The following is a 57,671-nucleotide window of genomic DNA, read 5'->3' as shown; positions in this document are numbered from 1 at the left end:
TGAAAGGCTGGAATTCGAGCGTGCCCGACGCCCCCTTCTTCAGCTTGGGCTCGGCGGAAGGCGGGACGTGAACTCTTGCGCCGCCGACGGAAACGTCTCTCAGGACCGCATCGATGATCTCATCGCCCATGATGAAGCGGCAGGGTCGTTCGACCCGCACCCGGTGGCTCTGGCGCCGCGTGGCCCGCTCCGACACCACGCCGAGGGCACAGCCTGCGATGATGAGGTTGAGAACGTTCCAGGCGCCCGTCACCAGGGTGAGGTCGGCCTTGTAGGGCTCCGCCCAGACGCGGATGCCGGTGGCGATGACGCCTAGGATCAGGATGCCGAAAATGATGAAGTAGGGCGTCCCCAGTTCCGAAACGCGGCTTTCCTCCATCGATTCATTCTTCGCCGTGACCTTGAAGGTGGGTTTGCTGGGATTTGCGATCACCGAAAGGACTGCGGGCAGCAGGTAGATCGTCTGGATGTATTCGTAGAGGTCCGAGATCCACGGCCAGCGATAGCGACCATAGAGATAGTTCTGCATCATGAAGTTCACCATCATGTAGGTGAAGGTGTAGGCGAGGAATTCGCCTCCGGATGCAGTGAAGATTTCCAGCGAGAAGAACAGATAACAGAGCGGCGAGACGAGGAAGCAGAACCGCGAGAAAGGAAACAGCCAGAACATGCTGCTCGACATGTAGCAAAGGCGCTGCGAGATCTTCAGTCCGCGTTTGAAGGGCGGGAACTTGTAGCGCAGGATCTGCATCATGCCCTGAGCCCAGCGTGACCGCTGACCGATGAAGCTGGCGAAACTGTCCGGTTGCAGACCCGCAATCAGCGGCTTGTCCACATAGACGCTCGTCCAGCCGCGGGAATGGAGTTCCAGGGCCGTCTCGCAATCCTCGGTGATGCTCACGCCGCTGAAGCCGTTGGTCTCCTGGAGGGCCTCGCGTCGAAGCACGGCGGCCGAACCGCAGAAGAAGGCCGCGTCCCACTTGTCGAGACCGCGCTGGATCACCCCGTAGAACATCTCGTTCTCCGACGGCATCGTTTGGAAGGTGCCCAGATTGCGCTCGAGCGGATCTGGATTGATGAAGAAGTGTGGGGTCTGAACCAGAAACAGGTTCTTGTCCGTGGTGAAATATCCGACCGTTTCCGTCAGGAAGCTGCGCGCCGGGGCATGGTCGGCATCGAACACGGCCACCAAGTCCCCGGTCGAGTGCTCCAGCCCATTGTTGAGATTGCCGGCCTTGGCATGCAGGTTGCGTGCCCGGGTCAGATACTTGACCTCCATGAGGTCACAAAGCGCCTGCAATTCGGCCCGCCGCTCGCGGGCCTGCTGGGCCGTGGCGACATTGCTCGAATTGCACTTTTCGTCCGTGCCGCCGTCGTCCAGAAGCCAGACCGTAACCTTGTCCGTCGGGTACGTCATGGCTTTTGCGGCCGCCAGGGTCGTGGCCAGGAGATCGGCGCCCTCATTGTAGCTCGGGACGAAGACATCGACGGTCGGCAGATTTTGCGGGTCGATCCGCGGTGCCTTGCGCGATTTCAGGGGGCTCGACACCACGAAAAGGCTCAGGAACAGCATCATGACGCTGTACATCTCGGCCAGATACAGCAGGAAGCCCGGGATGAAGCTCGCGATCTCCGTGATCGGCGGGATCGTGCTGGTGGTGCGCCAGAAAACGTAGCGCAGGACGATCGCCGTACCGAGAGCCAGTGCGATCAGGCGCCAGATGCCCTGGGCGCGGAAGAACTTGAGGATGATCATGCAGGCCACGACCGTGAGGCCTGCAACGAGATGTGCCTGGAGGCTGATGGGGAGAGCTACGATCGAGACGATCAATACCGCCGCCACAGCCCACAAGGCCACGATAAGACCTGCCCGCATCGCCTGGATTCTCAGCTAAGATGTTCGCGTGGGAGATTGCACGCTTAGTCCAAGACTAAAGTCGGGTCCATTAATATATCGCCAGTGTTGATTAGGCCTAATGTCACAGCAGTAAATAGAGCGTTATCTTATGAAATAACGTTATGCGAATGCTCGCGCTACTGGGCGGGCGGCGGCGGGACGACCGGGAACCCGGCCGGCGGCGCCGTTTCCGAGGGGGCAGGGACTGGCGCGGCCGGCGCGACCGCATCCCTGTCGACAGCACGCCTCGGCACTCCCGCAGGAACGGACCGGCGAGGCTCGCCAGACACGATCCGCCGGCGAACGACCGTCGTGCCTCCTCCGCGGTCACCGAGTCCCAGGGGGTACATGGGCGCATCCCGTTCCCCGAAACTGGCCGGCGGCGAGGGCGGATCTCCGTACGGATTCCACGATTCCTGACGATAATAGGCCGCGATCGAGTAACCGTAGAAGACACGCAACAGTTGATCGACACTGGCGTCTGCATCGCATAGACGCAACCGGACCGAGACGGCGCCACCAGGCACGAAGATCGCCGGCTCGCCGGGCTCGATCCGCTGCCAGGCATAAAGGCACAGGTCGCCGGTGGCGGACCGTCCCGTGGCGAAGCCGAAGGGGCCGAACCGGTTCTGAACGTAGACCAGCGAGGTTTCCATCTCGACGCCCGGAATACGCTCTTCCATCTCTCTCTGAATTCGGTCCGGCGTCAGAGTGGGGAGGGACAGGCTATCGGAGATATCCATGCTGCCGGAGGTATTGTTCAGCAGGCTGACATAGAAGGCGTTCTGCCCCGTCGTCCGTGAGGCCGTCGAGAGGGCGATCTCCTGCGAAAGGCCGTTCTGGTACTGCTGCTGCAAGACAGCAACGACGGATGGACCGCCGGGTGGCGGAACGACGATTGCGCGCGTGGCTGGAACTTCCGTCATGAGGCTCGCAAAGCCCAGATCCGAGCGGCCCGCGCAGGCAGCGACCGTCATCAGAGCCGCGCCGGCAGCAAGAAGACCCAATGACTTGCGAAACATGGCCGCTCCCCAAGCGACTCCCCAGGCGACCGTGCCCGTCTGCGATGCGGACCGCGAAACACCGGGATTCGTCTGATGCGGAGGGATCAAGGCGGTCATGTAGGACTTTGATGAATCTGGAGCCGGTCGCCCGTGAGGACAGGTCTTCTGCGGATCAGCCCGTCCGGTCGGATGGTTAATCAGCTATGACCAGTCATGGTTAACGAACCGTAAGCATTATGGCCAGAGCGGACTATAATCCGGCCGCGGGTGACGACCGTCTTGAACCCGCGCACGGGAAGGCATACAAGCTGCACGCCTCCGGTTCTCACGGCCCGAGGTGCTCTCGGATCCTTTCTGCCCGCATTGCCTGACCCGTTCCTGCCATGGGCGGGCCGTTTTCTCTATCCCGGCCTGCGGTCGGGGCCTAGGAAAGCCGTTCTCCATGAATTCCGCCTTTTTGCGCAATGCGCTCGTCCTCGGCATGCTCTCGGCGGTCGGGCCTTTCGCCATCGACATGTATCTGCCGTCCTTTCCGGCCATCGCCCGCGAATTCCAGGTCGACGTCAGCGCCGTGCAGATGAGCCTGATGAGCTTCTTTCTGGCTGTGGCGGTCTGCCAGATCGCCTATGGGCCGCTCTCCGACCGGTTCGGCCGCAAGCCGCCACTCTATTTCGGCCTGGGGCTCTTCATCCTGGCGGGGATCGGGTGCAGCTTTGCGCCGAATGTCGAGACGCTCATCGCTTTCCGGTTCCTCCAGGGCGTCGGCTCCTGCGCCGCCATGGTGATCCCCCGGGCGATCATTCGTGACCTGCATACCGGGCATGAGGCGGCCCGGCTCATGGCGACGACCATGCTCGTCTTCAGCGTCTCGCCCATTCTGGCGCCCCTTGCCGGCAGCACTCTGACGGCGTTCTTCAGCTGGCGGGCCATCTTCTGGGCCATTGCAGCCATCGGCCTGGCGGGCCTCGCTGTCGTCCTCTTCCTCCTGCCGGAAACCCACCGGTCGAATGCCGGGGGAAAAGGCGTCGCGCAGGCCTTCGCGACCTACAGAAGCCTCCTGAAGGACCGCCGTTTTCTGGGGCTTGCCTTCATCGGCGGCTTCAGTCAGGCGAGCTTCTTCGCGTATCTGGCTGGATCATCGGTGATCTTCATCGAGCATTTCGGCCTGACTCCCTCGGCCTACAGCATGGTCTTCGCGTCGAACGCCATCGCGTTCATCGGCAGTGCGCAATTCAACAGCTTCTTCATGCGACGCTTCGGGGCGGAGCGGGTGGTGAGAACCGCCATCTCGGCCTTCGCCGCCCTGGTGATCCTGCTGTTCGCGCTCACGATTCTCGGTGTCGACAACGCCTATGTTCTGTGGGGGCTGCTCTTCGTCTCCTTCGGCTGTCTCGGCTATGTCATTCCCTCGACCGCCGTGCTGGCGCTCGAGGAACACGGTCCGGTCGCCGGAACCGCTTCGGCGCTCATGGGCACCCTGCAGCTCAGCACCGGTGCCGTCATCATCGTGCTGGTCAGCGCCTTCTATAATGGCACGCCGCTTTCGATGGTCAGCGCCATCGTGGTCTGCGGGATCGTGGCATTCACCCTGAGCTTCCGCACCATGAAGCCGAAGCAAGCCTACCCCTGACGGATCTTTCCCAGGATCCAGTCGCGGAAGGAACGCAGGAGCGGCGTCTCCGCCTTGTGCTCGGGATAGACGAGATAATAGGCGCCGCCGCTGACGAGAGCATGGGGAAACAGGATCTCGAGACGTCCTGAGGCGAGTTCGTCGGCGATCAGGAAATGCGGGATGAGTGCGGCGCCCAAGCCCGCCGCCGCGGCCTGGGCCACCATGGCGAACTGCTCGAAGCGGGGGCCGCGCAGAGGATTGCCGGCCTCGACGTCGACGCTGGCGAACCACTCCGCCCATGCGGTCGGCCGGGTGCTTTGCTGAAGCAAGGTGGCACGGGTGAGATCCTGAGGCGAAAGCAGGCCTTCCCGCTGCCGGTAGACCGGACTGCAGACGGGCACGACTTCCTCGGTCCTGAGAAGCTCGCAGACCGCGCCAGGCCAGTGCGGCTCGCCGAAATGGATGGCCGCATCGAAGGGCTCGGCGGCGAAGTCGAACGGGACGAGGCGTACGCCGAAATTGACCGTTGCGCCGGGATGGCGGGCGAAGAAGTCGGGGATGCGCGGGATGAGCCAGCGCGTGCCGAAGGTCGGCAGAGTGGCGAGGTTCAGAACGCCGCTCGTTCCGGAAAGCGCAATCGCCTGATGGGTGGCGTTGGAGAGTTCGGACAGGGTGCCGCGCACCTGGGAGGCGTACATGCGTCCCACATCGGTGAGCACGACCCGCTGCCGCGTGCGGCTGAACAGGGAGACCCCGAGGGACTCCTCCAGCTGCTGGATCTGACGCGAAACGGCGCTCTGCGTCAGGTTCAGCTCCTCGGCGGCTCTCGACACGCTGCCGTGACGGGCCGTCGCCTCGAAGGCCAGGAGGTTGCCAACATTGGGCAGAAAGCCGCGACGAAACAAACCTTCATTCCATTTCAGAATAACCTGCTGCGAAGATGTCGATTTACATTTCTCCTGTCCAGCGCGATTTTGCCGCCCAAATTCACAGCCTTGGTGAGCCTTCACGGCTGACCGCGCACGCTCTGGGAAGGATGATTGTCATGGCCGGTGCTCAGGATTACGCGAAGCTCAAGTGGGACGACCCGCTCCTCCTCGACGATCTCCTGACGGATGACGAGCGCATGATCCGCGATACGGCTCGCGCCTATGCCCAGGAGAAGCTCCTGCCGCGGGTGATCGAGGCTTATCGCGAGGAGAAGACCGATCGCTCGATCTTCAACGAAATGGGTGAATTGGGACTTCTCGGCGTGACCCTGCCCGAGGATTACGGCTGCGCGGGCGCCTCCTACGTGGCCTACGGCCTCGTCGCGCGCGAGGTCGAGCGGGTCGATTCCGGCTATCGTTCGATGATGAGCGTGCAGTCCTCCCTCGTCATGTACCCGATCTATGCGTATGGGTCCGAGGAGCAGCGCCGGAAATACCTGCCGAAGCTCGCTTCCGGCGAGTTCGTGGGCTGCTTCGGCCTCACGGAGCCGGACGCGGGGTCCGATCCGGCCGGCATGAAGACCCGCGCGGTCAAGACCGACGGCGGCTACCGGCTGACCGGTTCGAAGACGTGGATTTCCAACTCTCCCATCGCGGACGTCTTCGTCGTCTGGGCCAAGTCGGAGGCCCACGACAACCAGATCCGCGGCTTCGTCCTGGAAAAAGGCATGAAGGGCCTCTCGGCGCCGAAGATCGGCGGCAAGCTCTCCCTGCGCGCCTCGATCACCGGTGAGATCGTCATGGACGGCGTCGAGGTGGGCGAGGATGCCCTCCTTCCCAACGTGTCCGGACTCAAGGGACCCTTCGGTTGCCTCAACCGGGCCCGATACGGCATTTCCTGGGGTTCCCTGGGCGCCGCGGAGGATTGCTGGCACCGGGCGCGCCAATACACCCTCGACCGCAAGCAGTTCGACCGGCCGCTCGCCGCGACGCAGCTCGTGCAGAAGAAGCTGGCCGACATGATGACCGAGATCACCCTCGGCCTGCATGCTTCGCTTCGGGTCGGCCGTCTCTTCGACGAGGGCCGCGTCGCGCCCGAGATGATCTCCCTGGTCAAGCGCAACAATTGCGGCAAGGCTCTGGAGATCGCCCGTCAGGCCCGCGACATGCACGGCGGCAATGGTATCCAAGAGGAATATCATGTCATGCGTCATGCGCAGAACCTGGAAACCGTGAACACCTACGAGGGCACGCACGACGTGCACGCCCTGATTCTGGGCCGCGCGCAGACGGGCCTGCAGGCGTTCTTCTGAGAGGAGACTGGTAGCGCATGTCAGTTCGGATCACCTTGGCGGGATCGACCGGCTGGGTCGGTAAAGCCCTCGTGGCGGCCATTGCCGCCTCCGACGATCTCCTGCTCGTGGGAGCGGTCAGCCGCAGCGCGGCGGGCCGGGATGCCGGCGAAGCGGCAGGGCTTGCCCGCCTCGGGGTACAGGTCAGCGCCACGCTGGAAGAGGCCCTGGAGGCCCCGTCCGACGTGGTGATCGACTATACCAAGCCGGGTGCGGTCAAGGCTCATGCCCTGACGGCGCTGGCCCAGGGGCGGCATGTGGTCGTCGGCACGTCCGGACTGTCCGCCGAGGATTATGCCGAGATCGATCGCCGGGCGCTTGAAGCCGAGCGTGGCGTGCTCGCGGCCGGCAATTTCTCGATCACCGCGACCTTGTTGCGCCGCTTCGCCCTGGAGGCGGCCCGCTACGTCCCGGACGTGGAGGTCATCGACTACGCCTCCGCCAAGAAGCCCGACACGCCGTCCGGGACCGCCCGCGAGCTGGCGGAGCTCCTGAGCGAGGTGCGCCTGCCCGCCACGTCGAAGCCGATCCAGGATCTGACCGGGGTCCGCGAAACCCGCGGCGGCTCGCTCGGGGCGAAGGAGCCGGTGCAGGTGCATTCGCTGCGCGTGCCGTCCTTCGTCCTGTCCTGCGAGGCCGTGTTCGGGGCGGACAACGAGCGGCTCGTGATCCGCCACGATGCGGGCTCCTCGGCGGCTCCCTATGTGGCCGGCACCCTGCTGGCCGCCCGTCGCGTCCTGTCGTTCATCGGATTGAAGCGCGGCCTCGACGCCGTGATGGATTGACCGTCATGAAACCGCTCGAAGGCCTCAAAGTCCTCGAACTCGCGCGCATCCTCGCGGGCCCCTGGGTCGGCCAGCTGCTGGCCGATCTCGGCGCCGACGTGGTCAAGGTGGAGCGCCCGGGTGCCGGCGACGACACCCGCGGCTGGGGCCCGCCCTTCGTCGAAGGGGCGGACGGGGGCGATCTCTCGGCGGCCTACTTCCATGCCTGCAACCGCGGCAAGCGCTCCATGGCGGTCGATTTCGAGACGCCCGAGGGGCAGGAGCTCGTGCGCAGGCTGGCGGCCCATGCGGATGTGGTGATCGAGAACTTCAAGGTCGGCGGGCTGAAGAAGTATGGTCTCGACTACGAGAGCCTGAAGGCCGTCAACCCGCGCCTGGTCTATTGCTCGATCACCGGCTTCGGGCAGGACGGCCCCTATGCGGCCCGGGCCGGCTACGATTTCATGATCCAGGGCCTCGGCGGCATCATGGACCTGACGGGGGACCCTCAAGGGGAGCCGCAGAAGATCGGCGTCGCCTATGTGGACATCTTCACGGGCGTCTATTCGGTCGTGGGCATCCTGGCGGCGCTCCGCCGGCGCGACCGGACCGGCCAGGGGGGGCATCTCGACATGGCGCTCCTCGACGTGCAGACGAGCGTGCTGGCCAATCAGGCCATGAACTACCTGGCGTCCCAAAAGTCCCCGAGGCGCATGGGCAACGCCCATCCCAACATCGTGCCCTATCAGGTGTTTCCGGTCGCGGACGGCCATGTGATCGTGGCGGTGGGCAACGACGGGCAATTCGCCCGCTTCGTGTCCGTTCTCGGCAAGCCCGACCTGGCGCAGGACGAGCGCTTCCGGACCAATGCGGGCCGCGTCCGCCACCGGGCCGCGCTCGTGCCCCTGCTCACGGAGCTGACCCTGGCGTTCACCCGGGAGGATCTGCTGTCGGCCCTGGAAGGGCAGGGGGTCCCGGCCGGACCCATCAACACGGTGGCCGACGTCTTCGACGACCCGCAGGTCGTCGCCCGGGGCATGAGGATCGACCTGCCGTCCGAAGCGGCCAAGGGCGGAACCATTCCGTCCGTCCGCTCGCCCATCGTCATGGACGGGCAGCCGATGGTGGCGGGCCGGCCGTCGCCGCGTCTGGGGGAGCACACGGACGACGTCCTGCACGATCCGTCCTGGATGGCCTGAGGCCCGCCTGCGCTATTGAGCGATGCCCTTGCTGACGAGCCGGTCGATCGCCTTCACGATCCGCTCCCGGTCCTCCTCCGAGAACGGGCTGAGCTTGTGCATCTCCAGGCTGCTCAGCCCTTCGGTGGCGAGCCAGCCCAGCAGGGCGGAGTCCAGATCGTCCGAATTCGCCTTGAGCTGCTCCAGGGTGGTTCTGATCACCTGACGGACGGGATCGAGAAGGCTCGGGTTTTCGGCCGTCGCCGCCATCATGCCGGTGGCCATGTCCTGCATCTTTCCGCCGCAGCAGAAGTTCAGCAGGGTCTTCGTCACGACCCGTGCCTCGCGGTTGGGTCCGGGGGCGGCCTGTTCGCGCAAAGCATCCTTTTCGGACGCGACCTGGTCGATCATGCGCTGGATCATGGCCTGGAGAAGCGCGTCCTTGGTCGGAAAATTATACAGAAGCCCGCCCTTGCTGAGCCCGGCGCGCTCGGCCACGGATTCGAGCGTCAGCCGTCCGGCCCCGATCTCGCCGACGAGTTCTGCAGCGGCGTCGAGAATCTTTTCCCGGGAACTTTTTCGGCCTCTGGTACAGGAAAACAGCATCTACATCTCTTGTCTCGTGCGTCGTCGCACTTGCAACTAAACCGTCCAGACGGTATAGAAATTCACTCTCACGGCCTTGGCGTCAAGGTAAAGTTACGCTATTGCCGCACCCACCATAGTCGTACAGGGCTTGAGGATTGAGCCCTAACTCTCGGAAAAAGCCTATGAAACGGCGCATTGTAGTTGCTCTTGTCTTCATTCTTGCAATCGGACTTTGCGCCGGACTGGTCTGGTTCAACTTCTTCCGCGACAAGATGATCACCCAGTTCTTCGCCACGATGCAGCAGCCGCCGCAGACGATCTCGGCCGCCAAGGTCGAGGCGAAGACCTGGACTCCCAGCATCAGCGCCATCGGCACGGCCAAAGCGGCGAACGGTGTCGAACTCGCCTTCGAGACGGCCGGCATCGTCAGCCAGATCAAGTTCAAGGCGAACCAGGAGGTCCGCCAGGGCGAGGTTCTCGTCCAGCTCGACGACTCCGTCGAGCGCGCCGACATCCAGGATGTCCAGGCCAACGTCAAGACGGCCGAGAGCAGCTTCGAGCGCGCCAAGGCCCTGTCGGCGCGCGGCTACGGCACGGAGGCCAATCTCGACCAGGCCAGCGCCCTGCTCGCGGCGGCCCGCTCCCGCCTCGCGCGGCTGCAGGCGACGATCGAGCAGAAGGCCTTGAAGGCGCCGTTCTCGGGCGTGATCGGCATTCCGCGGATCGATGTCGGGCAATATCTGCAGCCCGGGACGGTCATCGCGAGCTTCCAGGACCTGTCGTCGATGAAGGTCGACTTCACGGTTCCGGAGCAGCGCGCCAGCGAGGTCAAGCTCGGCCAGGAGATCCACCTGGGTACGACCGAAGGCAATCTTCCGTTCAAGGGCCGCGTCATCGGCAAGGACCCCCGCGTCGATCCCAAGACACGGCTCGTCTCGGTCCAGGCTGTCGTCGAGGACAACAAGGACGGCGCGATCCTCCCCGGCCAGTTCCTCCACGTGGAGGTGATCCTGCCGCAGCAGCCCGATGTCCTGACCGTGCCGCAGACGGCCGTGATCGCCAGCCTTTACGGCGATTACGTCTACACGATCGACGAGGAGCAGAAGGACGGCAAGCCGGTCCTGATCGCCAAGCAGGTCTTCGTGAAGACCGGCCGCCGCCGCGGCGGCGCTCTCGAGATCGTCTCCGGGGTGAACCCGGGCCAGCAGGTGGTCGCCTCCGGGCAGAACAAGCTGCAGTCCGGGGCGGTCGTCAAAATCGACAATTCCATCGACGTGACGAAGCTCGACACGTCGAAGCTCGCGAGCGGTCAGTAGGCATCAGCCATGAGTTTCACTGAACTTTTCATCCGCCGCCCCGTCCTGTCGATGGTGGTGAGCCTCCTGATCCTGCTGCTCGGCGCGCAGGGTCTGATGAACCTGCAGGTGCGTCAGTATCCCGAGGTCGAGGAAACCACGATCACGATCACGACGACCTATACGGGCGCCAGCGCCGACCTGATCCAGGGCTTCATCAGCACGCCCATCGCCAAGTCCGTGTCGAGCGCGGAAGGCGTGGATTACGTGACGACGCAGAGCCGCCTCGGCATCAGCACGGTGTCGGTGCGCATGCGTCTGAACACGGATCCGAACGCGGCTCTCACCGAGGTCACCGCGAAGGTGCAGCAGGTCCGCGCCCAGCTTCCCTCGGAGGCCGAGGATCCGGTGATCATGAAGGGCACGGGCCAGAGCTTCGCCCTCATGTACATCACCTTCGGCAGCACGGAGATGAATCCGGAGCAGGTCTCCGAGTTCCTGACCCGCGTGGTGCAGCCGCGCTTCGCGACGCTCGAGGGCGTCGGCAACGCCGAGATCCTCGGCGGGCGCGACTTCTCCATGCGCGTCTGGCTCGATCCCGTCCGTCTGGCGGCCCGCGGCGTGACGGCCGGCGACGTGGTGCAGGCGATCAACGCCAACAACTTCCTCGCGGCGCCGGGCAAGACGCAGAGCGAGTACGTCGCCTACCGCCTCGACATGCAGACCACCCTGCAGACGCCCGAGACCTTCAGCATGCTGCCGATCCGCTCCCAGGGCGATCAGGTGGTGCGCCTGCGCGACGTGGCGGACGTGGAGCTCGGGCCCGAGAGCACGGACACCATCGTCAGCTTCAACGGCAGCCAGGGCACGTTCATCGGCATCACCCCGACCCCGTCGGCCAACCCGCTGACCGTCGCGGCCGCCGTCACGACGGCCATCGACTCGATCCGTCCGACCCTGCCGAAGGGCATGAGCGTCGAGATCGTCTACGACGCCTCGAACTTCATCTCGGCCTCGATCGAGGAGGTGTTCAAGACCATCGGCGAAGCGGCGCTCATCGTCGTGGTGGTGATCCTGCTCTTCCTGGGCTCCTTCCGGTCGGTGCTGATCCCGATCGTGACGATCCCGCTCTCGCTCATCGGCGTGTGCTTCTTCCTCTATGCGCTGGGCTATTCGATCAACCTCCTGACCCTGCTGGCCATGGTGCTGGCGATCGGTCTCGTGGTCGACGACGCCATCGTGGTGCTGGAGAACATCCACCGGCACATCGAGGAGGGCCTGAAGCCCGTCGAGGCGGCCATCGTGGGCATGAAGGAGATCTTCGTCCCGATCGTGTCCATGACGGTCACGCTTGCGGCCGTGTACGCGCCGATCGGCTTCACGCAAGGCCTGACGGGCTCGCTGTTCCGGGAGTTCGCCTTCACGCTGGCAGGCTCCGTGGTCATCTCGGGCATCATCGCGGTGACGCTCTCGCCCATGATGTCGTCGAAGCTCCTGAAGCCGCATGGCGGCCAGGGCCGGTTCGCCGCCTTCGTGGACCGCACCTTCACTCGGCTCGAGAACTGGTACGGCCGGCGCCTGAAGGGCTCGCTCGATTACCGCGGCGTGACGCTGGTCATCGTGGCCGTCCTTCTCGGCACCACGGTGTTCCTGTTCACCAAGACCTCCTCCGAGCTTGCGCCGGAAGAGGATCAGGGCGCCTATCTCGGCATCGTCAACGTGCCGAAATATGCGACCGCCGAGTACACGCAGGCCTTCTCGAAGCAGTTCACCAACGCGGGCGAGAAAATCCCCGAGATCGACGACAGCTTCCTCATCGTCGGCATCGACGGCGCCGGCGGCGGCTTCTTCGGCTTCAAGCTGAAGGAGTGGAGCGAGCGCGAGAAGAAGGGCGCGGTGACCAAGCAGGACATCCAGAACCTCCTCAACGAGAACGCGGGCGTCCAGGCCTTCGCCTTCGCGCCTCCGTCCCTGCCGGGCGGCGGCGACGGCCTGCCGATCCAGTACGTGCTGCGCACCATCGGCGACTCGTCGCAGGCCTTCGAGGTGGCCGAGCAGATCCGTCAGCGCGCCATGAAGTCCGGCAAGTTCATCGTCGTTCAGAACTCGATCTCCTACGAGACCCCGCGCGCCCGCATCACGGTGGATCGCGATCGGGCCGCCGCGCTCGGCGTGCCGGTCTCCGAGATCGGCACCACGCTCGGGGCCCTCGTGGGCGGCGCGCCGATCTCCAAGTTCGACCGCGACAGCCGGAGCTACGACGTGGTCAGCCAGGTCCGGCAGGAGGACCGCCTGAACCCGGAACGCCTGGCCGAGTACTATGTCCGGGCCTCCGACGGGTCCATGGTGCCGCTCTCTGCCCTGGTCAGCATCAAGACCGATGCCGCGCCGGCCGCCATCGAGCAGTTCAACCAGCTCAACTCGGCAACCGTCTCGGCGCTGCCGCTGCCCGGCGTGACCACGTCGGAAGGCCTGGCGACCCTGCGCTCCATCGCCAAGGAGGTCCTGCCTCAGGGCTTCTACGAGGATTATGCCGGCCAGTCGCGCCTGGAGATCCAGGAGGGCAGCTCGATCTTCATGGCCTTCGGCCTTGCGGTCATCGTGATCTATCTGGTGCTGGCGGCGCAGTTCGAGAGCTTCCGCGATCCGTTCATCATCATGATGTCGGTGCCGCTCTCCATGTTCGGCGCCATGATCTTCCTGAACCTGGGCTTGGCGACCCTGAACATCTACACCCAGGTCGGCCTGATCACCCTGGTGGGATTGATCACCAAGCACGGCATCCTGATGGTGGAGTTCGCCAACGAGCAGAAGGAGAAGCACGGCGTCAGCAAGCGCGAGGCCATCGAGGAGGCGGCCCGCGTGCGTCTTCGCCCGATCCTCATGACCACGGCCGCCATGGTGCTCGGCGTCGCGCCGCTCCTCTACGCCAGCGGGGCAGGCGCGGCGGCCCGCTTCTCCATGGGCCTCGTGATCGCGTCGGGCATGTCGATCGGCACGATCTTCACGCTGTTCGTGGTGCCGATGTTCTACACCTTCATCTCGAAGGAGACCGTGCGGGCCGGCCGAGCCGAAGAGGCGCATCCCCATCGCCAGGCTCTGGCGGCGGAATAAGGCGCGATCCCGCGAGCGGCCTCCGCTGTCGGGATTCGTCTCCAGCCCCGGGACAAAAGCTCCAGGACAAAGAAAAGGCCGGGCAATGCCCGGCCTTTTGCGTTTCAGGCGGCGGAAGGCAGAGGGATCGGCTCTGCCTTTCGTCGTCCGAGCTCAGTGGGCGATCTCGCCCTCGACTTCCATGAACGGAGAAACGGTCTTGAAGCCGGCCTGTTCGGCGGCCTTCCTGACGGCCTCCGCAACTTCGGTCGAGTGAACCTCGATGGTCTCGCCCGTCTTGGAATCGACGAACATGATCTTCATCGCGTTCACGTCCGGCTGTCCGTGGGAGATGACGTAGGAGTTCTGGGTGGCCAGACGGTGGACCAGACCGGCATCGCGCAGGAAGTCGAGCGCGCGATAGATCGTGACCGGGGCGAGGCGCTTCTTCTCGCTGCTGAGACGATCGACCAGGTCGTAGGCACCGACCGGGCCGCCGCTCTGGACCAGCTCGCGATAGACGCGCTCGCGAATCGGCGTGAGCCTGAGATTGTTCTGGCGGCACAGATCGTCTGCACGGCGAAGGAGGTTTTCCTCTTCTTCTTTCCTGAGGGCCTTGGTGCTCATGAGCCACACTCCTGTTATTACGGAACCTATATATTCATATAGGTAAAATGCGAATCTGACAATGTGCTATCATTACCGGTGGCGCTTGCAGCTGTGCATATTCCGCAAAGGAATCTGGCATTTGAACACAGACGGGGAGCGAAGCGCGGTGAATAGATACAGAGTAACGTATCTAAAAGGCCGATGTTCCCGAAGGGAGACTCACTTCGAGCAAGTCTCGCACAGGCCGCGAATCTCGACCGTGACCTTCTTGGTGCAGAAGGCGTGATCGTCGCCCCAATGGGAGAGGCGCTCGCTGATATGCGGGTCGGTGAACTCACGGACCAGGCCGCAGCTCTCGCAGATGGCGAAAGCCGCCATGTCGTGCTCCTGGTGCGGATGCTTGCAGGCCACGTAGGCGTTGAGGCTCTCCAGCCGATGGGCCAGACCCTTCTCGATCAGCTTGTCCAGGGACCGGTAGACGGTCGGAGGCGTCACCGCGCCCTTCGCCCGCATCTTGTCGAGCACCTCATAGGCCGAGAGCGGATTCTGCGCGGAGCACAGGATCCGGTGCACCCGCTTCTGGGTGTCGTTCAGGTCCTCGAGGCCATGATGCTGATGCGTGGAAGCCATCTTGAAAAATCGTCTCGTCCGCGTCTGGGCGTGATCACCCTATAGGTCATGATTGCGCGGTCGATTTCAAGGGAGCTGCACGGGGCCGGTGCGCCCGGTCCCGTGCGGAGCGGATCAGAGCATTTTTCGGTGAAGTGGATCCGGTTCACCGACAGAAAATGCGGCTCGGCAAAGAAGAGAGATGATTCCACGTGAGTGGAAGCAGCTCTAGAGATCGACCCAGGCCGCCTTGCGCTGCGAGGAGCGCACCGCCGCTTCGATGAAGCGCACGCCGCGCACCCCGTGCTCGACCGTGGGCACCTGAAGCGAGAAGGGGTTGGGCTCGCGGTTCTCGATGCGCGCCGCGATCTGCTCGGCCACGTCCGTGTAGAGCTGGGCGAAGCCTTCGAGATAGCCTTCCGGGTGCCCGCCGGGAATGCGCGAGGCCGCGCGCGAGACCTCGTCGGCCCCGTATCCGTTGCGGCGGATGGTCCGCGGCGGCTCGCCCAGGGGCGAGAAGGTGAGATAGTTCGGGTTCTCCTGATGCCATTCGAGCCCGGCCTTCTCGCCGTAGATGCGGATTCGCAGGCCGTTCTCGAGGCCCGCCGCCACCTGGCTGCACCAGAGCATGCCCTTGGCGCCGGACGCGAAGCGCAGCATCATGTGGGCATTGTCGTCGAGCCTGCGGCCCTCCACGAAGGTGTGCAGCTCCGCCGACAGGGAGGCGACCTCGTCGCCGGCGATGAACTCGGCGAGGTTGAAGGCGTGGGTGCCGATGTCCCCGACGGCGCCGGCCGGACCCGAGCGGGCCGGATCCGTGCGCCACTCCGCCTGCTTGCTGCCGGTCTCCTCCATGCGGGTCGCGAGCCAGTCCTGCGCGTATTCCACCTGCACGACCCGGATGGCTCCGAGCTCGCCCGCCTGCACCATGGCGCGGGCCTGGCGCACGAGCGGATAGCCCGTGTAGTTGTGCGTGACCGCGAAGATCAGACCGGAATCCTTCGCGAGCTTCGCCAGCTGATCGGCCTCGCGCCGCGTGGTGGTGAGCGGCTTGTCGCAGATCACATGGATGCCCGCCTTCAGGAAGGCGCGCGCGGCCGCCGCGTGGGCGTGGTTGGGCGTCACGATCGCCACCGCGTCGATGCCGTCCTTCAGCCGCCGCTCGCGGCGCGCCATCTCGTTGAAGTCGCCATAGATGCGGTCGGGCCTCAGGAGCAGGTCCTCGCCGGAGGCCTTCGCCCGCTCGGGATCGGACGAGAGCGCACCCGCCACCAGCTCCCAGCGGTCGTCGAGGCGGGCGGCGATGCGGTGCACGGCGCCGATGAACGCGCCGCGCCCGCCGCCGACCATGCCCAGGCGCAGGCGGCGATTGAGCTTCTGTTCCGGTGATCCAGCAATCGTCATGTGTCTGCCCCCTTGTCGCTTATGCGGCGTCGATGCCGAGCATCCGGCGGTTGGCCGCCTCGTCGGTCCCGCCGGCGGCGAAATCGTCGAAGGCCTTCTCGGTGACGCGGATGATGTGCGCCTTGATGAACTCGGCGCCTTCCCGCGCGCCGTCCTCCGGGTGCTTCAGGGCGCATTCCCATTCCAGCACGGCCCAGGAATCGTAGTCGTACTGCGCGAGCTTGGAGAAGATGGCGCCGAAATCGACCTGCCCGTCGCCGAGCGAGCGGAAGCGCCCGGCGCGGTTGATCCAGCTCTCGTAGCCGCCATAGACGCCGACGCGGCCCGACGGGTTGAACTCCGCGTCCTTGGCATGGAACGCCTTGATGCGCTCGTGATAGAGGTCGATGAAGGCCAGGTAGTCGAGCTGCTGCAGCAGGAAATGGCTCGGATCGTAGTTGATGCAGGCGCGCCGGTGCCCGCCGACCGCATCGACGAAGCGCTCGAAGGTAGCGCCGTCGTGGATGTCCTCGCCCGGATGAATCTCATAAGCGACGTCGCAGCCGGCGTCCTCGTACGCGTCGAGGATCGGCTTCCAGCGGCGTCCCAGCTCCTGGAAGGCGGTCTCGACGAGACCCGCGGGCCGCTGCGGCCAGGGATACATGAACGGCCAGGCGAGCGCGCCCGGGAAGGTGACACTGGCGTTCAGGCCCAGGCGCTTGGAGGCTTTCGCCGCCATCAGCATCTGGTTCACGGCCCATTCCTGCCGGGCCTTCGGGTTGCCGCGCACCTCGGGCGCCGCGAATCCGTCGAAGGCCTCGTCATAGGCCGGGTGGACCGCGACGAGCTGGCCCTGAAGGTGCGTGGACAGCTCGGTGATCTCCATGCCGTGCGAGCGCACGATGCCGGCGATCTCGTCGCAATAGGCATCCGATTCCGCCGCCTTCTGGAGGTCGATCAGGCGCGGGTCGAAGGTGGGGATCTGAACGCCCTTGTAGCCGAGGGACGCAGCCCAGCCGCAGATCGCGTCGAGCGAGTTGAACGGAGCCTCGTCACCTGCGAACTGCGCAAGGAAGAGGCCGGGGCCCTTCATGGTCTTCATGGGTGAACTCCCGATATGGCTTGAGTGAAGGCAGAAACCGGCAAGGATCGGCAAGGGCAAGGATCGGCAAGGGCAAGCCGCGCGACGGTCGAGCGGCTTGCCGTTGCCTCGCCTCTCCCGGGCGGGAGAGGCGAGAGCCACGTCGCCTGATTAGAACGGCGAGTTCGGGAAGTAGTGCTCCTTGGCGTTGTCCTTCGTGATCAGCTGGGCGTTGAGCACGTAGGTGCCGCGCATGGGAGCGTTGGTGTAGAAATGCGCCGCGGTGACGCCCATGGCGGTGGCGATCATGGACGGCGGATAGGATACGTCGGCCGGGATCATCTTGTCGCCGTCCATCACCTTCTTGACCATGTCCTTCATGCCGGCGCCGCCGAGGACGAACTTGATGTCCTCGCGCTTGGCCTGCCGGATCGCCTCCATGATGCCCAGCGCCATGTCGTCGTCCGAGGCCCAGACCGCGTCGATCTTCGGGTGCTTGGACAGGAAGTCCTGCATCACCTTGAAGGCGTCGTCGCGGTTCCAGTTGGCATATTGCTTGTCGATCACCTTCACGCCCGAACCCTCGAGAGCCTTCTCGAAGTTCGTCACGCGCTCCTCGTCGATCACGGTCGGGATGCCGCGGAAGACCACGACGTTGCCCTGCTTCAGGTTGTCGACGAAATATTTGCCGGCGACGCGGCCGAATTCCGGGTTGTTTCCGGCCACGTAGATGTCCTGGATCGACGGGTCCTTGAGGCCGCGGTCGACCACCGTGATGAGGGTGCCGCGCTTCTTGATCTCGCGGACGGGGTTCGTCAGCTCGTCCGAGTTGAAGGGCAGCACCACCAGGGCGTCGACCTTCTGCGAGGTCAGATCGTCGAGGGCGTTCGCCTGCGAGGCGCCGTCCGGCGAGGTCTTCACGATCACCTTGAGGCCGGGATAGCCCTTCTCGAGCTGCTTGGCCGTCTCCTGAGCGTGGTAGACGACGCCGCCGGTCCAGCCATGGGTGGCGGCCGGGATCGAGACGCCGATCGTCACGTTCTTCTGCTGGGCCATGGCCCCGGTGGCGACGCCGGCCATGAGGCCGGCCGCAACCGCGATCTTCAGTACCGTTGCTTTCATCTCATTCCTCCCTGAAGGGTTGACTAAGCCTTTTCTCCCTCGTCCGGTGGGCTTGGCACCGGATTCATCGCCCGCGGTGGACTGACCGTTGCACGAGCATGGCGATAATGATGATGGCACCCTGAACCGCGCCCACGAGGAACTCGGAGACGAAGTTCGACAGCACCATGATGTTGGCGACGAGCTCGAGAATCACGGCGCCCACCACCGTGCCCCAGATGCGGCCGATGCCGCCCTTCAGGGCGGTGCCGCCGATGACCACGGCCGTGATGGCCTGCAATTCCCAGAGAAGGCCCGTGGTCGGCGTGGCCGAGCCGAGGCGCGGCACGTAGACCAGCACCGCGATGCCGACGCAGATGCCCTGGATGATGTAGGTCAGCGTCCGCACCCGCCAGATCGGCACGCCCGAATAGCGGGCCACGTCCTCGTTGGACCCGAGCGCCACCACGTGGCGGCCGAAGGAGGTGCGATAGAGGATCAGCGCGCCGATGGCGGCCACCACGAGGAACGCGATGATCGGGATCGGAACGCCGAGGATGCTGTCGAAATAGACCGGCCGGTAGAGTTCGCGCAGCTCGAAATTGCGCATGGTGATGGTGCCGCCGGCCGCGAGCCAGATCACGAGCGAGCGATAGATGCCCATGGTCCCGAGGGTCACGATGAAGGGCTCGATGCGCCCGAAGGTGACGATGAGGCCGTTCGCCAGTCCGCAGGCCGCGCTCAGGGCGATGGCCGCGAGCATGCCGAGCGCCAGGGTGCCCACGTCTCCGCCACCCAGGTTGTTCAGGGTCAGGATCATGACGCCGGCCGTCAGCGCCGCCATGGAGCCGACGGAGAGATCGAGCCCCCCGCCGGCGATCACGAAGGTCGCGCCCACGGCGATGATGGCGATGAAGGCCGAGCGCGTCACCACGTTGAGCAGGTTCGACGCGGTCAGGAAATCCGGGTTGATCAGCGCGCCCGCGATGATGAGCGCCACGAGCGCGATGAAGGGGGAGAGGGCCCGCATGTCGATGGTGAACCGGCGCTTCTCGGCGCTCGAGCGTAGGACGGTTTCGGTCATGCGTGGCCTGCGGCGATTTCCGCCGCCCTTTCCTCATGGACGCCGGTGGCGAGATAAACGATGGAATCTTCCGACAGATCGGCCTGGGCGACCTCGCCCGCGACGCGCCCGTTGCGCATGACCACGACGCGGTGGCACAGACCGATCAGTTCCTGCATCTCGGACGAGATGACGACGACCGCGCGGCCTTCGGCGGCCAGGGAGGCGATGAAGCGGTAGATCTGCTCCTTGGTGCCGATGTCGACGCCACGGGTCGGCTCGTCGATGATGACGATGCGCGGCTCCGCCAGCATCATCTTGGCGAGCAGCAGCTTCTGCTGATTGCCGCCCGACAGCTGTCCGGCGAGAAGATCGCGTCGCCGGGTGCGGATGTCGAAGTCCTTGATCGCCCGGTCGAGCGCCGTCTCCTCGCCGGCCCCGTCGATGAAGGACCCATGGCTGAATTTCTCGAGGGCCGCCAGGGTCAGGTTGACCCGGAGATTCTGCTGGAGCAGCAGGCCTTTGCCCTTCCGGTCCTCGGACAGGTAGACGATGCCCGCCGCCATGGCCTCGCGGGCATCGCGGAAATGAACCTTCTGGCCGTCGAGGGTGATCGCGCCATGGCCCGGACGAAGCCCCACGAGCGCTTCGAACAGTTCGGTGCGGCCGGCGCCGATCAGGCCGCCGAACCCGAGGATCTCGCCGCGATGGAGGGTGAAGGAAGCATTCTCCACATAGCCGGGAACGACCATGTCGCGGACGCCGAGGAGGGGTTGGTCGGAGGCGGTTGCCGGCTTGTCCGGATAGAGCTTTGACATGTCGCGGCCCACCATGAGGCGGGCCATCTCGAGCGGCTCCAGGCCTTCGATGTCGCGGGTCGCGATGTGGCGCCCGTCGCGCAGCACGGTGACCCGGTCGGCAACCGCCTTCACCTCGTTCAAACGGTGCGAGATGTAGAGGACGGCGACGCCCTGGGACCGCAGCTTCCGGATGATGTCGAACAGGCTCTCGGCCTCGACCGGCGTAAGAACCGCGGTCGGCTCGTCGAAGGCGACCACCTTGTGCGGCACCAGCAGCGCCCGGGCGATCTGCACCAGCTGCCGGTCCGCGATGGAGAGGCGGCTGACCTCCCGGTCGGGATCGATGCCGGTGCCGAGCTCACGCAGGATCGCCCGCGTCCGCTCGCGCATGGCCCTGTCGTCGACGAAGCCGAAGCGCCGGATCTCGCGACCGAGGAAGAGGTTCTGCGCCACCGTCAAGTCGGGCGCGAGAAGGATTTCCTGGTGCACGAGAACGATGCCATGGCTCTCCGCATCCACGGGCCCCGAGAAGGTGATCGGCTGGCCGTTCAGATGCAGGCCTCCCTTCGTGGGCGCGATATGGCCTGACAGGATGCGCATCAGCGTCGACTTGCCGGCTCCGTTCTCGCCGATGACCGCATGGACCTCGCCGGGCTTCAGATCCAGCGAAATGCCGCTCAGGACCTCGATCGGTCCAAAGGATTTCGAGATGTTCTCTGCGCGAAGAACGGATTCCATGAACGGCTCCGGATGAGCGGCATCGCTCGCCTCCGCTCGGAAGACGGGCGTCAGGGGCATGTGCGGGCGAGGATCAGCTGGACGGCGCGTGAGCGGGCATTGATTTCCTCCTGGTCTGTCCGCCTGTCCTCTGCCGGGACATGGGGCGGGCTGGAACTGCATAGGGGGCAACGTCCCTATGTAATCGTTTACATGAAACTTTACCGAAACCTCGGCTTCTGTCAAACAGAACCATGGTAGGGGGAGGTCCATGGACGACATCGGGCAGAAGGACGAACCGGAGCAGTCAGGGTTTTCGGCCCGCGCAGCGCGGATTCAGGACGTCGCCAAGCTGGCCGATGTCTCGACCGCGACGGTCAGCCGGGCCCTCGCCACGCCGGAGCGGGTTTCCCTCGAGGCTCGGGCGCGGGTTCAAGAAGCCATCGCCAAGACCGGCTACGTGCCCAACCCGGCCGCGCGCACCCTCCGGTCGCAGAAGACCTACATGGTGCTGGTCGTTCTGCCGGACCTGGCCAACACGTTCTTCTCCAAGATCCTGCGCGGCATCGAGGAAACGCTTTTCGAAGCCGGATATGGAATGATCATCAGCGATCTCGACGGCTCGCCCGAGAAGGAGGCGCATTTCGCAGCCTTTACGGCGGCGGGACGAGTCGACGGCGCCATTCTTCTCAACGGCCATCTGTTCGGGCAGAGCCGCGACGGGGAGGGAAGTCCAGCCCGCCTGTCGATCCCGCTCGTGGCGCTCTGCGAGGCGATCCCGAGCGCCGATATTCCGCAGATCGAGATCGACAATCGCGCGGCCGCCTCCCGCATGACGCAGCACCTGGCCGCTTTGGGCCACAAGCGCATCGCCTATGTGAGCGGTCCGGCGGGCAACATCCTCGAGCGTGAGCGGTTCCAGGGATTCAAGGACGGGTTGGAACGGGCCGACCTGCCATACGATCCGGCCCTCGTCATCCCGGGGGACTACACCATCGAGGCGGGCGTGAGGGCAGGGCAGATCCTGGTGGCGCAAACCACCCGACCGACGGCCGTGTTCTGCACCAGCGACCAAATGGCCATCGGGTTGATGCGCACCGTCTTCTCCGCCGGGCTGAAAGTCCCCGACGACATCTCGGTGGCCGGCTTCGACGATATCGAGTTTGCCGCCGTGGCCGAGCCGTCCCTCACCACGATCCATCAGCCGCGCAGGGAACTGGGACAGGCGGCGGCCTCGGCCCTGATCGATCTGCTGCAGGGGCGGCCATCGCCCAAGCGAATCCGCCTGGAGACCGACTTGGTGATCCGCGACAGCGTGGTGCCGCTTCGATGACGATCAGAAGATCGAGAAGGCGCCCACGAACAGGACGAGCACCAGGCCGATGAAGCCGACGAAGGCATAAAGGGCCTTGCGGGAATCCCGATGGGCGTAGCTGTCCTTCTCGGCGCCGTCCTTCCAGCGGGCGGAGGATTCCTGGTGACGGGCCCGGTCGACCTGCTCCGGCGTGGGCGGCGTGCCGCCGGCCTCGTCATCGGTGCCGAGCGAGGAGAGGCCCGGATCGAACACCGCGTTCTTGTCGCCCGTACGGCCGCTGTTGATGTCGCCCTTCAGCTGCGCCGTGGTCGAGCCTTTGGTCAGAGGCGGCGCATCCATCGGCTTGACCGTGCGCGTCGGAGGAGTGTCGGCGTTGTGTGGAACATCTGAACGGGTGGACATTGATCTCTCCGGGGGCTCCGCTGAGGGAAAACCGCCGGGGTCACCCGATGTTCCGGCTTCGGGGTGAGAGGGTCCTCGGGCGTCAGGCAAGAAAAAAGGCCGTTGTTGCCAACGGCCCGAAGTTTAGGGAGGAAACGCCCAAGAAGGGCAGCAACGCTGCGACGCCAATCGCCGTGTTGCATTGCAATAATTAAGCGCCGCGCCGCCCTGTTTCAAGACCAAAAGGTCAGCATTCATGCCCAATTTTTCGCCGCCGTGAACGGACGGGATTCCAAGCCGATTGGCGGTGAAAAACAGGGCGCGAGCCCATAATTCAGGCAGGCAAGGATCTTCAAGAGGCCAGAGATGCCCCAGCTGAACGCCATTCTCGAGACAGCGCTTTACGTGGACGACCTGCCGCGGGCCCGGGCCTTCTACGAGGCTGACCTCGGCCTGAGGCTGCTGTTCGGCAACCGCCGCATGTGCGCCTTCGACGTGGGCGGCAGGAGCGTGTTGCTCCTGTTCCTGCGCGGCGGCTCGAACGAGCCGATGCACACCCCGGGCGGGACGATCCCGGCCCATGATGGCGCGGGACCGCTCCATGTCGGCTTTGCGGTTTCCGGCGATGAGCTGGGCGCCTGGGAGGCGCGGCTGCAGGAGCGCGGGATCCCGGTCGAGAGCCGGACAACCTGGTCCCGTGGTGGCACCAGCGTGTATTTCCGCGACCCCGACGGCCACCTGCTCGAACTGGCGACGCCGGGCCTCTGGGAAACCTACTAGCGCATCATGCGGCCCTCCGGGTCGCCGCCGCGGCCCTTCGGGTCACTGGCGTGGCCCGCTGGGTCCGCCCCGAACGATGCGCCGGCCAAGAGTGGAGCATCGGAATGGATCCCAAACCTGGGTCCACGTTTCACGTCCGGTGCTCTAGGCGGCGTCAGGTCACGACGCTTGGCTCGCTACGGCCCGTGCGGCTCGCGATCTCGGCGATCTCGTTGGCCGCCTGGACGACGGGCGCCAGAACCTCGGCGGTCGCCAGGTCGTGCCGCTCCGCATTCGGTTCGAAGCGCTCGAGATAGACCCTGAGCGTGGCGCCCGACGTGCCCGTTCCCGACAGGCGGAACACGGCGCGCGCATCCTCGGCGAACAGGATCCGGATCCCCTGCTTCGGCGTCACCGATCGATCGACCGGGTCCGTGTAGGCGAAGTCGTCCGCCGATTGGACCGTGAGTCCGCCGAAGCGCTGCCCGGGCAGGGTGGAAAGCTTCGCCCGGAGGGCATCCATCAGTGCATTGGCCGGCGCGGTCTCGAGCTCCTCGTAATCGTGGCGCGTATAGTAATCGCGCCCGAATGTGGCCCAATGCTCGCGCACGATCTGATCGGCCGGCTTCTTGGTGACGGCCAGGATGTTGAGCCAGAGCAGCACGGCCCAGAGGCCGTCCTTCTCGCGGATGTGGTTCGAGCCCGTGCCGGCGCTCTCCTCGCCGCAGAGGGTGATGAGGCCCGCATCCAGAAGATTGGCGAAGAACTTCCAGCCCGTGGGCGTCTCGAAGCAGTTGATGCCGAGCTTTGCGGCCACCCGGTCGGCGGCCCGGCTCGTCGGCATGGAGCGCGCCACCCCGGCAAGGCCCTTCGCATAGCCGGGGGCGAGATGAGCATGGTTTGTCAGGATGGCGAGGCTGTCGCTCGGCGTGACGAACAGCTTCGGCGCCACGATCATGTTGCGGTCGCCGTCGCCGTCGGAGGCGGCGCCGAAATCGGGCGCGTCGGGCCCGTCCATCAACTCCATGAGGTCATGGGCATGGACGGGGTTCGGATCGGGATGGTGGCCGCCGAAATCGGGCTTGGGCTCGCCGTTGACGACCGTTCCCGCCGGCGCTCCGAGGCGGTCCTCGAGGATGGCCTTCGCATAGGGGCCCGTGATGGCGCTCAACGCGTCGAAGCGCATGCGGAAGCCCGACCGGAACAGCTCGGCGATCCGCTCGAAGTCGATGAGCTGCTCCATCAGCTCCGCATAATCGGCCACGGGATCGATCACCTCGACGGTCATGTCGCCGACCATGGTCGACCCGATGCGGCCGAGGTCGATGTCGGCCCCCTCGACGATGGCGTATTCCGTGATCGCGCTGGCGCGCTTGAACACGGCTTCCGTGAAGGATTCCGGCGCCGGCCCGCCGTGGGACATGTTGAACTTGATCCCGAAATCACCGTCGGGTCCGCCCGGATTGTGGCTGGCCGAGAGCACGAGGCCGCCGATGGCCTTGTGCTTGCGGATCACGCAGGAGGCGGCCGGCGTGGACAGGAGGCCTTTCTGGCCGACCAGAACCCGCCCGAAGCCGTTCGCCGCTGCCATGCGGATCGCGGTCGCGACCACGGTTTCGTTGAAGAATCGCCCGTCGCCCCCGATCACGAGGGTCGAACCGTCCTTGTTCTCGACGGTGTCGAAGATCGCCTGAATGAAGTTCTCCACGTACCGGGGCTGCTGGAAGACGGTGACCTTCTTGCGCAGGCCGGACGTGCCCGGGCGCTGATCGGAATAGGGAGTCGTCGGGGTACGGGTGGTCGCCATCGGTGCAGATCACTTCCTTGAGCGGCCCTCGAAGGGCCAGGTCTCGAATGCTTCGCCGATCCCGGCACGGGATCTGAGGACCATTTTAGGGTCGCTCAAGGCATATGCCACTGCCAAGATGAAGGCCTCATGAAAGTGTGGGATTCCACCACGGTCTCTGACAGGCCGTGTCAACAGGAGCATGCCAGAGACCGGAGGATGCGACGATCAGGACTTGTTGCCCGAGGGCTTCTTCGGCGCATTGCCGGGCTGGGCAGGATCCGTGCCCTCGGGGGCATCGCAGACCGGCTTCACCTCGTCCGGATTGGACACGGCCTTGGTGACGGGCTCCCGTGCCGGCTCCTTCTGCGGCGGAGGGCCGGCGACGGCCGAGCCACCCATATAGGATGGCGGGTCACTGGCCGGGAACGAGTATTCCGAGCCGGCATCGACCAGATCGTCTTCTTCCTTCTTCACGCCCATGCGTCGTCTCCTGTCATGGATGGCTTTTCGTCGCTCATGGGGAGAATGCAGGGAATGCCGCCATGTTCAGCCGGAGCGGCAAAAAACCGAGCGCGACCGGGCGCCCGGCGGGGTGATCCTCAACCTAAGTCGGCATTGGTCGCGGCCTTCGGGTCCGCTATCTGCTGCGAGAGGCCTGAACCCTGTAACGGGACCCACATCCGGGAGAACGCCATGAATCCGACCCGACGCAGCATCCTCAGGACCATGGCCGCCGCACCGGCCGTCGCGGCCGTGGCGCCCTGGTCCGCCTCCGCCCAATCGGCCTATCCCACCCGGCCGGTCCGGGTCATCGTTCCCTATGCGGCCGGCGGCGGAACGGACTTTTTCGCCCGTCTCGCCTTCGGGGCCATGGGCGAGCAGCTCGGCCAGCAATTCGTCATCGAGAACAAGCCCGGGGCCGGCACCAATATCGGGGCCGAATCGGCGGCGCGGGCCGAGCCCGACGGCTACACGCTGCTCCTGGGCGATACGGCGACCTTCGCGACCAACCGCACCCTGTATCGGAAGCTGTCCTTCGATCCCACCAAGGATTTCACGCCCATCTCGCTGACCGGCCGCTTCGCCCTCGTGCTCCTCGTCAACACGAACAAGCTGCCGGTGAAATCGGTCCGCGAGCTCGTGGCCGAGGCGAAGAAGAACCCCGGCCGCATCAACTATGCGACACCGGGCCTGGGCAGCCCCTTCCACCTCGCCACGGAGCTGCTCTCGCAGGCCGCCGGGATCAAGCTCACCCATGTGCCTTACCGTGGCGCCGCCCCGGCCGTGCAGGACCTCGTGGCCGGGCAGGTGGACATGATGTTCATCGACTTCGCCACGGCGCGCTCGCAGCTCTCCGGCCCGATCCAGGCCATCGCGGTCGCCTCCCCGAAGGAGTTCGCCGGCCTTCCCGGCGTGCCGCCGGTGGCGGCCGATCACCCGGAATTCGAGGCTTGGGCCTGGCAGGGCTTCGTCGCCCCGGCCAATACCCCGGCCGAGATCGTCGCCAAGCTCAACGACGCCTATCGCGGTGCCGTGGCCAAGGCGGAGATCCGGGACAAGCTGATCGGCGCCGGCATCGACGTGCTCCAGAGCTCTCCGGCCGAGATGGCCGCCTACATGCGGGATGAAAGTGCGAAGTGGGAGAAGGTCATCCGGACCGCCAACATCACGCTCGAGTAGGGCCGCCGCGGGGAAGCGGATCCGTCAGTTCCGGTCCCAGCGATACATCCCGCGCTCCCCATCCATGCAGTTGGCCGGCACCTCGGCCTGGATCGTCCGGATCAGGGAGCTGTCGGGAAGAGCCGCGATCTCGCGAATGATCTTGGTGCGGATGGCGTCGGCGAATTGCTGGCGCTCCCGAACGGGAACGAGGAACGCCCCTTCGCCCCCGATGACGCAGCCCTTGTAGTAGAGATCGAGGTTCTCCATGTCGCCGAACCCGCTCGGGCGCTTGAGCATGATGGGAAGGCCATTGATGGTGATCCCTTTCGCGACGGCCTCGTCGCGGGCCGCGGCGACGCCCCGCCCGCTGCTGTTGGGACCATCGCCCGAAATGTCGATCACGCGCCGGACGGGCTCGACGCCCGTCTGCTCCAGCAGCTTCGCACCGAAATCGATCGCGCCCGAGATCGATGTCCGCCGCAGTCGCCCGATCGGGTTGTCGTGCAGACCGTCGGCAAATTTCAGGGCCGTCTCCGGGCTGTCGATGATTGTCCACGGGACGATGACGTTCTGGTAGTCGACGCCCGACCATTCGAAATAGGTGACGATGATCCGGCCGAGCATGCCGTTGCGGATCGCGTCATGGACCTGGGGTGAGCGGAAGGCCTCGATGAAGCCCTGGCGCTGGAGTTCCTGCTCGTCGGGATCCATGGAGCGCGAGACATCCACCGCCAGGACGAGCGCGACGTCCACCTCCGTTTCCGCCCGTGCGCCGGAAATCGGCAGCCAGAGCGATGCCGCCATGAAAGCCGTGACCATGCCCAGACGCCTGACACCCATTCCGACCTCCATTCGTTTGGAGAAAGCTGACACGAATCCGTCCCTCGGCAAGGTTGGATCGTCTCACGGACCGATGCGGAGGTCTCACTTTAGCGTGAGGAATGCGTCATTCTGTTGCGTCGCGGGAGTCTTCGAGGAGACCCGATGGTCGTCCCTCCCGACCGCGTTATAACCCGAACGGCGAAACCCGGGCCCGCCTCGAAGGGCCGATCACAAGCAGGAGGTCTGATCCGCATGTCCGCTACTCTCGATCGTTGGTCGCCCCATGCGCTGGCCGTCCTGAGGATCGTCACGGCGCTGATCTTCATGGAGCACGGAACGCAGAAGCTGTTCGGCTTCCCGGCCCCTCCCGAGGGTGGAATGCCGCCGCTCCTCTCGCTCTTCGGGATCGGCGCCGTTCTGGAACTGGCCGGAGGCTTTCTGATCCTGATCGGGTGGTTCACCCGGCCCGTCGCCTTCATCCTCGCCGGCGAAATGGCTGTCGCCTACTGGATGTTTCATGCGCCCCAGAGCTCATACCCGGCCCTGAACGGCGGCGATGCTGCGATCCTGTACTGCTTCGTGTTCCTGCTGTTCGTCTTCACCGGCCCGGGTGCTTGGAGCATCGACGGGGCGAGGCAGCCGACAGGGCCGCGTCATTCGTGGGAGCGCTGATTCTCGCTCGGGCGGCTCGGGCGGGAGGCCCTCGGTGCTGCGCCGGGAGACGCGGCCCGGCGCCGTTCGGACCCGTCGGGCAGGATATGGGGTTCAAAGATCGTAACTCGGAAGAGAAAGGTCACATTGCCGGCGTGTGCGATTATTCTTGGGAACGGTTTTCATGAACCGCTCGTTTTTCGGGTAAGCCCCATGACCTCTGCGTCAGAAGAGGATAAGGCAGGGCCCCATGTATTGCGTGGAGTAGGAAATGGCCGAGATCATCGCGTTCAAGGATCTCAAGAAGATTGCCGACCGGTGTGAAGTTTTGACGCTTTTCGAGCCCAAGCGTCCGTCGCGATCGAAGTCGCGCTCCGAGCCCAAGGCCTTCGAGTTTCCGAGCTCCCGTCCCTTCATCTCCGGAAATCTGACGGATCTCTTCGAGCAGGCGAATGCCGTCGCCATGCGCCACTACCACGGTGATCCGAAGGTCTCCGGCATCGTGGCGGAGAAGTGCATGGAGCTCATCCAGGCGCTGGAAGATCACGCGCAGCCCGAGTGATCTGAACCCATCCCTCGGGCCGGAACGTTCGGATCATCGACGTCGTCACGCACAGGACGGCACCTCATGGGTTCCAGGCATGCCGACGGGCACGGATTTTAACTATAGAATCGGAGACCTGTTGCAACCTAACCCATGTTAATGACTTTGTAGGGCCGCCATAGAAGGCTGTTATCGCCAGCATGAACTTGTGGCAGGTTGAGATATCGCCCGCACAGCGCGCGACTCAAAGGCATGATGCCCTCCTGCCAGGTCGGTGAGAACCCGACGGTTTCCATTCCTCAGACATTCATTCAACGCGATCCCGTCGCGACCTTTCGGTCGAGCAAACGCCGGCGATCGCTCCGGTGCCGACGTGTTGAAGAGCATTCTTTCGATCCTTTCCGTTCATCGTGCGAGCCTGCCTTTCATCCGCAGCGTCCTCCTGCCCGTTCTCTTCGTTGCCGCGGCGACCCTGTCCCTCGGGGCCGCGTCGATTCTCTGGGCGGTCGACAAGAGCAACGACGTCTCCGCCGAGCGCCAGCTTCGGGTGATGGACCGCAGCATCCGTGCCGTGGTCCAGGAACTCGCGCGAGAGCAGGAGATGGTCGCCATCTGGGACGATGCCATCACCGAGCTCGGCAAGAGCCCGATGGATCTGAAATGGATCGACGCGAATATCGGGGTCTGGCTCAGCCGCACATTCGGGCAGGAGGAGGTCTACATCCTCGACGGCCGCAACGAGCCGGTCAACGCGGTGATCGATGGAACGCGCATTTCGAACCACGAGTTCGAGCGCGTCCGGGACAGTCTCGGCAGCCTCGTCGCGGGAATACGCGGGGCGGCGGACTCTCCGCATCGGGAGCATGTGGCGGAGAATGCGGAAGCGTCGCACCTGATCACCGGAAAGGCCGTTTACGACGCTCATCTTCTCGAATTGCTGGGTCGGCCTGCGGCGGTCAGCATCATGAAGATCGTCCCCGAGTCGGATACGGTAGCATATCCTGAGGACAAGGAGTTCCTCCTGGTCGGCATCCGATATCTCGACGGAAACTTCATCAAGCGCATCTCCGAGCAGAACTTGATCGATGGATTGCGCTTTTCCGTCGTCGACAATCCGAGAGCCGGTGAGATATCGGTGCCGATCCGCTCGGACATCGGTGACCTCATCGGCTATTTCGTCTGGAAGCCGGAGCTTCCGGGGAACCGGCTTCTCAAAGCCGTCGGGCCCGCCATGGCGGTTGCGGCGACGATCATTCTCCTCCTGCTTGGCGCCCTCGTGCGGCGCCTGCGACAATCGATGTCGGCGCTGGAAAGAACCGTACTCGAGCTGAAGGCCAGCGAGGCTCAGGCCCATCATCTGGCCTTCCATGACGTGCTGACCGGACTGCCCAACCGGGCGCTGTTCGAGGACCGTCTCAACCATGCCATCGCACGCCGGCAGGATGGCGAGACGATCGCCGTGCTGATGCTGGATCTCGACCGCTTCAAGCATGTCAACGACACCCTTGGACATCCTGCGGGTGACAGCCTCATCCGGGAGTTTTCGATCCGCCTGTCCAGATTGGTCGGGAGGGACGACACTATCACCCGCCTGGGAGGCGACGAGTTTGCCATCGTGCAGGTCTGTGCGCCGGGAATGGAGGGACCGGAGACGCTGTGCGAGCGGATCCTTGCGCTGTCTCATGAGCACTATGACATCATGGGCAACCAGATCTTCGTCGGGACGAGCATCGGCCTCGTTCTCGCTCCCGACGCCGGAACCGATCGCAGCGAACTCCTGCGAAAGGCCGATATCGCTCTCTACCGCGCCAAGGCCGAGGGGCGAAGCTGTTACCGGGTCTTCACGCCCGAGATGGATGAGACCGTCACGCTGCGCCGGATCATCGAGGAAGAGCTGCGCGTCGCGCTTGCAAGCGGCGAGGGGCTTGAGGTTGCTTACCAGCCGCAGATCGCAGTCAGCGGGGATACGATCGTCGGCGTGGAGGCTCTTGCCCGCTGGCGGCACCCGACGCGTGGATACATCCAGCCGAGCCAGTTCATCCCGGTCGCGGAGCAAACCGGCTTGATCGTCCAATTGGGCGAGTGGATCTTGCGTCAGGCCTGCCTTGCCTCCCGACGCTGGCCCGATGTCTTCGTATCCGTCAATCTTTCGCCGGTTCAGTTCCGATCCTCCGGCTTCGCCGATCACGTGATCTCGATTGTCCGCGAATGTGGAGCGGATCCAGGCCGGATCGAGCTTGAGGTGACCGAGAGCGTTCTGCTGGATGAGGAATGTGGGTCGACCGACACGCTCCGCTCCCTGAGAGATGCCGGGTTCCGCATCGCTCTCGACGATTTCGGCACGGGCTACTCGAGCCTGGGTTATCTTCACCGCTTCGAGGTGGACAAGATCAAGATCGATCGCTCCTTCATCCAGAGCCTGGGCCAAGGAACCAGGGCCGCAGCCGTCATCAAGGCGATCGTATCGCTCGGGCATGCCATGTCCCTGACCGTCACGGCCGAAGGCGTGGAAACGGAGATCCAAAAGAGGTTCTTGCACACGGCCGGCTGCAACGAGATGCAAGGGCATCTGTTCTCCAGGGCGCTTTCGCAGGAGCAGATAACCCGGTTGCTCGACCGTCGGGCCTCGAAGGAGCTGCAATGTTACCTCGACTCCTCGGCCGTCACGGCCAGTTGAACAGCGGATTGCCGGGAGAATGCAGCAACCTCATTGGATCGACAGAGGGCAGCACGGCTCCGTCGTCTTGCTCCACCAGGCGGAGAGTTACCCCTTTCGGGACGATGGCCTCAAGGAACTAATCCCTCTACGGAATGTTGTCGCCACGCTTGATCCGATCGCGGATCGGCTACCCGGATCCGCCAGCTTCCGACAAAGGCTCACCCGCCCCACGTCATCTGTGAACGGCGAAACGATCCGACATGGTACATCGCAGAACGCTATTTGGGGGCACAGCAAAGATGAGACACGATGTTGTCTACAAGGAGCAGATTCTTCCCATCGCTCAGGACCCTTTCCAGAATGTCGCTACGGTCCTGATCTGTCAGAATCTCCTCCTGCGCACCGGCATCAGCCACATCCTCTCAGGAACGCGCTTCACCATCTCGCGAGAGGCATATGAGGATCTCTCGACCTTGCCAGCCTTCGCCGACGATGAGCCCGCGCTTTTCATCATCTGCGACAGCCGGTCGATCGTCGAGTATGCTTCCGCCGCGGAGGAGCTGAAGGCGCGGTGCCCATCCGCCAAGGTGGTCGTTCTGGCGGACGCGATGGAACCGGAAACCGTCATGGAACTCTGCCGCGCCGGGCTGGATGGGTTCTGCCCGACCAGCATGGACCGGCATGCCCTGGTCAAGGCCCTCGAGATCGTGATCCTCGGAGAAACCTATATCCCGGCCTCGATCGGGCTCATGCTCCTCGAACAGGTCCGGCAGGGACGGGCTCGTTTCAGCCACAGCAGCGCCCCCGCACCGGCCAACGATCCCGCAGCGCTCCAGAACAAGCTGTCGGACCGCGAGGCCCAGATTCTCCGCTGCCTCACGCAGGGGGCCTCGAACAAGGTCATCGCGCGGGAACTCGGTGTCGCCGAGGCCACGGTGAAGGTCCACATCAAAGCCATCCTGCGGAAGGTGAAGGCCTCCAACCGCACTCAGGCGGCCATGTGGGCGACCGGTAATCTCGACTTTGCACAGGAGAATCCGCGCTCCTTGGTTCCGGGGGAGTAGAGATTCTTCGCCAGCCCTCCTCCTTCTTTCTGGCTGAAATCCGCGAATCGCCTCATGCACTTAGGTTGTCGCCTCGCTCGCTACTCCCAAGGGGGTAGCCCTTGTGGCGAGTTGCGGATCAGTCGAGCCCGGCTGTAAGCCTGATCTCGTCCTGATGGCGGACCATACGCCCAACGATGTGAAAGCGTATTGGCGTCGCAGGATCAGATTGAAAACAAATCACCAGAACGGTGCAGTGGGGCATACATGGATTATCAGGTCGAGCTGGTCGCTCGTGCGTTTTACGATGCCGAGCATGAAGATTTCCTTTGGGATGGCGAAGCTGAAATCATCAAGGAAGAATTCCGCGAATACGCTCGCAATGCCATCAATCTTCTACATGAAGACATCGGAGTTCTTTTGATGGCGCTTGAACGCGCGGTGGGGGAAGAGCATCCGGATCGCTCGCGCGCCGCAGCCTAGAGCCTTGGACCCAAAAGTGGACACCACTTTTGGGATCGGGTCCGAGGCTCCCTCTCTTGACCGGAGCATCGGAAAAGGCGGCCCTCTGGGTCCGTCCGATGCGCTAAAGCATCGGACGTGAAAAGTGGACTTGCACTTTTGGGATCCATCCGATGCTTTCTTCTTGAATGAGAGCATCGGTCAGAACGGACCCGGCGGGCCGCGCCAGCGAAAACCGGTTCCCACTTTTCGCTGACGCGGCCCTCTGGGTCCGTCCGATGCTCTAGACCATTCCCCTCTCGAAGGAGAAGACATGAGGATCGCGCGTTCAACGCCCGATCCTCTTTTCATTGGGCCAGGGTTTCCCCCGGGCGGCCTGCGGAACCGGATCTCAATGGGCATCCGGGGGCAGATCGGCGATCCGCTTGATCTCGAAGACGACCAGCATCAGGACCACCGACATGATCACGAGGCCAAGCGCGTTCGTGAGCACACTCGCGCTCACCCCTGAGGCCGACGAGACGAGGGCCAGGAGAATGAGAAAGGGAAGGCCGAGGGCGATGCTGAGAACGGCAACGAAAGACCGTGACATGGGAATGGGCCCCTGAGAATTTCTGGAAAGGTTTGAAGTAGCCTAAGAATCGTGGAGAAAATGAGGTTGAGCCCTTCCTCCGCTTGAAACGTCCGGCTCAGAAATCCCAGCGCTGGGCCTTCGAGACGAGAAAGTCGCGGAAGACCTGGACACGCGCCACGGAGCGCATCTCCTCCGGATAGACGAGATAGCTGTCGAGGGTCGGCATCTGCTCGTCACGCAGCACCTGCTTGACCCGTGGGTTGTTGCTCATGGCGTAATCGGGAGCCATGCCGATTCCCGCCCCGTTCTCGATCGCCTGCCGGAGCGCCAGGCTGTCATTGACCACGAAGCGGCTGGGACGAGGGTCCTTGGGGTTTCGACCCAGGCTCGTCAGACGATGCAGGTTGAGGATGAAGGGTGGCTGATCGCCGCCGAGGCAGACGATGGAGTGCCGGTCGAGATCGTCGATGCTTTCGGGCTCTCCGAAGCGCTCGATATAGGTGTGGGCCGCATAGGCGTGATACTGGATGGTGAAGAGGCGGCGCTGGATCAGATCGGGCTGAGCCGGCAGGCGCAGGCGGATCGCGATATCCGCCTCCCGCATCGCAAGATCGAGTTCATCGTTGGTGAGAATGAGCTGGATATGCACCTCCGGGTAGAGATCGAGGAATTCCGCAATGCGCCGCGCGAGCCAGATGCCGCCGATGCCGACGGTCGCCGTCACCTTGAGCTCCCCTGCCGGACGCTCGCTCGTCTCGGTCAGGCGCTGGCGCGTTTCGTCCAGGCGGACGCGGATGTCCTGGGCGGCCCGGAAGAGCACGTCGCCATGCTCCGTCAGGACGAGGCCACGGGGGTGACGGTGAAAGAGCGGGACCTTCAGCTCATGCTCGAGAGCGCTGATCTGCCGGCTGATCGACGACTGGTTGACACCGAGCTTCTCGCCGGCACGGGTGAAATTCCCGGCGCTGACGACTTCGTAGAACAGTCTGATCTTGTCCCAGTCCAATGCAGATCCCTTAGGCTGGCGGCTCGACTTGCGGCCAAATGGAGAACACGCGAGCCCGTCAGGTCAAGCCTAATCTTCAAGAGGGTTGGTGCGAGGCATCGGTCTGATCGTCCTCGGGGCGCCCGTGCGATGAGGATGGGGCATCCATGATGGCTGTCCGCTGGTTGAGCGGAAACTCGATCACGCAGCGCACGCCGCCCGGCGTGAATTCAAGCTCCGTCGTCGCATCGACCTCGTAGGGGAGCGTGCGCTCGATCAGCTCGGTGCCGAAGCCGCGCCGGCGCGGGGCCGAGGCTGCCACGCGAACACCGCTCTCCCGCCATTCCAGCCTCAGCTTGCGGCTGCCGTCGACGGCTTCGATGCGCCAGGTGATGTCGATATGACCATCGGCCTCTGAGAGAGCCCCGTATTTGACCGCATTCGTGGCGAGCTCGTGGATCGCCATTCCCAGCTTTTCCGCCACGGGCGTCTGGAGCCGGACGGGCGGTCCGTCCACATGGGCCTTCTCGTCGTCCCGGACCGCATGGGCGAGCAGCTCGTCCCTGACCAGCTCTTCGAGATTGATTCCGGCATCGGCCGTCCGTGTCGCCATGGTCTGCGTGCGGGCGAAGGCTTCGATACGCCCTTCGAGATGCATGGCGTAGTCATCGACCGTCTCGCTGTTCGCGGCCGTTCGCCGTGTGATCGATCGCACGACCGCCAGGGTGTTGCGGACGCGGTGCTGCAGTTCGGCGAGCAGGAGCTTGGTATGCTTCTCACTCGCCCGCAGGGCCTCCTCTGCACGGACCCGCTCGGTGAGGTCGATCGCCACGGTCAGGCCACCCACCACCTGTCCTGCGGCGTCACGTCGAGCGCTGACGTTGTTCCGCACCCAGACGACCGAACCATCCGGGCGAAGGTGGCGCCCGTCCTGCACGAACGATTCGCCGCTGGAGACCGCACGCTCGAGCAGGGGCCCGTTGCGTCCCGCGTCCTCCGGATGGGTCAGCTCCTGAACCGTGCGGCCGACGATCTGCTCACGGGTCAGGCCGAGGATCGTGCAATAGCGATCGTTGACATAGATGACACGGCCCTCGCGATCCGTCATGGCAATGCCCACCTCGGCCTGCTCGGCCATGGCGCGGAACCGCTCTTCGCTTTCGCGCAGGGCCTGCTGCGCCCTCGTGAGGGGCGTGACGTCCGTGAAGGTGACCACCGCGCCCCCGATATAGTTATCGACGCTGCGATAGGGCAGGACGCGGATCATGTAGCGGGTGCCCGTCGTCGGATCCTCGATCTCGCGATCGACGCTGCCAAGCGTGCGTATCACGCGCCGGGCATCGTCCTGAAGCTCGTCATAGGCTACACGCGACTTGATATGTGCGATCGGGCGCCCGACATCCGTCTCGACGAGGTGGAAGATCTCGGTCACGGCGGGTGTGTAGTTCATCACCCGGATGTCGTTGTCGAGAAAGATCGTTGCGATCTGCGTGCTCTCCAACAAGTTCTTCAGATCGCTGTTCGAGCGACCGAGTTCCTGAACCCTATGTGCGAGTTCGCCGTTGACGGTGGTCAGCTCCTCGTTGACGGATTGCAGCTCCTCTTTCGAGGTCTCAAGCTCCTCGTTGGCCGATTGGAGCTCCTCGTTCAGGGACTGGTATTCCTCGTTCGACGACTTGAGTTCCTCGTTGGTGCTTTCGAGCTCCTCGATGGTGGCTTGAAGCCTTTCACGGGTCACGCGCAGTTCGGTCTCGAGGCGCTGCACATGCTCGTCACGCAGGAAGGAGCTGCCAGCCGTCGGGCCGGCATCCTCCACGACGGGAGCGGCGCTGTCCTTGAAGACGACGACGAATCCCGGTGCCGCATTGGGCTGATCGCGCAAAGGCTCGACGACCAAATCGACGATCAGGCTCCTGCCGTTCGAGCCCATCCGGAGGCCGTCGATCTGGACCGTCTTGTGCTCTTCCGCCGCCTTGGTCAGGGCCGCCCGGAGGTCCAGGCGCAGGTCGCTGTGAACGAGGTTCAACAGGTTGAGCGTCGCCGTGCCGCCGGCCGGCTCGATGTAGCGCCCGGTTCGCCCAGAGAAGTGCATGACGTCGAAGTTCTCGTCCGTCACCACATAGGCCGGAGCGTAGCGCTCGGCGATCATCTCGGCCTGACGCGCGAAGCTGCCTTCGATCCGCCGGGGCCGCAGGAGCGGCGGGCTCTCGGCGGGCTTGCGGTCGACGGCCGTGAAGGGGAAGTCCGGCAGGACACGGGCGCTCGTTTCCAGGCGTTGGAAGATGCGATAGCCGCGATCGACCGGCGCGAAGAGCCTCGTATGGCGAGAGATGTTCTCGGAGTTGCCGAGGAACAGGTAGCCCCCCGGCCTGAGCGCGAAGTGGAAGAGGGGGATCACCCGGTCCTGGAGATCCGCATTGAGATAGATCAGCAGGTTGCGGCAGGAGATCATGTCGAGACGCGAGAACGGAGCGTCCTTGATGACGCTGTGCTGCGAGAAGATGCACATCTCCCGCAGTTCCTTCACCACGCAATAAGTGTTGCCCTCCTTGACGAACCATCGGGCCAGGCGTTCGGGGCTTACGTCCTTCGTGATGGCTTCCGTGTACCGTCCCACCCGGGCGGACGCGAGGGCGCGGCCGTCGATATCGCTTGCGAAGATTTGCACGTGCGGCACGGTGTCCAGCCCTGCCATGTATTCGCGCAGCAGAATGCCGATGGAGTAGGCCTCTTCGCCCGTAGAGCAGCCAAGGACCCAGATCCGGATCTGGTCGCTGCGGGTCTTGCCCTCGAAGAGCCTGGGGATCACCTGGGTTTCCAGAAGCTCGAATTCCCTGCGATCCCTGAAGAATTGCGTCACGCCGATGAGGAGATCGTTGAAGAGGCTCTGGGCTTCCTCGGGATGGCTGCGGAGAAATTCCACGTAAGCGTCGGTCGTCTCGGCCTGGACGACCTGCCTGCGGCGCTGGACGCGACGGAGGAACGTGTTCGGCTTGTAGCCGTGGAAGTCGTGGCCGGTCTGGTTGCGCAGGATCGTGGCGATGCTGGCCAGGATGCCGGAGATCTCGGCCGCCTCCCCCTCGAGGTGGGCTGCCTCGCCGTAGCGCGCGAGGTGGCTCGCATAAAGCTGCACCCGCTCCGCCAGTTCCTCCGGCGGCAGGACGAAATCGACGAGAGCCGCGGGGCTGTGGTTGGGGACGATCCCTTCCCCGGCCAGTTCAGGACTTTCCTCCGCCAGCGTGAGGCCGCCGGCCTCCTTGAGAGCCGTGACGCCGAGCGTCCCGTCTCCGTCCGTTCCGGAGAAGATGACCCCGATGGCCTTTTCTTCCTGGTCCTCGGCAACCGAGATGAGGAAGCTGTCGATGGTGCCCCGCTCGCCCGGGGGCTCCTGCGCAGGGCGGATCTGGAAACGACCGTCCTCGACCGTCAGGATCGTGTTGGGAGCCGACCAATAGATCTTGCCGGGCTCGACGAGGGCTCCATGAGCCGTCGAGGTCAGGGTCAGCCCGTGCTCCGACAGCGCCGATCTGAATCGCTCTTCGTTCAAGGCCTCCCGTTGCTGGAAGACGAGAACGACGGAGATCTCCTCGCCGACCGTCAGTCCGGCCAGGAAGCGTTCGAGGGAATGGCTATCGGCCCCGGATGCTCCTACGGCAACGACCGAGAAAACGCCCCGTCGTCCGGTCTCGCCACTCGGGGCGGATTCTGAGGAGGTTGCCTTGTTGTTCTTAGCGGCCACGGTGACGATTCCCAGCTCCGGGAGGGGTTTGCCATACTATAAAGGATTGCACCACCTCTCAAAGTTCCGTCATGCTGCTGCACCCTATTCCTGGGTGTCCTGTCCGCCTTCGTCCACGCGGGGCGCGAGGGGGGTCATGGATTGGAGGACGGCCTGGCGCAGGGTATCAGCGTAACCGCGATATTCGAGAGCCCTCTCATCGTACAGATCGGCCACCGCTTTGCGACCGCTTCGGCGCCCATCCTCAGCCATGCGGGAGACCAGCTCGGCCCGCTCCTCGATGATGCGCAGGGCGACCCGCAGGGCTTCGTCCACGGCATTTTCCTGCTCCTTCGCCACCATGTCGGCCGTGAAGCCGTGACCGACCTGGCAGCGGAACCGGAGCGGCCTGCCTCCACGCACCTTGGACAGCACCCCGCTGCAGGAGGGGCAGGTGAGCGCCGAAGGATCGGCGAACTTGCCGATGACTTCGCTGTCGACCCGTTCCCCGGCCGCGATGTCGACCTCGAGCCGGATCTCCGGCGGAACCGGCAGGCTTGGGCCGGCGGCCTCTCGGACGAGATCGGAGAGCACGTCGCCGATCCGGACGCTTGGAACCGACAGATCGACCGATGTCGCCTCCAGGGCACTCCTCGGCATCTCGTCGGCGGCGGCCTCGGCCGGATCCTGCACGATAGCGACGCCGCCGCAGCGCTTCACGGCCTCCAGACCCGAGGCCCCGTCATTGAGCAATCCGCTCAGGATGATCCCGATCACCCGGGAGCCATAGGCGGCGGCAGCGGAGCGGAACAGCGGATCGATGGCGGGGCGGGCCATGTTCTCCCGCGGGCCCCGACCCAGCTTGATGCGCCCCTGGGTCAGGAGCAGGTGATGATCCGCAACGGCCAAGTAGACGTGGCCGGGAGTGATCGGCATGCCATCGGCGGCGGCAAGCACCGGAAGAGGGCCGGCCGCCGATGCGACCGTCGACAGGATGCCGATGCTCCGAGCCGGGATGTGGAGCACGATGAACACGGCCGCAGGCAGATCCGGGGGAAGCGCGCCCAGGATCGTCTTGAGGGGGGCCGTCGCTCCCGAAGATCCGCCGATCACGATGATGTCACGATTGCTCATGGACGGCTCTCGGGTTGTTCTGAAAGGGTGAACATCCGGTCGAAGCGTGAGTTCCAGAAGGGCGATGAGGGGGCGGATTTTTCCAGTACCGTGGGGAACTTAAGCCCTGGGAGCCGCGTCGGTACCGGGGACGCCCCATGATCGACGCGAGCGTGGCCATGCTGGATCGTTCAGCTGAACAGGAGGCTCTCGCCAAGGCCGAGAGCGATATTGCCGATGGGGAAAGGCGAGTGACCGACCAGATCGTCCTGATCGAAACCTTGCGTCGGGACGGCCACGACGTGAGCGAAGCAGAGAAACTGCTCCAAACATTTCGTGCGACCCTGGTGGCGTGGTACGGCCACCGGGACGAGATTCTGCTCGAGCTGGCGCGGCAGGGAGCGTTGCCTTCGAGCCATGTTCAGCCAAACGCCACGATGAAGGAATGAGAGGCGGCCATATCGTGCCCGAAAGGGACCTGCCCCTCGCGCCGAACTGGGCCATGTCGCTCTGCAAAGACGGTCTGGAGGTGCTATGATGAGCCTTGCCATGCACAAACAGGCCAGTCTCAATCCTTTGCTCTGGAAGCTGGACAGCATTGCGGATCTGTCCGATGAGGAGAAGCGGGCCATCCTGGACCTGCCGATGAATGTCAGGATTTTCGAAGCGGACAGCGACATCGTCCGTGATGGTGACCGGACGTCGGAATGCTGCCTAGTCCTGAGCGGGTTCATCTGCCGGTACAAGATCCTTTCGGACGGCAAGCGTCAGATCATGGGCTTCTATATTCCGGGCGACATCCCCGATCTGCAGAGTCTCCACTTGAAGGTGATGGACAACAGCATCGGGGCCCTCACCACGAGCAGCATCGCCTTGATCCCGCACGAGAGCCTTCGTGCCCTTCTGGAGCGGCATCCCGGCCTCGGGGCCGTATTGTGGCGTGACACGCTCATCGACGCGGCGATGTTTCGCGCATGGATGATCGGAATCGGGCGCCGTTCGGCTTATCAGCGCATCGCCCACCTCTTGTGCGAACTGCAGATGCGCCTCAGGGCGGTCGGACTTGCCGGCGAGCACGGCTACGACCTGCCAGTCACCCAGAATGAGCTCGGCGATGCCTTGGGACTGTCCACGGTCCATGTCAATCGGGTGCTTCAGGATCTGAGGAGCGAGGGTCTGATCGTCCTGCGCGGAGGCACGCTTCACATTCCCGACTGGGAGGACCTTCAAGCCGCCGGCGACTTCGACTCCGCCTATCTTCATCTCAAAGGATGACCTGGCCGTCCGGGTCACTGGCGTGGCCCGCTGGGTCCGCCTCTTCCGATGCGCCGGTCAAGAGAGGGAGCCTCGGACGTGAAAAGCGGGTCCAGGTTGGGATCGAATCCGGTGGTGACGTGGGAGGATGGTGAGAGCGGGTGATGACACCCTCCACACGTCATGGCCGGCCTTGTGCCGGCCATCCCGATCCGTTGAAGCGCCGCGCCTCTCGGATCGGGATCACCGGGACAAGCCCGGTAATGACGTGGAGGTGGGACGGGAGGGTGGTGTGAGCGGGTGATGACGGGGGAGGGTCACGCACGTGGCCCGCTTTCGTCCGCGTGATGCGCAGGCGGAAGGCCGGCCGGTCATCACCCGCCTCGTGCCGGCCATCCCGATCGTCCGATGCTCTAGACGACGGTAAAGTCGATCCTGAGCGTCGTATCCTGGTCGATCGTCGCTGTCTGTACCGCATCGACATCGATGCCGATCGCGCCATCGGCATAGCCGACATCGATGTCGGCGTCCTGGTCCACGTCGACGGCCTGTTTCACACCGATCGCGACCTTGATCGCGAACTTCTCCTCGAGTTCGTCGTCGATATCCACGTCCACGTCGACGTCCTGCCTGATATCGAGATGATTGTTGACGACGAACTGGCTCTTGCCGTGCCAGCCGTCCATCATCAGGTCGAGCTCCGTATCCTGGACGATATCGACCTCGTTCTTGAGATACAGGTCCACATAGAGAACGCCCTTGACCTCGTAGATGTCGAGGTCGATCTCGGTGTTCTGGTCGATCGTCATCGATTGGTCGAGGCGCAGGAAAACACGGTTGTTGTCGTCGACATCGAGCCGAACGTCGGCGTCCTGGGTCATGTCCGCGTCGTTGTCCATGAAGACGCGGATCTTGCTTTCACCCATCCAGCCATTGAGCAGGACGTCCGCGTCCTGATCCACGAAGGCGGTCTGGACAATGTGGATGTCGTCGCTGTCGGGAACGGCGATCGGGATGCCGGCCGGAACCGACGGATCCGATGGGAGACCGGCTCCCGGGAGCGTTGCAGGTGCTGCTGCGGCCTCCGACAACGGCGCATGCACGCCCCCGCCTTCCAGGGCATGCCCTGGATCCTTCTGCCCCTCGTCGGTTGCGGCCTCGCCCGGCATGCGATGGGAGGCGCCGCTCGGGACGCTCCCCGCGGCATGAGGAGCTGCTGCGGGAGAGCCGAAGGACGACCCTAAGACTGAAGATTGGCCCGACCCGGTGCCGTTGTCGTCGATATGCATGCCGTCCCGGATGTGCCCGCCGATGGCATCCGTCGAACCCTTCGGTCCCGAGGACGAGACCGCGTGAGAGGCCGGATCGTGTGCCGCCGGAGCCGGGTCCGTTCCAAAGGGCGACGTGGCGGGCTGATGGGCGGGATCGGCGCGGGCCGGCGCCGGATCGCTGGTCGGATTGGACGAATGGGGAGCCGACGGCCCAGGATCCGAGACCGGACGGACCGGGCTGCCCTCGTCCTCGGCCACCTGAACGATTCCGTCCTGCTTGTCAGCCAGGAGCGGGAGCAGGTTTCGGGTTCCCTTGTCGGGAGGCAGCATCAGAATCGACCTCGCGCGGCCACTCAGGAAGACACAGTGTAGAGCCCCGGTATCCCGCTGCGCCAGTCACCCATTCAGGCGCCTTGGCCCGCCTGCCTGGACGATCGGACATCGCTCGGCCGGTGCTCGGACGCAGAGCGGGCCGGCTCGGCCTCATTCGAACGGACGACACCAAATCGGATTACGGGCCTCAGCTCAAGCCATTGAGCTGACGGTGCCGGATGACCGCCTCCGTCCTGTTGGTGGCGTGCAGCTTTCGCATGATACGCTGGATGTGCACTTTGATGGTGTTCTCAGAGATGTTGAGCGAATGGGCAATCCATTTGTTGGACCATCCCTTCTGAAGAGCCTCCAGGACGTCCAGCTCCCGCGCCGTGAAGATGACCCCCGACCCGTTCGCCTCCGTCTTGATCACGTCTCCGGGTTGCTCCACGATCTCGAAATAGTTTCGTTCACCGGCATGCGGCAGGACAAGTCGTGTAGGCACCTCCGGATGGAGTCCGTGCCCATCCTTGGTTTCGGCGGCGACAGGCAAGTCTCCGTTCGCGAAGCGAGGGAAGTAAGTTCCTCCGACCATCACGAGCTGCAGGGCCGCGACCGCGACCTTGAAAGAAGTGGTCATCGGGATGATGCCGCGTACACCCATGGCAATCGCGTCCCGGACATCCTTCGTCCTCATGTACATGGAGAGGATGACGATCGGCACGTCCGGACGGTTCTGGAGGATGTCTCTGGTTTCATCGTTCAGCTGGCTTCCCGAGAGTGAATGCTGCTGAGACCTCAGCAGCACCAAGCCGACTGCCAACTCGCCAGCATGAGAAAATTCTTTGACCGAGGAAAATCCTACGACGGGGGTGCGTGGGAACGCACTGCCGATCGCGTGGACGAGACATTCCTGCGAGAACGGCTCATCATCGATGATGACGAGAGCCTCCTGCCTCATACCATTCGGGTCACCATCGGGCGCTGCATACGAAAAATGCATCACAACCCTCCTTCATGTGAGGCGAATCTCATTGAATGCGTTCCCAAGAATTTTTGCGTTCCCTAAGGCGACTGATATTACGCAACGATGGGGCGCTAAGGCCAAGCAGGCACTATTCACAGGGCTATCCTGCCATTGATCGTCCAAACGGCGGAACTCGGCACCTGACGCTCAAGACGCAAACGGCGCGCACTGGCTGTTCTACAATAATCACGCGCCTATTTTAACCGTTTTTCATGCCAGTTTCTAGTAATCGAACTGCCAGGCTCGGCTTCAATTTGATGATGCCTTGAAGCGTCAGCCGAGACTATTGCTCGCACTCTCTCAGGCCGGACAACCCCAAGGCCGCCGTGAATAGGTCAATTGTCACAGGCGCCTCCCCGGCATGATGAGAAAGGAAGCTTTCCCATCATCCAACTGGTTCGGCATTCACACGGATCAATTGACCGGCATGGGACCGGAGACAAATTAGCAGTACGTCCGACGGTCCGCCTCAATGGAGTGCTGAAAGCGATGTTTTGCGCAGGTGAATCATCGTCTTAGCCGATCCGAGACGCAGATGTCCCTTAAGGGGTACCTCATGAAATGACCTACCGGTTCGGCTGATCCGGCAGGTGCTCCACTGCATGTGAAAGAAGGCGCGTCACCCGAATGGGCGACCGGGTCCTTCTCCTCACCCATTCTGCGGCATGCAAATCGGCAACTTTCTCTCATGCCGCGCATGCAGGACTCTCTGCCAAACCGCCTTGCAACTCCACGAGGCGGCGGCAACCACGTGAGGAGCGCGAGAATGGCAGACCTATCAGACCTGCTCAGCGGATTCGGGTTCGATTTCGATCTCGACGTCGAGTTGAACAACACCCTCGATCAACTGCAGAGGCAGCACACCGACACGGATACCAGTCAGACCTCGGACATCGAGCAAGACAACGACAACGACGGCGCGGTCGATTACACCCCGGTGCAGCTGGCCTACAATGATGCCAGCGCCAACAACACGGCTGACACGGATGTCAGCACGGACAACGACTCTGACGTCGACTCGACCGTAAGCTCCGGCGGTGATTCGACCGCCACCACCGATAACGACGCCTATGGCGGCACCGCGACGGCGGGCGATCCAACCGGCGGGGCGGCCACGGGTGGAGACACTTACGGCGGACCGACCTACAGCGGCGATTCTGCGTCCGGCGATACATACGGGAGCACTGCGGGCGCGGCCGGCGGTGCAGGCGGCGCCGCGACAGGTGGCGACGGCACGAGCGGACCGATCTATTCCGGCGACGCATCCACCGGCTATGCCGAGGGTGGCGACTCGTACAGCGGCGATGCATCGGGCGGCAACGGCCCCGGCGGCGACGGGTACTCCGGCGACGTGACGACGGGCGCCTCCGCGGCGACCGGTGGCGCTGGTGGCGCCGGGGGAGATGGAACAGGCGGCTACGGCGAGGGCGGTGACGGCACAGGCGGAGCCGGTGGCGCTGGATCTGGCGGCTACGGTGGTGCTGGAACCGGCGGCTACGGTGAAGGCGGCTATGGTGAAGGTGGCTATGGTGGCGATGGCGGCTCCGGCACCAGCGCCAGCGGCGACGGCACCTCGGGCACAGGCACCGGCGGTGCGGGCTATGGTGGCGACGGCACCAGCGGCGACTCCGCCGGCGGTGACGGCACCAGCGGTGGAGCAACCACCGGCGCCGCCACGGGTGGCGACGGTACGGGTGGCGCTGCCACGGGCGGCGCCGGCGGTGCCGGCACAGCGACGAACGGCGACACGACCGGTGGCGACTCCGCTTCCGGTGCGGCCACGGGCGGTGACACGGCCGGCGGCAACACAGTCGGCGGCTATGCGGCCGGCGGCAATGCGAGCGCCGATGGCGGCACGGCCGGCGGAAATGCCGGGGCGCACTCCGACAACGACGTCATGTCCGACATCGACTCCACCGCCAGCGGCAATGCCGGGGCCAGCGTGGAGCAGGGCGGTGGCGGAACCGCGGCCTCCGATCAGGATATCGGCGACTTCGACTTCGGCCAGAACAACGACTCCGACGCCACCTCCACCCAGGACCAGGCGGTGACGGTCGATCTCGACCAGACGATGGATGCCACGCAGGATGCCAGCCTGGCCTTCACGTTCGACTTCGGCGACTTCGACTTCGGCTTCACCGTCTGAAGTGCCGGCCACGGCCATCCGGGACCGCAGCGAACCTGCGGTCCCGGATTGGCGCTCGTACCCTGCTCCCGCCGTACAAGCGCTCGCCCAATTCCTATGACGTGCCCGGAGATCGCGTATGGCCCTGAACTGGATGAAGGCCCGCCATCAGACAGAGGTGGAGCACGCCTTCCGGCTTTGCCGTTACTCGCTGGCCCTCGTTGCGGGCTTGAGCTTCTTCGTCAATCTGCTCGCCCTGACCATGCCGCTCTACCTGCTGCAGGTCTACGACCACGTCTTGTCGAGCCAGAGCCTCGACACGCTCTTCATGCTTACCCTCATCGTCATCTTCGCGCTGGCGCTCCATGCGGTCATCGAGGCCCTGCGCCGCGAGATGCTCGCCCGCATCGGTGGCTGGCTCGAGGAGCGCCTGCAGGCTCCCGTGCTCACCGCGGCCGTGCAGGCCGCGCTGCGAGCCGATCCGGCAGGAGCCGCACAGGCCTGGCGCGATCTCGGCACCCTGCGCCAGTTCTTCGGTGGATCGGCGTGCACGGCGCTGTTCGACCTCCCGTGGACGCCGATCTTTCTGCTCGCCATGACCCTCGTGCACCCGCTGCTGGGCGCCATCGGGATCGTGGCTTCCCTCATCCTGTTCGGCTTCGCATGGCTCAACGAGACCGTAACCCGGGCTCCCTTCGCGCGGGCCTCCGCGGCCTCATCCGAAAGCCAGCACCGCTTCGAGTCGCTGATGCGCAATGTGGAGGCGATCACCGCCATGGGCATGCTGCCCGGCGTGGCGCGGATCCTGTCCGATGAACAGGCGCATGCCAAGGCCGCCCAACTCTCGGCGGGATCGCGGGCCTCGGCCATCCAGGCACTGGCCCGCTTCGTGCGCTTCCTCGCGCAGGTGCTGGTGATGGCGGCAGCCTCGTTCCTGGTGATCCGGCACGATGTCAGCCCGGCGGCGATCTTCGCCGCCTCGATCCTGCTCGGCCGCTCCCTCGGCCCTGTCGAGGGAGCGATCGGCACCTGGAAGGCCGTCACCAACGTGCGGCTCGCCTACGACCGTATCCGGCGCATCATGCAGGCCGCGCCGCCGCCCGTGAAGGGTATGGAGCTGCCCCCGCCCAGCGGCCTCCTGGAAGTCGAGCAGCTCACCTATGTGCCGCCTGGATCGACCGAGCCTGTCGTGCGCCGCCTCTCGATGATGGTCTGTGCCGGCAAGGTGCTCGGTGTCGTCGGGCCCTCAGGGGCCGGGAAATCGACCCTCGGTCGCCTGATCGCCGGCACCGTGCCGCCGACCACCGGGCATGTGCGCCTCGACGGGGCCGACGTCGGGGTGTGGATGGCCTCCGGGGGACATCGCTACTTCGGCTATCTGCCCCAGGACGTCGAGCTCTTCGCCGGGACCGTTGCGGAGAACATCTCCCGCCTGTCCGAGGCGAGTTCCACGGATGTGATTGCGGCTGCGCGGTTGGTGGATCTTCACGACACCGTCATGCGGCTGCCCAAGGGATACGACACCCATATCGGCGAGGGCGGAGCGCGGCTCTCCGGCGGTCAGCGCCAGAAGCTGGGGCTTGCGCGTGCGTTTTTCGGCGACCCCCGTCTGATCGTTCTCGACGAGCCGAATGCCAGCCTCGACCCGGAAGGCGAGGAGGCGCTCCGTCGGGCCATCGACGAGATGAAGTCTCGCGGTGCAACGATCATCGTCATCGCCCAGCGCCTCGGCATTCTGTCGGTCGCCGACAACGTGCTCGTGCTCGACAACGGCTTGGTCAACGCCTACGGCGAGCGCCGCGAGATCGCCGAGAAAATCGCCCAGGGGCGGACGGCCATCAGGGTCGCCCAGCAGGCGAGGGCGAAGCCTGAAGCGCGCATGCCGAAGGTTAACGAAGGGCCGATGATCGCCGCACCGGGTCAGCAGGCCGGCAAGGGAGCCGCGTGATGGCCAGAACATCTCCCGTCATCGACCTCTCGGATGTCCTGCCCCCGCCGCCCCCCACTCCGTTCCACCGGATCCGGTGGCTGACGGCCGTCGCCTTCGGGCTCGTGGTCGTGTTCATCGGCGGCTTCGGCATCTGGTCGGTCACGGCGCCGCTCGAAAGCGCCGCCATCGCGGTCGGTTCGGTCGAGGCCGAAACGAGCCGCAAGACGGTGCAGCACCTGGAAGGCGGCATCGTCGCCAGGATCCTGGTGAAGGACGGTGATGCCGTGACGACCGGCCAGCCGCTGATCCAGCTCGACGATACGCGGGCCAGATCCAGCGCGGAGGCCCTCCAGGGACAGCTGCGCGAGGCGCAGGCCCGGGAGGCGCGGCTGCTCGCCGAGCGTGACGGGACCGACACGATTCAGTTCCCGCTGCCCCTGCGCCAGGCGGCGGAGACGGACGCGGCGCTCGCCGAGATGCTCGCCGGACAGCAGCGAATCTTCAACAGCCGTCGCCAGCTCTATCAGTCGCAGCTCGCTGTGCTGATCCAGCGGCAGCAGCAGATCTCGCGCCAGATGCTGGGCCTGCGATATCAGGTGAGCGCGGCGGCCAAACGTGCGGAGATCATCAAGAAGGAAATGGAATCCATTGCGCCCCTGGTCGCCAGAGGGATCATCGCGCAGCCGCGCAAGCTGGCCCTCGAGCGCGAGCAGGCCGAGATCGACGGGCGCCAGGGCCAGGCGCAGGAGGAAATGGCACGTGCCGAACAGGGCGTGGGCGAAGCCAACGCTCAGATCCTCAAGCTGCGCAGCGATCGGGAGGCCGAGATCGCTCAGAGCCTGCGCGAGGTGCAGGCGCTCCTCTACCAGCTGTCCGAACGGGCCGAGGCCGCTCGGGACGTCCTCGCCCGCACCCAGGTGCGCGCCCCCGAGGATGGGGTCGTCACCGATCTCCGGATCCGGACGCCCGGCGGCGTCGTAGGGGAGGGGCAGCCATTGCTCGACCTCGTGCCGAAGCATGATCGCCTCATCATCACCGCCCAGGTGAGACCCGACGACATCGACGTCGTCCATCCCGGATTGCCGGCGCAGGTGCGGCTCATGCCCTACAAGCACCGCCGCGTTCCTCCTGTGGAAGGAACGCTCACCTATGTGTCGGCCGACCGCATGACCGACAAAACCACGCAGCGCTCGTTCTACACGGCGCGCATCCGTCTCGACGAGCATTCGCTCTCATCCTTGCCCGGTGTCGAGGTCATGGCCGGCATGCCCGTCGAGGTTCTGATCAAGACCGGCAAGTTCACCGCGGCCGGCTACATGCTGCGCCCCGTGATGGACAGCTTCAATCGCGCGTTCCGCGAGGATTGAGGCCAGCTGCCGGGTTCATTCAGCGGCCGAGTGTCCCTTGTTCCCGGATCCCGTCTGAGCGTCCCGCTCCATCTCGACCGCATTGTGGTGGTCATCGGTCGCGCCCGTGACCTTTGTCGCACCCTCTGCCTTGGGCTGAGGCTCGAGCACGACCCTCTGCTGGTCGCCGTCCCAGCGCGCGGTCACCCGGTCGCCTTCATGGACCTCGTCCGCCAGCATCGCCCGGGCCAGCTGGGTCTCCAGCTCGGAGCGGATGAGGCGCCGCAGCTCGCGCGCGCCGAACTCCGGCCGGAAGCCGGCGGCCGCCAGGTGGTCGACAAGGCTGGCGTCGATCTCAAGATCGACGCCTTGGCCATGGGCGGTCCGCCTGACGCGCTCCAGCTGAAGCTCGACGATGGAGCGGATCTCGCCCCGCGCCAGGGCATGGAACACGATGATCTCGTCGATGCGGTTGATGAACTCCGGTCGGAAGTGGCCGCGCAGCACGTCCATCAGCTCGCGCTTCAGACGGGCCTGATCGTCCTCGGCCGTGCCGCGCAGGTTGAGGTGGCGCTGGATGATGTCGGAGCCCAGGTTCGACGTGGCGATCAGGATCGTGTTGGTGAAGTCCACGACCCGTCCCTTGCCGTCGGTCAGCCGGCCATCGTCGAACACCTGCAGCAGCACGTTGTAGACGTCCGGATGCGCCTTCTCGATTTCGTCGAGAAGAACCACCGAATAGGGCCGGCGCCGCACGCGCTCGGTCAGCTGCCCGCCCTCCTCGTAGCCGACATAGCCGGGCGGCGCGCCGATGAGCCTGGCGACCGCGTGGCGCTCCATGTATTCCGACATGTCGAGCCGGATCATCGCGTCCTCCTCGCCGAAGACGGTCTCGGCGAGAGCCTTGGCCAGTTCGGTCTTGCCGACGCCGGTGGGGCCGAGGAACAGGAAGGTCGCGATGGGGCGGCGCCCCTCCCGCAGGCCGGCCCGCGCCAGGCGCACGGCATCGCTGACCGCCCTGACCGCCTCCTCCTGGCCGATCACGCGCTGGTGCAGGCGCTCTTCCATCTTCACGAGGCGCTGACGCTCCTCGGTCGTCAGCTCGTTGACCGGAACACCCGTGAGCTTGGACACCACCTGGGCGATATCCTCGGTGCGCACCTCCGTCGAGGCCGAGCCGCGTTCCCGCCGCCAGCGTTCGGTCGCGTCCTGGAGCTCCTTGCTGCGGGCATCGTGCCGGGCCTGGATGTCCGAGGCGCGGTCGAAGTGCTTGCGGGAGGAGGCGTAATCCTGCTCGCGCTTGAGCTGGCGCACCTCGGCTTCCATTTCCTGCACGTCCACGGGCTTGGCGGTGGCCGAGATCTTCACCCGGGCGGCCGCCTGGTCGACGAGGTCGATGGCCTTGTCCGGCAGGAAGCGCCCGGTGATATAGCGGTCGGAGAGTTCGGCGGCCGCGATCACGGCCTCGTCCGTGATGGTGACCTTGTGGTGCGCCTCGAGGGTGTCGCGCAGGCCGCGCAGGATCATGATGGTCTGGGCCACACTCGGCTCGGGCACGAAGACCGGCTGGAAGCGACGCTCCAGGGCGGCGTCCTTCTCGATGTGCTTCTGGTATTCGTTGAGTGTGGTGGCGCCGATCAGGTTGAGCTCGCCGCGCGCGAGCGCCGGCTTGAACACGTTGGCGATGTCGAGACCGCCTTCGCCGCCGCCTTGGCCGGCCCCCACGATGGTGTGGATCTCGTCGATGAACAGAACAAGCTCGTCCTCGCGCTCGGTGACCTCCTTGAGGATCTGCTGGACGCGCTCCTCGAACTCGCCCCGGTATTTCGAGCCGGCCACCATCGAGTTGATCGACAGCTCCACGAGGCGCTTGTCGCGCAGGCTCTCGGGCACCTCGCCGGCAACGATGCGCTGAGCAAGCCCCTCGACGATGGCCGTCTTGCCGACGCCCGGCTCGCCGATGAGGACCGGGTTGTTCTTCTTGCGCCGGGCCAGCACCTCGATGGTGGTCTCGATCTCCCTGGCGCGGCCGATCACCGGATCGAGCTTGCCGTCGCGGGCGAGCTTGGTGAGATCGCGGGAGTACTTGTCGAGGTTGGGCGTGTTGGTGGGGGTGTCGACCCGCCCTTCCTCGGCGCCGCGCCCGACCACCTTGGTGACCTGCTGGCGGATGGCCTGCGGGGTGAGGCCGTAGCGGTTCAGAACATCGGGCCCGATGCCTTCTCCCTCCTCGGCCAAGCCGATGAGCAGGTGCTCCGGCCCGACATAGGAATGGCCGAACTCACTGGAAGCCGAGAAGGCCCGGGAGAGGGCGCTCTTGACCCGGGGCGAAACCCCGATCTCGCCGCCTTCCTCCGGGTTGAAATCGCCCCGCGGGCTTTCCGCGACGATCTGGTTGCGCAGGTCATCGAGGGAGACCTTGAACTGGTCGAGGATGGTGCGCACGACATCGCTCTCGGTGAGGGCGAGGAGCAGATGCTCGGTGTCGACTTCCCGCCGGCCGAAATCGCCGGCCCGTCGTGCGGCCGCCTGCAGGATCTCCTCGGCATGCTCGCTCAGACGCTCGGCGACGCCGGCGGCAGACCCCCGTCCGCGGGCGCGACCCCGCCCGGACCGGACCGGAATGGGCGTGCCGCCGTCCCCCGTGTCGGAGGGCTCATCGGCAGGCCTTCCTGCGCTGCCGCGCGGGCTCTCGCCGAAAACGTCGCCACCGAAGAAGTCGTCGAACAGGCTGCCGCGCCCGCCGAAGAGGGACTCCAGCGGCGAACTCGGCCGCTGCTGCCGCGCCAGCCGCCGGTAATCGACGTCACAGAGCTCCATGGTCTGGCGCTGGCCGTTGCTGACCACCTGCGCTCGAACGGTCGCAGGCCGGACACCACAGATGTCACAGATTCCGTCCGCCATGGCTTCCTCCACGTTGGCTGTTCTGCCTGATTAGGTGTCGTGGCCCGGCAGATGTCCGGCCCAGCGCGACTTCGGCTTAGTCGTTCCTCATCGGCTGCTGCTGTGGCCGGTACGCAGACCTGTCGATCCCAGAGGGAGAATACGATTTCGCGAGGCGTTTGCTCTGGAGCGGCCGTTCTTGTTCAGACCATCACGAGATCCGGATCAGCAGCGGGCAGCCCGACGAAAAATGGAGGGCTGCCATGACCAAGCTTGGGCTTGAAGACGACTCACCGAAGAGCAAGTCATGATAATCCGAATGGGCGCGCCCAGCAAAAGAGGTGTCGGATCGGTCACAAAGGCACCGTGGCCTGACAGACCTTTCCGGCTGCGGACGCGTTTCAATGCCACTGAACGCCACACAAGCCTGAAACATCCGCCATCGACGAGGCAACCCATGTCGCACGCGAAACTCTTCACACCCTTCCGGGTCGGGGATCTGGAACTCGCCAACCGCATCGTCATCGCTCCCATGTGCCAGTACTCGGCCGAGGATGGCTGCATGAACGATTGGCACATGATCCACCTGGGTCAGCTTGCTCTCTCCGGCGCGGCGCTGCTCACCATCGAGGCGACGGCAGTCACGCCGGAAGGCCGGATCACCTACGGGGATGTTGGCCTCTATTCGGACGCGTGCGAGGCCGCCATGGGCCGCGTTCTGGATGGGATCCGGCGCTGGTCCGACATGCCGGTCGCGATCCAGCTCGGCCATGCCGGGCGAAAGGCCTCGACGGAAGTGCCCTGGAAGGGGGGGCGGCAGATCGCCCCCGATCATGCCCATGGCTGGCAGACGGAGGCGCCCTCCGCAATCCCGCAGGAGAGCGGCGAGGCTTCTCCGGCGGCTCTGGACCGGGATGGTCTTGCGCGGGTGCGGAACGCCTTCGCCGAGGCGGCCGTCCGGGCTGCGAGGCTCGGCCTTGACGCCGTTCAGCTTCATGCGGCTCACGGCTATCTGCTCCACCAGTTTCTGTCGCCGCTGTCCAACCAGCGGGACGACAGCTATGGCGGATCGCTCGAAAACCGGATGCGCTTTCCGCTCGAGGTGTTCGATGCGGTTCGGGCCGTGTTCCCGGCAGGGCGCCCGGTGACGGTGCGGGTATCGGGCACGGACTGGGCGCCAGGCGGCTGGACCATCGATGAGACGGTGGAATTCGCAAAGGCCCTCGAGTCGCGCGGCTGCAGTGCGATCCATGTCTCGAGCGGAGGTCTGACGCCGGCACAAAAGATCCCCGTAGGACCGGGCTATCAGGTGCCGCTGGCCCGCGCCGTGAAACCGGTCGGCATGCCGGTCATCGCGGTCGGTCTCATCACGGATTTCGTGCAGGCGGAATCCATCCTCGTCGCCGGGGACGCCGATCTGATCGCCCTTGCCCGCGCGATCCTCTACGATCCTCGCTGGCCCTGGCACGCGGCTGCGCATTTCGGCGCTGCGGTCCGGGCCCCGAGCCAGTACCTGCGCTCGCAGCCGCGGCAATATTCGGATCTCTTCAAGATGCGCGCGGACGATTGAGGGCGGCCCAGGCGCAACGGAGCCGGATGCTGCGGGTCCTCCGTGAACCTATCGCCAGTCCGTTGCGCCTGAACGCGCCTGATCCCGACCGGATCGGGCGTGCATCTCGGCAGTTTCGGGTCGGGCCTGAGCCTTCTCATCCCGGGCCATCCTCTGCATGGCCGGACCGTCGGTGATCAGGCGCGCCCCGCGCTGATAGGTCAGGTAGTTCCACAACCAGCTGAACGCCACGACGGCACGGTTACGCAGGCCGATCAGGAAGTAGACGTGCGCGAAGCCCCAGAACAGCCAGCCGATGAAGCCCGTGAGATGAACCGACCTGAGCTTCACCACGGCGGCCTTGCGCCCGATCGTGGCAAGGTCGCCTTGATGGTGGTACCGGAACGGTCCCGGCAAGGGTCTGCTCCCGACCCGCGCGGCGATCACCTCGGCCACATAGCGACCCATCTGCTTGGCTGCCGGCGCGATCCCCGGCACCGGCTTGCCGGCCGCATCGGTCACCGCGGCGGTGTCGCCGATGACGAAGATCTCCGGCCTCTCCGGAACCGTCAGATCCGGCTCGACCCTGACCCGTCCGGCGCGATCCTGGTCCACCCCGAGCCATGCGCCGGCCGGAGAAGCAACGACGCCGGCGGCCCATATGACCGTTCCGGCCTCGATCCGTGCCTCCTCCAGGTCGACCCCGGCCTCATCGCAGTTCGTGACCCGCGCGAGCGTCCTGACCTCCACGCCCATCCGCTCCAGGGCTCGATGGGCATAGGTTGAAAGATCCTCCGGAAAGGCCGGCAGCAGGCGAGGCCCCGCCTCGATCAGGATCACCCGGGCGGCATGCGGGTCGATCCGCCGGAATTCGGCCGGAAGGGCATGATGAGCCACCTCCGCGATGGCGCCGGCCATCTCGACGCCGGTGGGGCCGCCGCCCACGACCACGAATGTCAGAAGGCGGCGCTGTTCGTCAGGGTCGTTCGTCAGCTCGGCGTGTTCGAAGGCGAGAAGGATCTTCCGGCGGATGGACGTCGCATCCTCGATCTGCTTCAGCCCTGGAGCGGCAGAGGCCCATTCCGGGTGTCCGAAATAGGAATGGGTCGCGCCCGTCGCGAGGATGAGAAAGTCGTAAGGGACGTCCACCGGGCCCGCGCGGACGTTGCGCGCGTCTCCATCGATGCCGGTGACATTCGCCAGGAGGACCGTCGTGTTCTTCTGCCGCCTGAGGATACCGCGGATCGGCCAGGCGATGTCGGCCGGCGACAGGGCCGCCGTGGCGACTTGGTAGAGAAGAGGTTGGAAGTAGTGGTAGTTGTGACGGTCGATGATCGTCACGTCGACTGGCGCCCGCGCCAGGGTTTGAGCGGCCGTCAGCCCTCCGAAGCCCGCCCCGACGATCACGACCCTTGGTCTTTCAGCGGTCATTCCGCCTCTCGCTGCTGTTGGGTGGAACGAGCATGCCCCTCGTCGGGCGGCCCCAGCCATTCCCAATGGTCGGAGATCCGCGATGTTCCGCCCTTATGGCAATTTTATTGCATCTCCTCCCGGATATCCAGACCTCCCCAGGCTTCAGGGACTTGCCCTAGGAAGCGCCAGGGTCGCCCGGAAGGGCCGGGCTCCTCCCAGGGTCGACTGGCGACCGCGGTTCCTTGTTCCCTAAATCTTGAGCGGCTCACCCGATCTTCGGGGTATAGCGGTAGCTCTGGGTCGGGCGGTCCAGCACCCGCCGCCCCAACAGGCTTGCCACGAGATCGACCATGAGCAGGGCCGTCCGGCCGCGCTCGTCGAGGAACGGGTTGAGTTCGACGAGGTCGAGGCTCCCCACGAGGCCGCTGTCGTGAAGGATCTCCATGATGAGGTGCGCCTCGCGGAAGGTCGCGCCGCCGGGAACCGTGGTGCCGACGCCGGGCGCGATCGCCGGATCGAGAAAATCCACGTCGAGGCTCACATGGAGTGTCCCATTGGCCGCGGCGACGCGTTTCAGGAAGGCGTCGAGGAGCGACACGACGCCGTTCTCGTCGATGGACCGCATGTCGTGAACCGTTACGCCCGCGGTCTGCAGGGCTGAGCGCTCCGCCGGATCGACGCTGCGGATGCCCATCATGCAGACGTTCTGCGGCTTGATGGGCGTGGCGAGGGCAGGAAAGTAGCCCTCGAATCCGCTTCGCCCGGTTGCATAGGCCATGGGCACCCCGTGCAGGTTGCCGCTCGTGGTCGTGGCAAGCGTGTGAAAATCCGGATGCGAGTCGAGCCACAGGACGAAGAATTCCCGGCCCTGCTCCGCGGCCCGGCGCGCAAGCCCCGTCATGGAGCCGGCCGAGAGGCTGTGGTCGCCGCCGGCGAAGATCGGAATCCCGTCGCCGGCCGCCCGGTAGGCCGCCTCGGCGATGGCCTCGGTCCAGGCGACGGTTTCCGGAAGCGCCTTGATGGCCAGATTCGGATGCTGCAGATCGCGCAGCGGCGCGGGCGCGATATTGCCCCGGTCTTCCACGATATAGCCGAGATTCTGCAGCTCGGTGATCAGTCCGGCGGTCCGGAAGGCGCTCGGCCCCATATCGCAGCCGAGTCGGCCGGCGCCCTCCTGAACCGGTACGCCCAGAACGATACACGGCTTCGATGTCATTCCGTTCTCCCTTCGGGTTCAGCGGGGTCCACCCACGGCGCCCCTGACTTGAGCAGGAAAGTTTGACAAAAGGATAATGCGGGCGGGCCGGATGCATACCCTCGAGCGGCCGGGTGTGGCGGCGCCTTCGCGCCTAAGCGGGCTTCTGCGAAGCGTGAGGGGCGGCAGGCGCTTGGCCGTCGGGTGCCGCCGCGGCTGGAATCGGCGCGAAGATCGGGATCGGCTCCCTGCGCCCGGCGAGAGGCTCGAGTCCGATCTCCCGCCAGGCCGTGCGGTCGGGTGAGCCTTCGACGGCCGCCCCGGAGGCCAGGATCATCTCGCCATAGCGCTTCGTCGCCTGCTCGAGACGGGAGGCGACGTTCACCGCATCGCCCAGGACGGTGAACTCCATCCGTTCCTCGTCGCCCACGATCCCGCAGAAGACCTCGCCGACATGGATCCCGATCCCGATCCGCACGGTCTGGGGCAGCTCGCGGGTCGCGTTCCAGGCAGCGACGATGCGGACGAGATCGTGCGCGAAGGCGAGGGCGCGCGCGGCGTCGTCGCCGCTCTCGTCCGGCACGCCGAACAGGATCAGCGCCCCGTCCCCGATAAACTTGTCGACGAAGCCGCGATGGTTGCGGACGGCTCCCAGGATCCGGGTCCTGAAAGCCGTGAAGAACTGCGACAGCCGCTCCGGATCCATGCCTTCGGCCAGACCGGTGGAGTCGCGGATATCGACGAAGACGATCACGGCTTTCTGGCGGCGCCCGCGGCGCAGGTCGACGTCGCCGGCCGCCACCCGAGGGGCGATCTCGGCCGGGAGGAAGCGCGAGAGGCTCGCCCGCCCGATGGCGTCCCTGACGGCGGAGGACAGGAGGCGCCGCGAGCGGATGATGCCGAAGGCCGTGGCGGCTCCGGCGAGGAGGAGCAGCTCGAGCCGCATCACGTTGACCGGCATCGAGAACAGGCGGTGCCACGCGGGCGCCGCCATGGCGTCGGGATCGAGCACGAGACGATGGTCCAGCGCGACGGCGATCCCGACCAGTCCGATCGCCAGGAGAGCGATGGCACAGAGCTGAACCTTCACGTCGTAGCGGAGGGCTCCGACGGCCAGGACGAGCGGCGCCGCCCAGGTGATCGGCGCGGACGGCAGGGCATTGCCGGGCAATCCGCGCTCGCCGACGGCAAGGAACGCGATGACCAGGACGAGCCCCACATCCAGCGCCATGAACAGGTAGGAGAAGCCGTGGCGCCAGCGCTGCGGCACCGCGAGCACGATGCTGACGGCGCCGACAATCAGGAAGCCGAACGAGGCGATCCAGGCATTCCGCTCGAACATGTCGAGGGAGATCCCCGTCAACCGGAGCAGAATCCGGTCGGCGAGGATCACGGTCACGAAGATGCACAGGCCGATGGCCACGCGCAGCCATCCGATCAGCCGCTCCGCGGCAACCTCGTGACGCCTCATCAGGGCCGCGACGAGGTCTCCCTCGAGGGGGCGATCCGGCAGGTTGATGAAAGGCTCTGTTTCCCGGGATGGATCCTTCGCGCGCAGATCTGGCCGCATGATGGCCTCCCGGCTCCCCGGCTCCATGGCTCAGGCGATGAGCCCGATTAGAGCACGAACCGCCCCTGCGCGGCCAGAGGGGGCACGTGAATGTCCCCCCTTCCATTCTCGTCAGCCTATCGGGGCGAACCGCTAGCGCATCGGACGGAAAAGTGGACCCGGTTTTCCGCCTTATCCGATGCGCCGGTCAAGAGAGGGAGCCTCGGACCCAAAAGTGGTGTCCACTTTTGGGTCCGAGTCTCTA

The 57,671-nt window shown here is 65.0% G+C and carries 45 protein-coding genes (1 of these 45 only partly in view); 20 read left to right on the top strand and 25 right to left on the bottom strand.

Going from position 1 to position 57,671, the window contains the following annotated elements; translation table 11 throughout:
- Window positions 1–1,876 carry the 5' portion of a UDP-forming cellulose synthase catalytic subunit gene (gene bcsA / locus OCW50_RS13770; protein ID WP_262297939.1) on the bottom strand. It extends 320 nt beyond the left edge of the window, so 1,876 of the gene's 2,196 nt are visible here — the first part of the coding sequence; its start codon is at window positions 1,874–1,876; its stop codon lies beyond the left edge, outside the window.
- A 158-nt stretch (window positions 1,877–2,034) separates the two neighbouring features.
- Window positions 2,035–2,919 (bottom strand): cellulose biosynthesis protein BcsN, encoded by an 885-nt coding sequence (gene bcsN / locus OCW50_RS13765; RefSeq protein ID WP_262297938.1) that lies wholly within the window; start codon window positions 2,917–2,919, stop codon window positions 2,035–2,037.
- 424 nt (window positions 2,920–3,343) lie between these two features.
- On the opposite strand from bcsN, the gene OCW50_RS13760 reads away from it, so the two are divergent.
- The gene (locus tag OCW50_RS13760) at window positions 3,344–4,531 is read left to right on the top strand and encodes a multidrug effflux MFS transporter (protein WP_262269854.1); all 1,188 of its coding nucleotides are present in this window, start codon (window positions 3,344–3,346) and stop codon (window positions 4,529–4,531) included.
- Here the strand turns inward: OCW50_RS13760 and OCW50_RS13755 are convergent.
- Complete coding sequence (locus tag OCW50_RS13755) at window positions 4,522–5,418, bottom strand: LysR family transcriptional regulator (protein WP_262269855.1); 897 nt, start codon at window positions 5,416–5,418, stop codon at window positions 4,522–4,524. The genes OCW50_RS13760 and OCW50_RS13755 overlap by 10 nt on opposite strands.
- A gap of 140 nt (window positions 5,419–5,558) precedes the next feature.
- Between OCW50_RS13755 and OCW50_RS13750 the strand changes: the two genes are divergently transcribed.
- The 3 genes from OCW50_RS13750 to OCW50_RS13740 are packed head-to-tail and all read left to right on the top strand — an operon-like array spanning window position 5,559 to window position 8,757.
- Window positions 5,559–6,755 carry an acyl-CoA dehydrogenase gene (locus tag OCW50_RS13750; RefSeq protein WP_262269856.1) on the top strand — a complete coding sequence of 399 codons (1,197 nt, stop codon included), beginning with the start codon at window positions 5,559–5,561 and terminating at the stop codon, window positions 6,753–6,755.
- 17 nt (window positions 6,756–6,772) lie between these two features.
- The gene (gene dapB / locus OCW50_RS13745; protein WP_262272359.1) at window positions 6,773–7,579 is read left to right on the top strand and encodes a 4-hydroxy-tetrahydrodipicolinate reductase; all 807 of its coding nucleotides are present in this window, start codon (window positions 6,773–6,775) and stop codon (window positions 7,577–7,579) included.
- Window positions 7,580–7,584: 5 nt separating this feature from the next.
- Window positions 7,585–8,757 (top strand): CaiB/BaiF CoA transferase family protein, encoded by a 1,173-nt coding sequence (locus tag OCW50_RS13740; protein WP_262297937.1) that lies wholly within the window; start codon window positions 7,585–7,587, stop codon window positions 8,755–8,757.
- A 12-nt stretch (window positions 8,758–8,769) separates the two neighbouring features.
- On the opposite strand, the gene OCW50_RS13735 is transcribed toward OCW50_RS13740, so the two are convergent.
- Window positions 8,770–9,342, bottom strand: a complete 573-nt coding sequence (locus OCW50_RS13735; RefSeq protein WP_262272361.1) for a TetR/AcrR family transcriptional regulator — start codon at window positions 9,340–9,342, stop codon at window positions 8,770–8,772.
- 164 nt (window positions 9,343–9,506) lie between these two features.
- On the opposite strand from OCW50_RS13735, the gene OCW50_RS13730 reads away from it, so the two are divergent.
- Both OCW50_RS13730 and OCW50_RS13725 read left to right on the top strand, forming a co-directional pair.
- Entirely contained in the window at window positions 9,507–10,640 is a 1,134-nt protein-coding gene (locus OCW50_RS13730; protein ID WP_262297936.1) for an efflux RND transporter periplasmic adaptor subunit, read from the top strand.
- Window positions 10,641–10,649: 9 nt separating this feature from the next.
- Complete coding sequence (locus tag OCW50_RS13725; RefSeq protein WP_262297935.1) at window positions 10,650–13,733, top strand: efflux RND transporter permease subunit; 3,084 nt, start codon at window positions 10,650–10,652, stop codon at window positions 13,731–13,733.
- 153 nt (window positions 13,734–13,886) lie between these two features.
- Here OCW50_RS13725 and OCW50_RS13720 read toward each other — a convergent pair whose 3' ends face one another.
- The 7 genes from OCW50_RS13720 to OCW50_RS13690 all read right to left on the bottom strand — a co-directional run bounded on the left by OCW50_RS13720 (window position 13,887) and on the right by OCW50_RS13690 (window position 21,096).
- A complete protein-coding gene (locus tag OCW50_RS13720) occupies window positions 13,887–14,339 on the bottom strand; it encodes a Fur family transcriptional regulator (protein ID WP_262272364.1) in 453 nt (150 codons plus the stop codon).
- A 201-nt stretch (window positions 14,340–14,540) separates the two neighbouring features.
- On the bottom strand, window positions 14,541–14,951 hold the full coding sequence (locus OCW50_RS13715; RefSeq protein WP_262297934.1) for a Fur family transcriptional regulator: 411 nt from the start codon (window positions 14,949–14,951) through the stop codon (window positions 14,541–14,543).
- A 207-nt stretch (window positions 14,952–15,158) separates the two neighbouring features.
- A complete protein-coding gene (locus OCW50_RS13710) occupies window positions 15,159–16,334 on the bottom strand; it encodes a Gfo/Idh/MocA family protein (RefSeq protein ID WP_262297933.1) in 1,176 nt (391 codons plus the stop codon).
- Between the two features lie 19 nt (window positions 16,335–16,353).
- A complete protein-coding gene (locus tag OCW50_RS13705) occupies window positions 16,354–17,415 on the bottom strand; it encodes a sugar phosphate isomerase/epimerase family protein (protein WP_262297932.1) in 1,062 nt (353 codons plus the stop codon).
- Between the two features lie 150 nt (window positions 17,416–17,565).
- Window positions 17,566–18,516 carry a substrate-binding domain-containing protein gene (locus OCW50_RS13700; RefSeq protein WP_262297931.1) on the bottom strand — a complete coding sequence of 317 codons (951 nt, stop codon included), beginning with the start codon at window positions 18,514–18,516 and terminating at the stop codon, window positions 17,566–17,568.
- Between the two features lie 64 nt (window positions 18,517–18,580).
- Window positions 18,581–19,579 carry an ABC transporter permease gene (locus OCW50_RS13695; protein WP_262272369.1) on the bottom strand — a complete coding sequence of 333 codons (999 nt, stop codon included), beginning with the start codon at window positions 19,577–19,579 and terminating at the stop codon, window positions 18,581–18,583.
- The gene (locus OCW50_RS13690) at window positions 19,576–21,096 is read right to left on the bottom strand and encodes a sugar ABC transporter ATP-binding protein (protein WP_262297930.1); all 1,521 of its coding nucleotides are present in this window, start codon (window positions 21,094–21,096) and stop codon (window positions 19,576–19,578) included. Before OCW50_RS13690 ends, OCW50_RS13695 begins: the two co-directional genes overlap by 4 nt.
- A gap of 250 nt (window positions 21,097–21,346) precedes the next feature.
- Between OCW50_RS13690 and OCW50_RS13685 the strand changes: the two genes are divergently transcribed.
- Entirely contained in the window at window positions 21,347–22,408 is a 1,062-nt protein-coding gene (locus OCW50_RS13685) for a LacI family DNA-binding transcriptional regulator (RefSeq protein ID WP_262297929.1), read from the top strand.
- A gap of 3 nt (window positions 22,409–22,411) precedes the next feature.
- Here OCW50_RS13685 and OCW50_RS13680 read toward each other — a convergent pair whose 3' ends face one another.
- A complete protein-coding gene (locus OCW50_RS13680; RefSeq protein ID WP_262297928.1) occupies window positions 22,412–22,792 on the bottom strand; it encodes a hypothetical protein in 381 nt (126 codons plus the stop codon).
- 345 nt (window positions 22,793–23,137) lie between these two features.
- Here OCW50_RS13680 and OCW50_RS13675 point away from each other — a divergent pair, with 345 nt between their 5' ends.
- Window positions 23,138–23,551, top strand: a complete 414-nt coding sequence (locus OCW50_RS13675) for a VOC family protein (RefSeq protein WP_262297927.1) — start codon at window positions 23,138–23,140, stop codon at window positions 23,549–23,551.
- A gap of 154 nt (window positions 23,552–23,705) precedes the next feature.
- On the opposite strand, the gene OCW50_RS13670 is transcribed toward OCW50_RS13675, so the two are convergent.
- Together OCW50_RS13670 and OCW50_RS13665 are read right to left on the bottom strand one after the other, a co-directional pair.
- Window positions 23,706–25,337 (bottom strand): alpha-D-glucose phosphate-specific phosphoglucomutase, encoded by a 1,632-nt coding sequence (locus OCW50_RS13670; protein ID WP_262297926.1) that lies wholly within the window; start codon window positions 25,335–25,337, stop codon window positions 23,706–23,708.
- A 207-nt stretch (window positions 25,338–25,544) separates the two neighbouring features.
- The gene (locus OCW50_RS13665; RefSeq protein WP_262297925.1) at window positions 25,545–25,799 is read right to left on the bottom strand and encodes a hypothetical protein; all 255 of its coding nucleotides are present in this window, start codon (window positions 25,797–25,799) and stop codon (window positions 25,545–25,547) included.
- A 213-nt stretch (window positions 25,800–26,012) separates the two neighbouring features.
- Between OCW50_RS13665 and OCW50_RS13660 the strand changes: the two genes are divergently transcribed.
- Window positions 26,013–26,999 (top strand): Bug family tripartite tricarboxylate transporter substrate binding protein, encoded by a 987-nt coding sequence (locus OCW50_RS13660; protein ID WP_262297924.1) that lies wholly within the window; start codon window positions 26,013–26,015, stop codon window positions 26,997–26,999.
- A gap of 24 nt (window positions 27,000–27,023) precedes the next feature.
- On the opposite strand, the gene OCW50_RS13655 is transcribed toward OCW50_RS13660, so the two are convergent.
- A complete protein-coding gene (locus tag OCW50_RS13655) occupies window positions 27,024–27,821 on the bottom strand; it encodes a DUF1194 domain-containing protein (protein WP_262297923.1) in 798 nt (265 codons plus the stop codon).
- Between the two features lie 234 nt (window positions 27,822–28,055).
- On the opposite strand from OCW50_RS13655, the gene OCW50_RS13650 reads away from it, so the two are divergent.
- The 5 genes from OCW50_RS13650 (at window position 28,056) to OCW50_RS13630 (ending at window position 33,183) form a co-directional block, all read left to right on the top strand.
- Window positions 28,056–28,475, top strand: a complete 420-nt coding sequence (locus OCW50_RS13650) for a DoxX family protein (RefSeq protein ID WP_262297922.1) — start codon at window positions 28,056–28,058, stop codon at window positions 28,473–28,475.
- Window positions 28,476–28,725: 250 nt separating this feature from the next.
- Window positions 28,726–29,016, top strand: a complete 291-nt coding sequence (locus OCW50_RS13645; RefSeq protein ID WP_262297921.1) for a hypothetical protein — start codon at window positions 28,726–28,728, stop codon at window positions 29,014–29,016.
- A gap of 358 nt (window positions 29,017–29,374) precedes the next feature.
- Window positions 29,375–31,675, top strand: coding sequence for a putative bifunctional diguanylate cyclase/phosphodiesterase (locus tag OCW50_RS13640; RefSeq protein WP_262297920.1), 2,301 nt, complete (start codon window positions 29,375–29,377; stop codon window positions 31,673–31,675).
- 281 nt (window positions 31,676–31,956) lie between these two features.
- Window positions 31,957–32,721: a response regulator transcription factor gene (locus OCW50_RS13635; protein ID WP_262297919.1), complete on the top strand. Its 765-nt coding sequence runs from the start codon at window positions 31,957–31,959 to the stop codon at window positions 32,719–32,721.
- Window positions 32,722–32,967: 246 nt separating this feature from the next.
- Window positions 32,968–33,183: a hypothetical protein gene (locus OCW50_RS13630; protein WP_262272383.1), complete on the top strand. Its 216-nt coding sequence runs from the start codon at window positions 32,968–32,970 to the stop codon at window positions 33,181–33,183.
- A 370-nt stretch (window positions 33,184–33,553) separates the two neighbouring features.
- Here OCW50_RS13630 and OCW50_RS13625 read toward each other — a convergent pair whose 3' ends face one another.
- The 4 genes from OCW50_RS13625 to OCW50_RS13610 form a co-directional block, all read right to left on the bottom strand.
- Window positions 33,554–33,754, bottom strand: coding sequence for a hypothetical protein (locus tag OCW50_RS13625; protein ID WP_262273533.1), 201 nt, complete (start codon window positions 33,752–33,754; stop codon window positions 33,554–33,556).
- Between the two features lie 97 nt (window positions 33,755–33,851).
- A complete protein-coding gene (locus tag OCW50_RS13620; RefSeq protein ID WP_262273534.1) occupies window positions 33,852–34,742 on the bottom strand; it encodes a LysR family transcriptional regulator in 891 nt (296 codons plus the stop codon).
- 76 nt (window positions 34,743–34,818) lie between these two features.
- A complete protein-coding gene (locus tag OCW50_RS13615; protein WP_262297918.1) occupies window positions 34,819–38,460 on the bottom strand; it encodes a CheR family methyltransferase in 3,642 nt (1,213 codons plus the stop codon).
- Between the two features lie 84 nt (window positions 38,461–38,544).
- Window positions 38,545–39,573, bottom strand: a complete 1,029-nt coding sequence (locus OCW50_RS13610) for a chemotaxis protein CheB (RefSeq protein WP_262297917.1) — start codon at window positions 39,571–39,573, stop codon at window positions 38,545–38,547.
- Window positions 39,574–39,710: 137 nt separating this feature from the next.
- Here OCW50_RS13610 and OCW50_RS13605 point away from each other — a divergent pair, with 137 nt between their 5' ends.
- Window positions 39,711–40,001 carry a hypothetical protein gene (locus OCW50_RS13605; protein WP_262297916.1) on the top strand — a complete coding sequence of 97 codons (291 nt, stop codon included), beginning with the start codon at window positions 39,711–39,713 and terminating at the stop codon, window positions 39,999–40,001.
- An 88-nt stretch (window positions 40,002–40,089) separates the two neighbouring features.
- Window positions 40,090–40,827: a Crp/Fnr family transcriptional regulator gene (locus OCW50_RS13600; RefSeq protein ID WP_262297915.1), complete on the top strand. Its 738-nt coding sequence runs from the start codon at window positions 40,090–40,092 to the stop codon at window positions 40,825–40,827.
- Window positions 40,828–41,219: 392 nt separating this feature from the next.
- Here OCW50_RS13600 and OCW50_RS13595 read toward each other — a convergent pair whose 3' ends face one another.
- Together OCW50_RS13595 and OCW50_RS13590 are read right to left on the bottom strand one after the other, a co-directional pair.
- Window positions 41,220–42,407: a hypothetical protein gene (locus tag OCW50_RS13595; protein ID WP_262297914.1), complete on the bottom strand. Its 1,188-nt coding sequence runs from the start codon at window positions 42,405–42,407 to the stop codon at window positions 41,220–41,222.
- A gap of 190 nt (window positions 42,408–42,597) precedes the next feature.
- Complete coding sequence (locus OCW50_RS13590; RefSeq protein ID WP_262273539.1) at window positions 42,598–43,392, bottom strand: response regulator transcription factor; 795 nt, start codon at window positions 43,390–43,392, stop codon at window positions 42,598–42,600.
- Window positions 43,393–44,182: 790 nt separating this feature from the next.
- On the opposite strand from OCW50_RS13590, the gene OCW50_RS13585 reads away from it, so the two are divergent.
- The 3 genes from OCW50_RS13585 (at window position 44,183) to OCW50_RS13575 (ending at window position 48,838) form a co-directional block, all read left to right on the top strand.
- Window positions 44,183–45,562 carry an MSCRAMM family adhesin SdrC gene (locus OCW50_RS13585; protein ID WP_262297913.1) on the top strand — a complete coding sequence of 460 codons (1,380 nt, stop codon included), beginning with the start codon at window positions 44,183–44,185 and terminating at the stop codon, window positions 45,560–45,562.
- Between the two features lie 118 nt (window positions 45,563–45,680).
- Window positions 45,681–47,489, top strand: a complete 1,809-nt coding sequence (locus tag OCW50_RS13580) for a type I secretion system permease/ATPase (protein ID WP_262273541.1) — start codon at window positions 45,681–45,683, stop codon at window positions 47,487–47,489.
- Window positions 47,489–48,838 (top strand): HlyD family type I secretion periplasmic adaptor subunit, encoded by a 1,350-nt coding sequence (locus OCW50_RS13575; protein ID WP_262297912.1) that lies wholly within the window; start codon window positions 47,489–47,491, stop codon window positions 48,836–48,838. Before OCW50_RS13580 ends, OCW50_RS13575 begins: the two co-directional genes overlap by 1 nt.
- 15 nt (window positions 48,839–48,853) lie before the next feature.
- Here OCW50_RS13575 and OCW50_RS13570 read toward each other — a convergent pair whose 3' ends face one another.
- A complete protein-coding gene (locus tag OCW50_RS13570; RefSeq protein ID WP_262297911.1) occupies window positions 48,854–51,721 on the bottom strand; it encodes an ATP-dependent Clp protease ATP-binding subunit in 2,868 nt (955 codons plus the stop codon).
- 436 nt (window positions 51,722–52,157) lie between these two features.
- On the opposite strand from OCW50_RS13570, the gene OCW50_RS13565 reads away from it, so the two are divergent.
- Entirely contained in the window at window positions 52,158–53,270 is a 1,113-nt protein-coding gene (locus OCW50_RS13565; protein ID WP_262297910.1) for an NADH:flavin oxidoreductase/NADH oxidase, read from the top strand.
- 48 nt (window positions 53,271–53,318) lie between these two features.
- On the opposite strand, the gene OCW50_RS13560 is transcribed toward OCW50_RS13565, so the two are convergent.
- From OCW50_RS13560 to OCW50_RS13550, 3 genes are all read right to left on the bottom strand, one after another.
- On the bottom strand, window positions 53,319–54,680 hold the full coding sequence (locus OCW50_RS13560) for an NAD(P)/FAD-dependent oxidoreductase (RefSeq protein ID WP_262297909.1): 1,362 nt from the start codon (window positions 54,678–54,680) through the stop codon (window positions 53,319–53,321).
- 247 nt (window positions 54,681–54,927) lie between these two features.
- A complete protein-coding gene (gene rocF, locus OCW50_RS13555) occupies window positions 54,928–55,878 on the bottom strand; it encodes an arginase (protein ID WP_262297908.1) in 951 nt (316 codons plus the stop codon).
- Window positions 55,879–56,011: 133 nt separating this feature from the next.
- Window positions 56,012–57,427 carry an adenylate/guanylate cyclase domain-containing protein gene (locus OCW50_RS13550; RefSeq protein ID WP_262297907.1) on the bottom strand — a complete coding sequence of 472 codons (1,416 nt, stop codon included), beginning with the start codon at window positions 57,425–57,427 and terminating at the stop codon, window positions 56,012–56,014.
- Window positions 57,428–57,671 lie beyond the last annotated feature (244 nt).

Origin of the sequence: Microvirga sesbaniae, assembly GCF_025460805.1 — a bacterium.
Taxonomy (GTDB): Bacteria; Pseudomonadota; Alphaproteobacteria; order Rhizobiales; family Beijerinckiaceae; genus Microvirga; species Microvirga sesbaniae.
Note: the sequence above shows the minus strand (reverse complement) of the source record. Positions and strands in the feature narration are given on the sequence as shown.

What these genes read in the sequence shown, in the direction of transcription:
- bcsN (WP_262297938.1), bottom strand. Translation starts at nt 2,919, where the DNA reads ATGTTTCGCAAGTCATTGGGTCTTCTTGCTGCCGGCGCGGCTCTGATG.
- OCW50_RS13760 (WP_262269854.1), top strand. Translation starts at nt 3,344, where the DNA reads ATGAATTCCGCCTTTTTGCGCAATGCGCTCGTCCTCGGCATGCTCTCG.
- OCW50_RS13750 (WP_262269856.1), top strand. Translation starts at nt 5,559, where the DNA reads ATGGCCGGTGCTCAGGATTACGCGAAGCTCAAGTGGGACGACCCGCTC.
- dapB (WP_262272359.1), top strand. Translation starts at nt 6,773, where the DNA reads ATGTCAGTTCGGATCACCTTGGCGGGATCGACCGGCTGGGTCGGTAAA.
- OCW50_RS13740 (WP_262297937.1), top strand. Translation starts at nt 7,585, where the DNA reads ATGAAACCGCTCGAAGGCCTCAAAGTCCTCGAACTCGCGCGCATCCTC.
- OCW50_RS13735 (WP_262272361.1), bottom strand. Translation starts at nt 9,342, where the DNA reads ATGCTGTTTTCCTGTACCAGAGGCCGAAAAAGTTCCCGGGAAAAGATT.
- OCW50_RS13730 (WP_262297936.1), top strand. Translation starts at nt 9,507, where the DNA reads ATGAAACGGCGCATTGTAGTTGCTCTTGTCTTCATTCTTGCAATCGGA.
- OCW50_RS13725 (WP_262297935.1), top strand. Translation starts at nt 10,650, where the DNA reads ATGAGTTTCACTGAACTTTTCATCCGCCGCCCCGTCCTGTCGATGGTG.
- OCW50_RS13720 (WP_262272364.1), bottom strand. Translation starts at nt 14,339, where the DNA reads ATGAGCACCAAGGCCCTCAGGAAAGAAGAAGAGGAAAACCTCCTTCGC.
- OCW50_RS13715 (WP_262297934.1), bottom strand. Translation starts at nt 14,951, where the DNA reads ATGGCTTCCACGCATCAGCATCATGGCCTCGAGGACCTGAACGACACC.
- OCW50_RS13710 (WP_262297933.1), bottom strand. Translation starts at nt 16,334, where the DNA reads ATGACGATTGCTGGATCACCGGAACAGAAGCTCAATCGCCGCCTGCGC.
- OCW50_RS13705 (WP_262297932.1), bottom strand. Translation starts at nt 17,415, where the DNA reads ATGAAGACCATGAAGGGCCCCGGCCTCTTCCTTGCGCAGTTCGCAGGT.
- OCW50_RS13700 (WP_262297931.1), bottom strand. Translation starts at nt 18,516, where the DNA reads ATGAAAGCAACGGTACTGAAGATCGCGGTTGCGGCCGGCCTCATGGCC.
- OCW50_RS13695 (WP_262272369.1), bottom strand. Translation starts at nt 19,579, where the DNA reads ATGACCGAAACCGTCCTACGCTCGAGCGCCGAGAAGCGCCGGTTCACC.
- OCW50_RS13690 (WP_262297930.1), bottom strand. Translation starts at nt 21,096, where the DNA reads ATGGAATCCGTTCTTCGCGCAGAGAACATCTCGAAATCCTTTGGACCG.
- OCW50_RS13685 (WP_262297929.1), top strand. Translation starts at nt 21,347, where the DNA reads ATGGACGACATCGGGCAGAAGGACGAACCGGAGCAGTCAGGGTTTTCG.
- OCW50_RS13680 (WP_262297928.1), bottom strand. Translation starts at nt 22,792, where the DNA reads ATGTCCACCCGTTCAGATGTTCCACACAACGCCGACACTCCTCCGACG.
- OCW50_RS13675 (WP_262297927.1), top strand. Translation starts at nt 23,138, where the DNA reads ATGCCCCAGCTGAACGCCATTCTCGAGACAGCGCTTTACGTGGACGAC.
- OCW50_RS13670 (WP_262297926.1), bottom strand. Translation starts at nt 25,337, where the DNA reads ATGGCGACCACCCGTACCCCGACGACTCCCTATTCCGATCAGCGCCCG.
- OCW50_RS13665 (WP_262297925.1), bottom strand. Translation starts at nt 25,799, where the DNA reads ATGGGCGTGAAGAAGGAAGAAGACGATCTGGTCGATGCCGGCTCGGAA.
- OCW50_RS13660 (WP_262297924.1), top strand. Translation starts at nt 26,013, where the DNA reads ATGAATCCGACCCGACGCAGCATCCTCAGGACCATGGCCGCCGCACCG.
- OCW50_RS13655 (WP_262297923.1), bottom strand. Translation starts at nt 27,821, where the DNA reads ATGGGTGTCAGGCGTCTGGGCATGGTCACGGCTTTCATGGCGGCATCG.
- OCW50_RS13650 (WP_262297922.1), top strand. Translation starts at nt 28,056, where the DNA reads ATGTCCGCTACTCTCGATCGTTGGTCGCCCCATGCGCTGGCCGTCCTG.
- OCW50_RS13645 (WP_262297921.1), top strand. Translation starts at nt 28,726, where the DNA reads ATGGCCGAGATCATCGCGTTCAAGGATCTCAAGAAGATTGCCGACCGG.
- OCW50_RS13635 (WP_262297919.1), top strand. Translation starts at nt 31,957, where the DNA reads ATGAGACACGATGTTGTCTACAAGGAGCAGATTCTTCCCATCGCTCAG.
- OCW50_RS13630 (WP_262272383.1), top strand. Translation starts at nt 32,968, where the DNA reads ATGGATTATCAGGTCGAGCTGGTCGCTCGTGCGTTTTACGATGCCGAG.
- OCW50_RS13625 (WP_262273533.1), bottom strand. Translation starts at nt 33,754, where the DNA reads ATGTCACGGTCTTTCGTTGCCGTTCTCAGCATCGCCCTCGGCCTTCCC.
- OCW50_RS13610 (WP_262297917.1), bottom strand. Translation starts at nt 39,573, where the DNA reads ATGAGCAATCGTGACATCATCGTGATCGGCGGATCTTCGGGAGCGACG.
- OCW50_RS13605 (WP_262297916.1), top strand. Translation starts at nt 39,711, where the DNA reads ATGATCGACGCGAGCGTGGCCATGCTGGATCGTTCAGCTGAACAGGAG.
- OCW50_RS13600 (WP_262297915.1), top strand. Translation starts at nt 40,090, where the DNA reads ATGAGCCTTGCCATGCACAAACAGGCCAGTCTCAATCCTTTGCTCTGG.
- OCW50_RS13595 (WP_262297914.1), bottom strand. Translation starts at nt 42,407, where the DNA reads ATGCTGCCTCCCGACAAGGGAACCCGAAACCTGCTCCCGCTCCTGGCT.
- OCW50_RS13590 (WP_262273539.1), bottom strand. Translation starts at nt 43,392, where the DNA reads ATGCATTTTTCGTATGCAGCGCCCGATGGTGACCCGAATGGTATGAGG.
- OCW50_RS13585 (WP_262297913.1), top strand. Translation starts at nt 44,183, where the DNA reads ATGGCAGACCTATCAGACCTGCTCAGCGGATTCGGGTTCGATTTCGAT.
- OCW50_RS13580 (WP_262273541.1), top strand. Translation starts at nt 45,681, where the DNA reads ATGGCCCTGAACTGGATGAAGGCCCGCCATCAGACAGAGGTGGAGCAC.
- OCW50_RS13575 (WP_262297912.1), top strand. Translation starts at nt 47,489, where the DNA reads ATGGCCAGAACATCTCCCGTCATCGACCTCTCGGATGTCCTGCCCCCG.
- OCW50_RS13570 (WP_262297911.1), bottom strand. Translation starts at nt 51,721, where the DNA reads ATGGCGGACGGAATCTGTGACATCTGTGGTGTCCGGCCTGCGACCGTT.
- OCW50_RS13565 (WP_262297910.1), top strand. Translation starts at nt 52,158, where the DNA reads ATGTCGCACGCGAAACTCTTCACACCCTTCCGGGTCGGGGATCTGGAA.
- OCW50_RS13560 (WP_262297909.1), bottom strand. Translation starts at nt 54,680, where the DNA reads ATGACCGCTGAAAGACCAAGGGTCGTGATCGTCGGGGCGGGCTTCGGA.
- rocF (WP_262297908.1), bottom strand. Translation starts at nt 55,878, where the DNA reads ATGACATCGAAGCCGTGTATCGTTCTGGGCGTACCGGTTCAGGAGGGC.
- OCW50_RS13550 (WP_262297907.1), bottom strand. Translation starts at nt 57,427, where the DNA reads ATGCGGCCAGATCTGCGCGCGAAGGATCCATCCCGGGAAACAGAGCCT.